Origin of the sequence: Chitinilyticum aquatile DSM 21506, from assembly GCF_000430805.1 — a bacterium.
GTDB lineage: Bacteria > Pseudomonadota > Gammaproteobacteria > Burkholderiales > Chitinibacteraceae > Chitinilyticum > Chitinilyticum aquatile.
Map to the genome: position 1 here is coordinate 1 of NZ_AUMS01000014.1, position 55,348 is coordinate 55,348.

The following is a 55,348-nucleotide window of genomic DNA, read 5'->3' on the forward strand; positions in this document are numbered from 1 at the left end:
CCTGACACTGAACCTGCGCTTCCCCGGCCAGTATTTCGACAAGGAGACTGGATTGCACTACAACTACTACCGCGACTACGACCCGCTGACGGCGCGGTATATGCAGTCCGACCCGGCATTCTGCGCCGAATTGGCAGGCCAGCTGGCGGAAAGTGCCGCAGCAATGAACGACAACCAATGCTTGCAGGAAAAAGCCGCTCAATTCGCGGATAATATGCGACTTGTAGTGGTCAACAAATTTCGGACAGTAAATTGAGTTGCTTTTCCTTGATCGCCGGCGGTGTGCCGCTGTTACTTGAATGCGGGCGCTGCCAGTTGTAATACGCCATCAAATACATCCCCACATCCCGATTGGCTTCCTCAAATGAGCCGTAGCCGAGCTTGGGTATCCATTCCGTTTTTAGGCTGCGGAACAGCTGTTCCATCGGCGCATTATCCCAGCAGCAGCCGCGCCGGCTCATGCTCTGCGTGATCTGATAACGCCACAGACGTTGCCTGAACAAGCGGCTGCCATACTGACAGCCTTGGTCACTGTGAAACAGCACACCCTTGTGCTTCGTCTGGGTGTGTGTCTTGGTGTGGCTGATTTTTGATGGAATCCATCTCCTTAATGTACTGTATGGTTCTGTTTAATAAGGAATAGTAATTTTTTAAAAACCCCTTGGGCCGGGGTTTCTTTTTTTGTGTGCGATGAATGGCGCTAACGTAATGCTGAACAAGCTTCATGATGAATGAAGTCGCGCGGTGTTACGATTGAGGCTGAATTTCATTCATGCCAATGCCGCCATGACCACTTCCCGTCCGCCGATCAGTTTCGAGTTTTTTCCTGCCAAGACACCCGAAGGTGCTGCGCGTCTGCGCACCACCTGCCAGCAGCTGGCGCAGTTTCGGCCCGAGTTTTTTTCGGTGACCTTCGGTGCAGGCGGTTCGACGCAGGATGGCACGCTGGCTGCCGTACTCGACATTCGCGCTGCCGGCCATGCTGCAGCACCGCATCTGTCCTGCATCGGTGCGACACGGGATGGCATCCGCGCGCTGGTGCAGAACTACAAGGATCACGGCATTCGCCACATCGTGGCGCTGCGCGGAGACATTCCGTCCGGCATGGTCGAGATGGGCGATTTCCGCTATGCCAATGAACTGGTGAGTTTTCTGCGCGCGGAGTTCGGCGATTGGTTCCACATCGAGGTGGCCGCCTATCCCGAGTTTCACCCGCAGGCACCGAGCGCCGAGGCCGACATCCGCAATTTCGTGAACAAGGTGAACGCGGGCGCGAACGCGGCAATCACGCAGTATTTCTTCAATGCCGATGCCTATTTCCGCTTTGTCGACGCGGTGACCGCTCGCGGCGTGAGTATCCCCGTCGTTCCCGGCATCATGCCGATCCAGAATTTCAGCCAGCTCGCGCGTTTTTCCGAAATGTGCGGGGCCGAAATTCCGCGCTGGCTGCGCCTGCGCCTGCAGGCCATGGGTGATGACGTGGCGTCGATCCGCGCCTTCGGACTGGATGTGGTGACCGAATTGTCTGACCGCCTGCTGGCCGGCGGCGCACCGGGATTGCATTTCTACACGCTGAACTCGGCCGGTGCAGTCAGCACCATTTGCCAGCGCCTGGGCTATTGATGGGTATACAGCTGCAGCCTTTTCCATAAAAGGGCTGTGGAAATATACGGTGAGTGGTTCAGTTGAGTGGTTCAGCTTTCCACGATCTGCCTGATCGTGCGCTGCAGAACCGCCAGCACCGCATCGCGTTCCAGGCGGTGGCTGGTCAAACCGCGCAAACCCAGCCCCTGGAACAGGGCACAGATAGCCTCGACCCGGGCGCGCACTTCAGCGGGAGACAGGGGCGGCAAACCGCTGCGTGCCTTGCGGATCACTTCGTCGCCCAGCGCATCCAGCGCGCGGTCGGATTCGCTCAGCAGGGTCGCGACACGCGGGTTGCGACGTGCTTCGGCGAGCATTTCGAGGTGCAGCGCCATATTGTCGCCATCCAGGCTGTCATCCAGCCCGCTGCCGGCATGTTCGACCATCGCGTCGATGGTGTTTTCTGCGGCAATCAGCATTTCCAGCAGGCTGCGGATTTTTTCCTGCTCGGCAGCGACAAAGGCCGCGATGATCGCTTCCTTGTTTTCGAAGTAGTGGTAGATGTGGCCGACACTCATGCCGGCTGCGCGTGCAATGTTGGCCATGCTGGCGCCGTGAAACCCAGACTGGCGGAAGCACTGCGCGGCGGCGCACAGTACCTGGTTGCGGCGGGTTTCGGCCCGGCAGGGCTCACTACAGGATTTTTCGCTGGTCATTTTGCTTTGCACACAGATTTGATTGTCATGCAATCGTGATATTTCCTTCATTGTACCCGCTTGTTTCGCATCGACAAAATACATAGAATGAACGTTCATTCTAATTCTTGCCGGTAGCCGTGTGGCTGCCGGAGCAATGACCGAGAGAAAACAGACCATGACATTCAAACAAGGGATCATCCCGCTGGCGCTAATGCTGGCATTGGGCGTGACGCTGGCGGGGTGCGGCGGTGGCCAGGGCGGCATGCCGCCGCAGGGGCCGGCCGACGTCGGCGTGGTGACGCTGAGCACGGTCAGCGTGCCGATCGAGCGCGAGCTGCCGGGGCGCGCCACTCCCTACCGCGTGGCCGAAATCCGCCCGCAAGTCGGCGGCATCGTACAGAAGCGCCTGTTTGCCGAGGGTGGCGAGGTCAAGGCGGGCGAGCTGCTCTACCAGATCAACCCCGAGGTGTATCAGGCTGCATTCGACAGTGCCAAGGCCACGCTGGCCAAAGCGGAAGCCAATCTGATGACGCTGAAGCTGAAGGCCGAGCGCTACAAGGAGCTGGTTGCAATCAACGGCGTGAGCAAACAGGAGCACGACGATGCGCAGGCCGCCTGGCTGCAGGCGCAGGCCGATGTGGCGGCCGCTAAGGCTGCGCTGGAAAGTGCGCGCATCAATCTGGCGTATAGCCGCATCACGTCGCCGATTGCCGGTGTGATTGGAAAGTCGTCAGTTACCGAGGGTGCGCTGCTGGCAGTGGGCCAGGTTGCGCCGCTGGCTACCGTGCAGCAGCTTGATCCAATCTATGTCGACATCAGCCAGTCCAGCGCCGAGCTGCTGCGCCTGAAGCGCGAATTTGGCCAGCAGGCCGGCAAGGCCGGCATTCCGGTCCAGATCGTACTGGAAGACGGCAGCGTGCACGCTCAGCCGGGCAAGCTGGAATTCACCGACGTGACGGTCGATGCCGGCACGGGCGCGGTCAGCCTGCGCGTGCTGGTGCCCAATCCCAAACATGACCTGCTGCCGGGCATGTTCGTGCGCGCACGGCTGCAGCAGGCCGAGGTGAAGGATGCGCTGCTCGTGCCGCAACAGGCAGTAAGCCGCACGCCCAAGGGCGAGGCTACCGTGATGGTGGTCGGCAGCGGCGACAAGGCCGAAGCCCGCGTGGTGGAGGCCAGCCGCACGGTGGGCAACCAGTGGCTGGTCAGCAAGGGGCTGGCTGCCGGCGACCGCGTGATTGTCGAGGGCTTGCAAAAAGTGCAGCCGGGTATGCCTGTGAAGCCCTCTGCTGCAAATACCTTGCCGGCAGTACCTACTGGTGTATCTGGGGCGTCTTCCCCGGCTTCGGCCCCGTCCGCGGCGTCTGCTGCGTCGGCATCGGCCGTCAAATAAGGAGCAGGATCAATGGCACGTTTTTTCATTGACCGGCCCATTTTCGCCTGGGTGATCGCGCTGATCATCATGCTGGGCGGTCTGCTGGCCATCCGTGGCCTGCCGGTCGAGCAGTATCCGGCCGTCGCGCCGCCGGCGGTCACCATCCAGGCCTTCTATCCGGGTGCTTCCGCGCAGACGGTGGAAGATTCGGTGACGCAGATCATCGAACAGAAAATGAAGGGTATCGACGGGCTGCGCTACATCAGCTCGAGCAGCGACCAGAACGGCAGCGTCAGCATCACGCTGAGCTTTGAGGCGGGCACCGATCCGGACATCGCGCAGGTGCAGGTGCAGAACAAGCTGCAGCTCGCCATGCCGCAGTTGCCGCAGGAAGTGCAGGCACAGGGCATCAGCGTGTCGAAATCGTCGGCCAGCTTCCTGATGGTGCTGGGTTTCGTGTCGGAAGACGGCAGCATGGACAAGACCGATCTGGCCGATTATGTCGCTGCCAATGTGCAGGACCAGATCAGCCGCGTGCAGGGCGTCGGCGACGTGCAGCTCTTTGGGGCGCAGTACGCCATGCGCATCTGGCTGGACCCGGAAAAGCTCAGCCACTACCAGCTCACCACGCTGGACGTGATCCACGCTGTGCAGGCGCAGAACGCGCAGGTGTCCGGCGGTCAGGTCGGCGGTGCACCCTCCGTACCCGGTCAGCGCATGAACGCGGCGATCATTGCACAGACGCGTCTGCAGTCGGTCGAGCAGTTCGAGCGCATTCTGCTCAAAACCAACGCTGCCGGCGGCCAGGTGCGCCTGTCCGACGTGGCACGGGTTGAGCTGGGTGCGGAAAGCTATGACGTCGACAGCCGCTTCAACGGCAAGCCGGCCACCGGTCTGGCCGTAAAGCTCGCCACCGGCGCCAATGCGCTGGCAACGGCCGAGGCCGTGCGTACCAAGATGGCCGAAATGCAGCCTTACTTCCCCAAGGCCATGCAGGTGGTCTACCCGTATGACACCACGCCCTTCGTGAAGATCTCGATCGAGGAAGTGGTGAAAACACTGGTGGAAGCCATGGTGCTGGTGTTCCTGGTGATGTACCTCTTCCTGCAGAATTTCCGTGCCACGCTGATCCCGACGATTGCCGTACCAGTGGTGCTGCTGGGAACGTTTGGCGTGATGGCGGCGCTGGGTTTCTCGATCAACACGCTGACGATGTTCGGCATGGTGCTCGCCATCGGTCTGCTGGTGGATGATGCGATCGTCGTCGTCGAAAACGTCGAGCGCGTGATGAGCGAGGAAGGGCTCTCGCCCAGGGAGGCCACGCGCAAGTCCATGGACCAGATTACCGGCGCGCTGATCGGGATTGCGCTGGTGCTGGCCGCCGTTTTCGTGCCGATGGCCTTCTTTGGCGGCTCGACCGGCGTGATCTATCGCCAGTTCTCGGTCACCGTGGTGTCGGCGATGCTCTTGTCGGTCGTCGTGGCGCTGACATTGTCGCCCGCGCTGTGCGCGACGCTGCTCAAGCCCATTGAAAAGGGCCACAGCTATGGCGAGAAGGGCTTCTTCGGCTGGTTCAACAAGATGTTCGACCGTGGCAACCAGCGCTACCAGAATGTGGTCAGCCGCTGGCTGGCGAAAAGCGGCCGCTACATGGTCGTGTATCTGGTGATCGTGATCGCGATGGGCGCGCTGTTTGTGCGCATGCCGACGTCCTTCCTGCCGGAAGAAGACCAGGGCATCCTGTTCTCGATGGTGACGCTGCCGCCGGGCAGCACGCAGGAACAGACCGTGGCCGTGCTGAAGAAGGTGGAAGACCACTTTCTGAAGGATGAAGCCAAGTCCGTGAACTCGATCTTTACCGTGGCCGGCTTCAGTTTCGGTGGCAGCGGGCAGAATGCAGGTATCGGCTTCGTTCAGCTCAAGCACTGGGACGAGCGCAAGTCGCCCGACCAGCATGTCGGCGCGATTACCGGCCGTGCCTGGGGCGCCTTCAGCCAGATCAAGGAGGCGATGGTGTTTGCCTTTGCCCCGCCGGCGATTGTCGAGCTGGGCAATGCTTCCGGCTTCGAACTGCAGCTGCAGGATCGCGGCGGTGTCGGGCATGCGAAGCTGATGGAAGCGCGCAATATGTTGCTGGGGATGGCCGCGCAGGATCCGAACCTGATGGGTGTGCGCCCGAACGGCCAAGATGATTCGCCGCAGCTGCGCCTGCACATCGACCAGGAAAAGGCCACGGCGCTGGGCGTGTCGCTGTCCGACATCAACCAGACGCTGTCCACGGCCTGGGGCTCGGCCTATGTGAACGATTTTGTCGATCGCGGCCGCGTGAAGAAGGTGTATCTGCAGGGCGAGGCCGCCAGTCGCATGGCGCCGGAAGACCTGAACGACTGGCAGGTGCGCAATGCCAGCGGCCAGATGGTGCCCTTCTCCGCCTTTGCCAGCACCAGCTGGGAATACGGCTCGCCGCTCTTGAACCGCTACAACAGCGTACCCTCGGTCAACATCCAGGGTTCGGCCGCGCCGGGCAAGAGCTCGGGCGATGCGATGGCGGCGATGGAGGCGCTGATCGCCAAGCTGCCGCCGGGCATCGGCTTTGAATGGACTGGGCTGTCGCTGGAAGAACGTGAATCGGGTGCGCAGGCACCGGCACTTTACGCACTGTCGCTGCTGATCGTCTTCCTGTGTCTGGCCGCGCTGTATGAAAGCTGGTCGATTCCGTTTGCGGTGATGCTGGTCGTGCCGCTGGGCGTGATCGGTGCCCTGCTGGCGGCGACCGGGCGAGGTCTGTCGAACGACGTGTACTTCCAGGTCGGCTTGCTGACCACCATCGGTCTGGCGACGAAAAACGCCATTCTGATCGTCGAATTCGCCAAGGATCTGCACGAAAAAGGACAGGACCTGATGAGTGCGACGCTGGACGCGATCCGCATGCGCCTGCGCCCCATCCTGATGACCTCGCTGGCTTTCGCCTTCGGCGTCTTGCCGCTGGCACTGAGCACTGGTGCTGGTTCGGGTAGCCAGAACGCCATCGGTACCGGCGTACTGGGCGGCATGATCAGTGCCACCGTGCTGGGTATTTTCTTTGTCCCGGTGTTCTTTGTCCGCGTGCGCCGCCGCTTCAGCGGCAAGCGCCATGAGCAGGACACGAACAGCCATGGGCAGGAGTAACAAGATGCATTATTTCATGATTCGCAGCAGCGCCGCCGCCGTGGTGCTGGCGCTGCTCGGCGGTTGCGCAAACCTGGCTCCGGATTACCGGCAGCCGGATGCGCCGGTGCCGGCTACGCTGGGCAATGCCGATGGGTATGCCGGTAAAGCCATTGATAGTAAATGGTCGCAGGACAATACCCTGGAGGATCAGCGCTGGCGCCAAGTATTCACCGACCCGGCCCTGCAGGCAGTGATTGCGCAGGCGCTGGCCAACAACCGCGACTGGCGCATGGCGATGCTGAATGTCGAGAAGGCGCGCGCGCAGTACCAGGTTGTGGATTCCGCGCGCATGCCATCGATCAACGCCACCGGTAGCGGTACGCACCAGCGCACGCCGGGAACGCTCACGGACAATGGCGCGGCGCGCATCGGCCATCAGTATGCTGCCGGCGTGGGAATCAGCAGTTTCGAGCTGGATTTCTTTGGCCGCGTGCAGAACCTGTCCGAGGCCGCATTCCGCGACTACATGGCTACGACCGAGGCCAGACAGAGTGCTCGCCTTAGCCTGATCGCCAATGTGGCCAACGGCTGGTATGCACTCGCCGCTGCGCAGCAGAAGCTTGCGGTGGCACGCGCCACGCTGGCCAGCCGCCAGGAAACCCAGCAGCTGATCGAGCGGCGGCTGGCCGCCGGCGTTGCCGGCGAGCTGGAGCTGCGTGAGGCACAGACGCAGACCGAAACGGCTGCCGTGGATGTGGCGCGTTACCTCAGCCAGGTTCAGCAGTCCCGCAATGCCCTGCAACTGCTGGCCGGCTCGCCGGTGGATGTTGCCAGCCTGCCCGATGGCTGGCAGGGCGCAGCAGTGCCGGGCGTACCGGCGATTCCGGCTGATCTGCCTTCATCGGCATTGTTGCAGCGCCCCGATGTGAAGCAGGCCGAACAGCAACTGCGTGCGGCCGATGCCAATATCGGTGCCGCCCGCGCTGCCTTCTTCCCCTCCATTACGCTGACTGCGAATGCGGGAGCGGCCAGTACGCAGCTCAACCAGCTCTTCAAGGGCGGCAGCGGCACCTGGCTGTTCGCGCCGCAGATCAATCTGCCGATCTTTGATGGCGGACGCAATCAGGCCAATCTTGATGCGGCGAAGGTTGATCGCGAGCTGGCGGTCGCAGGCTACGAGAAAGCCATCCAGAGCGGTTTCCGCGAAGTGGCCGATGGCCTGGCGCAATTGCAGGGCGATGCCGACCAGCTCGCCGCGCAATCGCGTGTACTGGCCGCCAGCCAGCAGGCGCTGAAGCTGGCCGATGCGCGCTACCAGAAGGGCGTGGCCGGCTATCTGGACGTGCTGCTCGCACAGCGCAGTTATTACGGAGCGCAGCTGGTGCAGATCGACCTGCAGCAGGAGCAGGCAGCCAACCAGATCAGTCTCTACAAGGCGCTGGCGCTGTACTGATCGCACTGGCACTGTCAATGCAAAACGGGTGGCTGCGGCCACCCGTTTTGCATTCATCCCTCTGCCGGTATCACCGCCGGCGGTACCAGCCGGTGAGCGACAGGCGCTCGCGCTGCGCCGGGATGACCTCGTGCTCAAAGCGGTTCGACAGAAACGTGACCAGCGTGCCGCCGGCGGGCTGCACGTCCACCTGGCGGCCGTCATCCAGATAAATGCGCAGCTGGCCGCCGTCGCTTTCCTGCCAGTCGGGCGGGTTCAGATACAGCACGACGGTGACGACGCGGGTGTCCTGCTGGCGATGCTGGTCGAGGTGGCGCTGGTAGAAGCCGCCGGGCGGGTAGGCGGCGAAGTGCAGCTCCAGCTCGTTGAGACCCAGGTAAAGCTCACGGTTGAGCTGCTGCTGGTAGCCGGCAAAGCGCTGCATCACGAAGGCCAGCTCGGGATCAAGATTGTCCACCCACAGCACATCGTCGCGGCGGATGTCGTCACTGACCGTCTGGCCGGTGGCGCGGCCGATGCCGGCACGGTGGAAATCGTTGCGGCGGCGGGCGCTGATCGCCGCCAGTTGCGCGACTTCATCGGCAGAGAGGAAGCCGCGCACTTCGGCCCAGCCATCACTGGCCAAGGCGTCAATCATGGCGGGGAAATCGGGGCCGTTGACGATCATGCCTTGCCCTCGTCTGCGGCCGCGGTATCCGCTGCCGGTTTGGGCTGGCGCGGGGCAAACAGGAAATCCTGCGGGCGGCGGAAGAAGCGCCGCACCAGCATGCCGAACAGCGGGCGCAGCTCGGACAGCAGACGCTGGCGCGAGCGCATGGCCGTCCACAGCGCCAGCGTGAAGCTGACGGCCAGGTTGGTCAGGCCGATCAGCGCGACGCCCCACAGTGCCAGCAGCAGGATCTGCCAGTCGAGGTTGAAATTGACCCCGGCGGCGATGAAGGACACATTCGCCGACGAGAAGGTAATGTGGCGGATGTCGAGCGGCAGGCCGATCAGGAAGCCGATAAAGCCGGTCAGCCCCAGCATCATGCCGAAGTAGAAATTACCGGCCAGTGCGCCGAGGTTGTGTTCGATGTACTTGCCCAGTTTCCAGGAGCGGTGCTCGCCAAGCACGCGGTTGAGCAGTGGGTGGGCCGCGATGCGTTCCGGCAGGCGGTGATAGAGCGCCTTGTTGTCGTAGTAACCGGAGATCAGCCCGGCGAGGAAGAGCCAGACGCCGGCAATCGCCGCGTGCGGCACACCCAGCCCGGTCAGCGGCCGCAATTCGTGCAGCAATTTGCCGGTCTTGTCGAGATTGATCAGCGGCTCGCCAAAGTGATAGGCCCACAGCCAGGCCAGCCCCAGCGCCACCGGCATGGCCAGCAGTACGTTGCCGAGAATGGCGATGAACTGGGTGCGCGCGACTTTCACGATCAGCTCCACCAGCTCGCGATAACCTTCGGCACTCTTGCTGCCGGGCGGGGGCAGGGTGGCGGCAATGGTGGCGGCGGTCATCGCCGGCTGCTTGGTGGCGATCGTGCAGTGCAGCATGTGGACCAGCATGAAACCCAGCGCGTAATTGAGGCCGAAGCTCACCGCTTCGATCAGTGGCGGCAGATGAGCCTTGGCAATCTGGATCTTGAACAGCGCCATGAAGCCGACGATGATGCCGGCGCCAGCGGCCGAGCGGAACATGTTCAGCCATTCGCGGCGGTTTTCGGCGATGTAGTGTTCGCCGGTATGGCTGGCGTGCTCGGTGACCTGCAAGGCCAGCAATTCGGTGTTCTGGCGCAGCACGTCGCGCAGGCTGTGCTTGCGGTTTTCCGCGCGCACCAGCTGCAGGAACAGGCGCAGGAATGCGGGCCCCCAGTTGGGTGACGGGACCGGATCAACGAGTTCGAGCAGAATCTGCATGCGCTCGATGTGCTGCTCCAGCCGCAGCAGGTGATAGGTCAGGCTGACCGATACACCGTGGCGCAGGGCGTGCTTTCGGATGCGAGCGATCTGCGCGGTGCACTGGTCCAGCAGGACCATGATCTGCTTCTGGTCGTCGTCGAGTTCTTTTTCCTCGACCAGCGCCTTGCGGTAGTTTTCGACGAAGCTGAGCGTTTCGACATTCTGCCGCACGAAGGGCGACTCGAAGCGCTCCATGTCGGGCGCATTCTGCACCAGTTCCGGTTCCAGTCCGATGGTGGCAATCCGGCAGGACAGCACCTGGATGGCCTCCAGTCTTTGCAGCTGGCTGTAGCGATCAGGGGCATATGCGATGTCAAGTATCAGACTACGCGACAAATCAGCCCATACACCATAAGGTATGCCGCCCAGCCAGACGTAGTCATCCTTGCGGTGGAACAGCAGGCCGAACACGTCCTTCAGCAACTCCGGACGCGGTTTCACCGGCAACAGGCGCTCGCCGATGCGGCGGCGCAGACCTGCTACCAGCGGTTCATTCGAGAGAATGCCGGTATCCGTATACAGCTGCACCTGGCGGGTATTGCCCATCAGCTGATCAAGCTGCGCGCGCAGGGCCGTGCGGTATTGCGGATTCTGTTCCAGCAGGAAGGAAAGTGCGCGCACATTGTTGACGGCTGTGGTGCTGTCATCGGCGGATTTCGGCCGCACGGCGGCCACCAGATCGCGCAGATTGTTCAGTGCGGCGTCGGCATTGGCGCCGACCATGTTCTGCAGGATGGACTCCATGGATTCCTTGCGGTGAATGGCGTGGTTCAGCCGCGTGCTTCTGCGAGCAGCTGGCCGATCATCTGTCTGGCCTGGCTCTCATAGCCGCCGCCGAACAGATTGAAGTGATTCAGGATGTGGTAGAGATTGTAAAGCGTGCGGCGCACCTTGTAACCGGAATCAATTGGCCAGGCCGAGTGATAGGCCGCCATGAAACGAGTGCCGAAACCGCCGAAGAGTTCCGTCATTGCCAGATCGCATTCGCGGTCGCCGAAGTAGCAGGCCGGATCGAAAATGACTGGCGTTCCGTCAGCCAGCCCTGCTGCATTGCCGCCCCACAGGTCGCCATGCAGCAGGCTGGGCTGCGGCGTATAACCGTTGAAGAAAGCGGGCAGAGCATCCAGCAGTCGCGCTTCCTGTTCGCCAAAGCGCGCGCCATTGCGTCGTGCCAGCGCAAATTGCGGCGCCAGCCGTTCCTCGCGCCAGAAGCCCTCCCAGGAGTCGTGCCAGGTGTTGGATTGCGGTGTGCTGCCGATGGTGTTGTCGATGTGCCAGCCGAAGTGTGGCGCCGTGATGCGGTGCACAGAAGCCAGTGCCGCGCCCATCGCCGCCGGCTCCGGGCTGCCGCCCATGTCCAGCCATTCCAGCACCAGCCAGGCCGTGTCACCGCTGACGCCGTCGGCAATTACTTCCGGTACGCGCATGCCGGCTGCCAGCGCGCGCAGGCCTTCGGCTTCGGCAACAAACATGGGATGCAGTCGCGCACGGTTGGTTTTCACGAAAAAGCGCCGCTCGCCATCGCTAAGCACAAAGGCCTCGTTGATGCAGCCACCACCGACGCTGCGTTGTTGCCGGCTATGGAAGGGCTGGCCGGTGAGATGTGAAACGGCGTTTTCGAGATCGCGGATCAGGGTGCTCATGGCTATGGCTCGTTCGACAATGGGCTGATGTCGCAGTGTAGGGTTTCGCCGCGACGCCCGGTTTGCGCTGCTGCAAGCCTGCTTACTGCGCGGGTTTCCCCGTGCACGGGGTGCCGTAGTCGATGCTCAGCTTCTCGCGCTTTAGGTCATAGGTCGCCTGAACCTGCACATAAGGCACGCCAGCGACGATGCTGGGATGCGCGCAGGTTTCGGCACTGGACGGATCGATCAGGGTCGAGGCATAGACCGACCAGCCGTCCGCGCTTGATTCCACCAGCGTTCCGGGCGGCCAGATGCTGTCGGCAATGGTCTGCCCGGCCAGCGTGCAGTAGTCGAGCGTGATGACGCCATTGTTGTTGCTGACGTCGACGTGTTGCTGCTCGCTGCAGTTCCAGCCGTCAATCGTTTGTGGCGCAGGCAGGCTGAGTCGCAGATGGCGTTCATCCGGCGGGTCGGTCAGGCGGATGCCGGTGACTTGCAGCGTGCCAAATGCCAGCGGCTTGCGGGCTGTTGCGCCAACCAGTACGCGCCCAAACTGGCCATCCTGCTCGTATTCCAGCTTGCTGCCTGCGGGGAAAACCACGCCAGCCAGGGTGGCCGACGTGGGGGCGTCAGCCTTGGTTTCCGTGCGGCCCGGATAGCCTTTCAGCCAGTCCCAGCCGATGCTCCCGGCCAGCAGTATTGGCGGCAGCAGGAAAAACAGCAGCGTGATGCCGATACGCTTGCCGCGTCCCTGCGTGTGTAGCGAGCGGTAGACCAGCCAGCAGATGAAGCTCCAGATGACGATGCCAGCACTGAGTGCCGCGCCGATCAGGTAGAGAATCCCCTCGCCCCAGCCGCCCGGGCCACCATAACCACGGCTGCCGGGTGCGAACACCATGGCAAACAGGAAAACGGTCAGTGCTGTGCCGGCCAGAAACAGCTTCTTGAGTAATGGCGGCATGCCGGGCAGGGGCAGTGCTGGCGTTGTCGCAGCGGTGGAATCGGGAGGAATGAGTTTCACTGGCTGCTGGTCTCGCTGGCGGGAATGCTTGTTGGCGCGGTTGCTGAAGTGGTGGCGGAGGCGGCGTGCTGTGGGGCTTGGCAAGGTTCGCTGTCGGGCGACACCTCCAGCAGGCGGCGCTGCGTGTCATAGCGTACTTCCAGCCGGCAATACGCCACGCCATCCATGTTCGCCGGGCCGGATTCGCTGGTGGTGTAGACACGAATCACGCGGCGGTCTGCCACGCTGTCGCCCATGGCCATGCTGCCGGCAGGCCAGCGAATTCCGCCATTGTCAGCGATCAGGGTGCAGTGGCTGAGCCGGGGGCCGGCTGGCGTGAGGTCGAGCAGGGTTTCATCACGGCTGTTGCAGGTCCAGCCATCAATTTCCTGCGGCCTGGCCAGCAATACCCGGATGCGGTCCGGTTTGTCCGGATAACCCTCAAGGCTGATGGTCTCGGTAATGGCGATGATTGCCAGCGAGCCCAGTGTCAGCGGCCGTGGCGAACGCGCGGCGATCAGCCGCTTGCTGAACAGCCCGGTGTTCTCATAAGTCAGTTGGCTGCCCGGCGGGAAGGTTACCCCGGCGAGGCTGGCACCCTTGTTGCCGGAGGTGTCGACGGGTTTGTTTTCGATGCTTGTCCGGTATAAAGCCGGCAGGCTGATGAGGAAGACCGGCAGCAGCAGGAAAACGACGGTGCGCTGCCGTGCCTGCGGGTGGTCTTTCAAGGCCAGGCTGCGATAGACCCGCCAGCCAAGCCAGCTCCAGCCCAGCGTTGGCAGCAGGATGATGAGGCTGAGCAAATAGGGGGTGGGTGACAGCAGCAGTTCGATGCCGCTGGCGTCAGCGAAAAGGCGCTGCAGGCTGCCCCAATCGCCCAGCATCAAATACAGCAGGCCGAGTGCAGTCATGAGCAGACTGACCAGGAACCCGTCGATACCTTGAATGAAACTGAGCGCGAACAGCAGGAGCAGCAGCACTGCGCCGCCCAGAAAGCTGGTGCGCAGCCAGGCGGGCATTGGTAAGGGCATGCTTGAGCGGGTGGGCATGACAGCGGGAATCCTTGGCTTGCTGACGCAATTTACCAATGATACCAGTCTGATGTTGTAAGCAGGCGTGGGCAAGGCCACACGGTCTTGCACTGCGTTCGGATTGCCGCAGCGCAGGGGCAGGCGATATACATAATGATGTATATCATCAAGACCATTTCAAATAAATGGCTGGGTGAAAATACCCTTGTCGTTGCTGGTTTTTCGGTGGCCGGCATGGCAGGAGTGCTCACCGCACATGCTGTGGCGATGCCGGTTTAGTGCGTGTCCTGCCCGGCAGGCGTGCCACATTTGCGGAAAGGCTCTTCCGGCCGGCCTTTTTCCACGCACACTGTTTCGTACTCCGGGGCTGCCGGTTCGGGCTGGCCCCAGATGGCGCTGCTGCCGCTGCCATAGAGGGTATAGCGTGCGCCCGCCTGGAAGGTGAAGGGGCCGGCCGTCACGGCATCGCACAGGGTGCCGCTGTAGGTGCCCGTGCTGTCATCACCCGGGTCGGCCTGGTATTCCAGTTCGCTGAAGCGGTAGCCCAGGGTGCTTATCGAATGGCGGCATGGCGCCGACGAGTCATCTGCCTCGCCCTCGCTCCAGTAAAGCCGCATCCCTTTGGCATTCCTGCTGAACTGCGTGCCGGCAAGCCAGTCCAGGGCGCCGACGCGATGGTTTCTGGCCAGTACACATTCGACCAGCTGCCACTTGCCATCCATGACCAGTGTGACTGGTGACGCGGAATCGCAATGCCAGCCGGATATGGTTTGCGGAGCGGCCAGTGTGACCGCAATCTGCCCTTCGCCGGGCGGATAGCTCAATTCCAGCTCAGTCAGTCGCAAATGGTCCAGATGCCCTGGCGCGCTGGCGCGAATCGCGATGGCCTGCGTGCTGAAGAGGCCGCTACGCATGTACTGCACTGTTCCGCCCTCGGGGAAGGTTGCCCCGGCCAGCCGGAAGGCTTCACCGTGCTGTTCTTCCGGCAGGCGTTCGCCAATGCGTGACTTCTGCGTGTGATAGCCGCCTGCCAGCAGGAGGAGAAGCGGGCCGACGATGCCGAGAGTGATCAGGGTGGTCCTGCGCTGTCGGGCGGGCAGGCCGCGAATGATCATGGTGCCGAGATGCAGCACCAGCAACAGACCGCCCAGTGCGCCGGCGGCGATGGCGCCGATCAGGTAGGCCAGCCCATCCCAGCCACGAGCGCCCTCTGCGGCAAGCAGCATGAAGGCAGCCAGGAGAATGCAGATCCCGATCAGCCAGCGCAGGACGATATCGAGGCGCGGTGTGCGGGGCTTTGCCACAGGAGGGCGCTGGGCTGATTCGTCAACAGGCATGGCAGGGCAGGGGCAGCGAAGTGGGCTGGCTAGCGATTGTACGCAGCCTTTTCCGCCGGCGCTTCCTGATGCCTGCGCGGGGTGAACTAGATCACCAGCCGGCTACGCAAGCCCTGCGGCAGGTGTTGCAGCAGCGGCTCGAAATCGGTCGCGTCCATCAGGTTTTTCAGCTGCAGGCCCAGTTCGGTGTCTCCGGAAATGGTCAGCCGGCGCTGGAAGAACAGCGTGTCCGGATCCTCCTGGCGGCGGGCGATGATCCAGTAATCCGCCAGTGCGGCAGCAAACACCACGTCGGCGGGCTGCTCTGCCGTGACGAAACGCTGGCCATCGAAGCCGAAGGTGACGCCACGCCCCAGATCGGCGATTTCCAGGCGCACGCTGCGGCCGGTGAGCCAGGCGAAATCGTCTTCCGGCCAGAGCTGCTTGCGCAGCAGATTGAGCGCGGTGACCAGTGCCAGCGTGGGCGGCAGCTCGGGCAGCTGCTGCAGAATGGTTTTGATCGGTGCCGGGATATTCATGGGTATATTTCTCAAGCCATTTTATTCATTGGGTTGCAGGGCAATACCTGCCTTGCCATGCCAGTAGCCGTTGACCAGCCCCTGCGGATGCAGTGCGGCCAGATCGCTGCCAGCGCTGGCGTCAGTCAGCCGGGCGGCAAAGGCGTCGACTACCGCGCGGCAGTGCGTCGCCTGCGGACTGATGCGCAGGTAGCCAATGCCCGCAGCAGCCAACTGTGGCAGGTCGTCATACAGGCTGTGGCAGGCGGCGCTTTGGGTCTGGATGCCGTTGATGCGCAGGAAGTGCTGGCCTTCGCGCGTGTCGACCAGCATGCCGTCCGGGTGCTCGAGGCACTTGAACTGGCAGTCGTCTTTCTTCAGCGTGTAATGACGGGCGGTGAAGCAGCGCGCCGAGAAGGCCAGTGGCAGGTGGCCGTGTCCGAACACTTCCGTTTCGATGGCACAGGTTTTCTCGGCCAGAATCGCTGTGACCGTCTCGCGGCTGGCTTCCAGCGGCGGCACCCAGCGGGTGGCGCCCTGTGCGGCGAACCAGTCGAGCGTCGGGCCGTTGTAGATGTTGAGCGTCGCGCCGGCGACAAAGGGTATGCCGGCCTTGCGGGCGATTTCGACCGCGCCGAGGTCGTTCACTTCGATCAGCCCGCCGGCTTCGACCAGCCGTTTCAGCCCCATCAGGTCGCTGGCCGATTCCAGCAGCGCCTGTGTGCTGTAAATGACCCGTTTGCCGGCCTGTGCCAGCTCCGTTCCCAGCGCCAGCCAGTCAGCGGTTTTGACTTCATGGCGGCGTGAACAGACGACTTCGCCCAGATAAACATCAGCCACCGGCCAGCTGGCAACGTCGGCGTAAAAATCGAGCACCTGCTGGCGCGGCCAGAAATACAGGTTGGGTCCAAGGGTGAGTTGCATGGCTGCTTTCCTTCTTAGCGCCAGGGGCGCGAGTAGGCGCCGAGAGTCTGCTGGTGACCTTCGGATACCTTGGTCAGCGCGTCCTGCCAGGCCGGCTTGACCGAATAGTGGGCATCGCCGGCGGCGTCGATGGCGGCGCGCAGGGTGGCGGTGACTTCGGCGGTGTAGGCGGGGCTGCGCTGGCGGCCTTCGACCTTGATGGCACTGACGCCGATTTTCATCAGCTCCGGCAGGATGGAGAGGGTATTGAGGCTGGTCGGTTCTTCCAGGGCATAGTAGGTATCGCCTTCTACCTCAAAGCGACCCTTGCATAGCGTCGGATACCCTGCGGGTTCACCGGCTTCGAACTGGTCGATCAGGATGTCGTTCAACCGGGTTCGCATGCGCTGGCCCTCGGGCTCCCAGCGCACGAAGCCGGCTGGCGAGCACACGCCGTGGGTGTTCGGCGACTGGCCGGTGGCGTAGCTCGACAGGATGCAGCGCCCCTCGGCCATCACGCACAGGCTGCCAAAGCCGAACACTTCGATTTCCACCGGGGTATTCTTGATGACGTACTCGACCTGCGGCAGCGTCAGCACGCGCGGCAGCACGGCACGGGAAACCCCGAAACACTCGTGGGCCATGTTGATCGCAGCGAAGTTGGTGGCCGAGCCCTGTACCGACAGATGGCGGCGCAATTGCGGATGGGTTTGATACGCGTAGCTCAGCAAGCCAAAATCGGCGAGAATAACGGCATCTGCACCGATTTCCGCGGCACGATCGACCGATTTGCGCCATTCGGCCACGCGGCCGGCCTGTGCGTAGGTATTGATGGCGATGAGGATTTCGCGACCATGCCGGTGTGCGTAGGCGATGCCCTCCGCAAGCTGCTGGTCGGTGAAGTTCAGTCCGGCGAAGTTGCGGGCATTGGTGGCGTTCTTGAAGCCGACATACACGGCGTCGGCGCCGCGATCGACGGCGGCTTTCAGGGCCGGCAGGCTGCCGGCAGGGCAGATCAACTGGGGTTTGCGGGGCATGACGGGGCAGCTTTCATCAGGGCTGGAATGGCCTGAGCTTAGAGGCCGGCAGGCGCGCAGACTTTAACGCAGGTCAAATCTGCACCAGTCGCAAGCCGCGCCATTAGTCGTAAACGGGATAGCCATGCGGGCTATTGACAGGGCACAATGGCGGATTGCTTATTTGATTCCGGCTGCAGCAAAGGAAACGGCGCGCACCCGGTCAATATGCCGGATGCACGCCCGAATAACGGCGAAGCCCCTTGCCTCTGCCGTGTTGTCTGGGCTGGCTTCAGGCCGCCCGTTCTTTGAAAGAGGGGTGCTACTTGCCTGTCAGAGTAAGGCCGTAGCGGTAACGCTGCTTTAATCCAGGTCAAGCTGACGGCACTTGGCCCGGGGAAACAGGATTGTTCATGGCGGAAAGACTGCATGGTCATTTCCCCGCCAGGCCGGCATGCTGCCAGTGCCACCGGAATTTTGGCTATTTTTGATTGACGGGCACAGCCCGCAAGCACGGAGAAAACACACGATGAATATTGCAATGATCGGCCTGGGCAAGATGGGCGGCAACATGGCACGCCGTTTGGCACGCGGTGGTGCAACCGTGTTCGGCTTTGATGTCAGTGCGGCAACCCGCGAACAGCTCAGTGGCGAATTTGCCAATATCCGTACGTTTGCGTCGGTTGCCGACACCATTGCCGCCATGCCCGCCCCGCGCGTGATCTGGCTGATGCTGCCGCACGGTGAAATCAGCGAAAACACCCTGACCGAACTGAAGGGGCTGCTGAGCGCCGGTGACGTGGTTGTTGACGGTGCCAATGCGCTGTACAAGGACAGCCAGCGCCATGGCGCGGAGCTGGCCGAGGCCGGTCTGGAATTTGTCGATGCCGGTGTTTCCGGTGGCGTATGGGGTCTGGCCAACGGCTACACCATCATGCTCGGCGGCAGCAAAGACGCTGTTGCCAAGGTGCAGCCCTTTGTCGAACTGCTGGCCCCGGCCGCCGATCGCGGCTGGCTGCATTGCGGCCCGGTGGGTGCCGGTCACTACACCAAGATGGTTCACAACGGTATCGAATACGGCATGATGCAGGCCTTCGCCGAAGGCTTTGCGCTGCTGAAAGCCAAGGAAGAGCTGGAGCTGGACGTCGCCGAAATCGCCGAAGTCTGGCGTCACGGTTCGGTGGTGCGCTCCTGGCTGCTGGATCTGACGGCTGATTCGCTGGCCAAGGACAAGGAACTGGGCGAGCTGCAGCCGTTCGTGCCGGATTCCGGCGAAGGCCGCTGGACTGTTCTGGAATCGGTCGAGCTGGGCGTTCCGACCCCGGTGATCGCCGGCGCGCTGTATGCGCGTTTCGCCAGCCGTGGCAATGACGATTACGGCATGAAGCTGCTGCAGATGATGCGCAATGCTTTCGGTGGCCACGCTATTGCCAAGAAGTGATTGCGGCTCTGTCATAGCCGGGCAATAGCTGCCCGGCTGGCAACAAAAAGCCCTGCATCTGCAGGGTTTTTTGTTGGGTATGTCATTGCAGCCCTTTTTATTAAAGATTTTTGGTGATATACCTGGTTGTGTATTCTAGGTGGGGCTGAGTGCCGGGTTGGCGCTTTCGGCCGGATTGAGGCGGTCACCCAGGCTGGCGAGGGAGCTCATGACTTCCTGCAATGCTTCTTCAAACTGGCTGACCTCGTGTTCGAGATCAGCCTTGCCGCTGGCCGCAGCGTGTTCGAGCGTTTCGGCATGGCTCGCCAGCCGTGGTGCACCCAGATAGCGGCCGACCGATTTCAGCGAGTGTGCCAGCCGTTCCACTTCGGACAACTGACCGCTTTGCAGAGCCTGACGGATGTCATGTGCGGTATCGGCGTGATTGTTCATGAAATTGCGCAGCAATACGATGAAGCGCTCGGGTTTCAGCCCGACCTGATGATAGCCGTAGTCCAGATCCAGTCCCGGCAGCGTCGGCCAGCTCGTGTCTTGCCCTGCAACGGCCTGCTGCAGCTTGACGGAGCGGCTCGGGTCGAGCCAGCGGCTCAGCACGGCGTAGAGCTGTTCCGGACGGAAGGGCTTGGGGATGTGGTCGTTCATGCCGGCAGACAGGCAGCGCTCGCGGTCGCCCAGCATTGTGTGCGCCGTCATGGCGATGATGGGCAGATCGCGCAAGCGCTTGTGCGAGCGGATGTGGCGCGTGGCAATGAAGCCGTCCATTTCCGGCATCTGCAGATCCATCAGTACCGCGTGATAGCGTGATTGCTGCACGCGCTCGATGGCCACCAGGCCGTTCTCGGCGTAATCGACGTAGATGCCGCAGGCCTGCAGCAATTCTTCGGCAATCTGGCGGTTGATCGGGTTGTCTTCCACCAGCAGCACGCGCTTGCCGGCCAGCGGGTTGTCATCCTGCACCGGCTGGGCGAGAACGGGTGGCGGGCTGTGTCCGTGCAGTGCGGTGAGCGGCGCATCCTGGTCGGCGAGGTCGAAATCCAGCGTGAACAGGAAAGTGCTGCCTTCGCCCGGTGTGCTTTCGACGCTGATTTCGCCACCCAGCATGTGTACCAGTTCGCGGCAGATGGCCAGGCCCAGACCAGTGCCGCCATAGCGGCGGGCAATCGATTCGTCCGCCTGCGTGAAGGCCTGGAAGAGATCGGCCTTGTGTTCGTCGGCGATGCCGATACCGGTGTCGGTGACGGCAAAGCGCAGCGATACCTGTTCCCCGTCGCGCTCAAGGCAGCGCACCTGCATGGTGATGCTGCCGCTGGCGGTGAACTTGATGGCATTGTTGCCCAGATTGAGCAGAATCTGCCGCAGGCGCAGCGGGTCGCCCATCAGATGGCGCGGTACATCGTCGGCGATATCGATTTGCAGGCGCAGATTCTTGCCGGCGGCCTTCAGCGAGAGGATGTTGACGAGCCCCTTGAGCAGGTCGTCCAGATCGAAGTGCAGGTATTCGATGCCAAGCTTGCCGGCCTCGATTTTCGAATAATCCAGTACATCGTCGATGACGCCCAGCAGCGCATCGGTGGCGTGCTGGATCTTGATGACATAATCCTGCTGCTTGTCGTTGAGCGCGGTCTGGTTCAGCAGGTTGGCGAGGCCGATGATGGCGTTCATCGGCGTGCGGATTTCATGGCTCATGCGGGCGAGAAAGTCCGATTTCACCCGGTTGGCTTCTTCGGCCTGCCGCGCGACCTCCTTCAGGCTGTTCATCCATTTGACGACCATGTGGTAGCCGAGGAAGGACATGGCAACCAGCAGCGTACCCATCACCCAGTACACGGCCAGCGACGAGCTTTCCGCCATGGTGGCGACCGTCTGCCAGTCCACATTGCTGCCGGGCTGGCTGGCGGCTGCCGCTGCGTGGTGGCTCAGGTAGAACGACAGGCTCAGAAACAGAAATACGCCGCCCATCATCAGTGCCGTAACCAGCAGGAGCGCATTCTTGTTCAGCGACAGGGTGTGGTTTTGCCGGTTTTTCAGCAGTGCCTGGTCGCGCCAGCGTGCCACCCGGGTGCTGCACAGCGCCATCGGCGGTGCGACGGTGAGCATCAGCTGCAGGAAGCCGCCCACCCACCAGCCTTGCCAGATGGCAAATGCGTCCTTGATGCCCAGGCCGTTGGTGTACACCCAGATCAGCGCACCCAGCGAACTGAAGATCGCACAGAAAAATGCCAGCAGCGTGAAGAGCAGGATATTGCTCAGCCCGCGGGCGTTGTAAACCTGGATGACATGGTAGGTGACGGCAAATGCGGCAAAACCCAGCGGATCGGCAAAGGAGAAGACCAGTCCCCAGCCCAGTGGCATGCCGGAATACAGTGCGCTCGCCAGGGTGGCAATGAAGGCGGGGATGGCGCCCCACCAGAAACCGAACCAGATGCTCCACAGCAGGCAAAGCGTCAGCGGCGGGTAGAAGGTCGCGAAAATCTGGTAGCCGCCAATATCGAGCGGCACACCGAACCATTTCAGCTCCGTACAGACGATGGAGAGGCTAATCCCGAGCAGGAGCGAGAACAGCCACAGGCTGCCCAGCCCCCAGCGCTGTGCGGGCGAAGCGTAGTGATAGGCATCGGTAAAGGGGACGGGCTGGAAAAGGCCGGCGGGTGTGGTGATTGCGGAGGTAACCGGAGTCGTCATGTCATGCCCTTTCTGTAGGCACTTTTACATTTGCAATCGTATTTCATTCAGTCTGAGTAAGTGCTGGGCAATAATATGTCATCAGGCGGGTGTTTTGTCGATTTTCATCCTTGTTCTTGCAACAAAAAAGCCCGGCGGAGCCGGGCTTTGGGGCTGGCATGGCTGCCTTACAGCGCATCCTGCGGGTTGTTGGCGTGCAGGCGACTTTCCAGTTCGGCGATGCGCCTCTCCAGCTCGGAGAGCTTTTCGCGGCTGCGAACCAGGATTTCCTGCTGCGTTTCGAATTCTTCGCGGGTGACGAGATCCATTTTGGTGAAGGCGCTGGACATCATGGCGCGCACATTCTTTTCCACATCCTTGGCCGGACTGGCTGCAATGACGTCGGAGATCTTTCCGGCGATTTCATCAAACAGTTTTTCCTTCAGCATGGGGTGCTCCTGACAGGTGTTCGGGGTTGACCGACTTGCAGTGTAGCAGAGCATCCCGTTTTTTCGTCGCCGCACCATGCTGGTGCGCAGGGTGTTCCGCGCAGTCTGCTGCTGCGCCATTGCAGTGCTGTCCAGGTGATTTGTTTGTGCAAGTGCATGATTATTATTGAAATAATAGTCTGGCACGCTTCCTGCTAAACAGTCCGTGTCCGAATCCAGTACAGGGAGCACCAGCATGAAATTCGTTTCCGCCATCATCAAACCCTTCAAGCTCGATGAAGTGCGCGAAGGTCTGTCGGCCATCGGTGTGAATGGCCTGACCGTCACCGAAGTGAAAGGCTTCGGCCGCCAGAAAGGGCACACCGAGCTGTATCGCGGTGCCGAGTATGTCGTCGATTTTCTGCCCAAGGTGAAAGTGGAAGTCGCCGTCGCCGACGAGCTGCTCGAGCAGACAATCGAAGCCATCGAGAAGGCTGCCAATACCGGCAAGATCGGCGACGGCAAGATTTTCGTATTCGATCTGCAGCATGTCGTGCGCATCCGTACCGGTGAAACCGGCGACGCCGCACTCTGACCAGAACAAGCCAATCAGGAGAATGAGCATGATGAAGAAACTACTCGCCGCCTGCGCTCTGGCAGCGGCAATGCTGGGCGTAGCTCCGGCCTGGGCGGATGACAGCGCCAGCGCGGCATCTACAGTTGAAACCCTTGCTGCTTCAGTGGTGGCCGATGCTTCGGCTCCGGCTGTCGCTCCGGCCGCCGCCAGCGAAGCCGTTGCTGCTGCTGCGCCGGCCGCCCCCACCGTGACAATCAACAAGGGCGACAACAGCTGGCTGATGGTCTGCGCCGCACTGGTGGTCCTGATGTCCATCCCCGGCCTGGCGCTGTTCTACGGTGGCCTGGTACGCAGCAAGAACATGCTTTCCGTGCTGATGCAGGTATTCACCGTGTTCTCGCTGATCAGCGTGCTGTGGGTGATCTATGGCTATTCGCTGGCGTTTACCGAGGGCAATGCCTTCTTCGGCAGCTTCTCCAAGCTGTTGCTGAAAGGCGTGACGCCGGATTCGATTGCCGCGACCTTCAACAAGGGCATCGGGGTATCCGAGTTGATCTACGTGGCCTTCCAGGGCGCGTTTGCCGCCATTACCTGCGGTCTGATCGTCGGCTCCTTTGCCGAGCGCATCAAGTTCTCGGCCGTGCTGGTGTTCTGCGTGATCTGGTTCACCTTCTCCTATATCCCGGTTGCCCACATGGTGTGGTACTGGGCTGGCCCGGATGCGTACACCAGCGCAGATGCGGCTGCAGCCGCGACCAAGACCGCAGGCTTCCTGTTCCAGGACGGTGCGCTCGACTTCGCTGGCGGGACCGTCGTGCACATCAATGCCGCGATTGCCGGCCTGGTGGGTGCGTACTTTGTCGGCAAGCGCGTTGGTTACGGCCGTGATGCCATGACCCCGCACAGTCTGACCATGACCATGATCGGTGCCTCCCTGCTGTGGTTCGGCTGGTTCGGTTTCAACGCCGGCTCCGCGCTGGAAGCCAACGGCACGGCCGCTCTGGCCTTCATCAACACCTGGGCGGCTCCGGCTGCGGCGGCGCTGTCCTGGACCATTGCCGAATGGTGCCTGAAGGGCAAGCCCTCGCTGCTGGGCGCGGCATCCGGCGCGGTGGCAGGTCTGGTCGTGATTACCCCGGCTGCCGGTTTTGTCGGTGTCGGTGGTGGCCTGATCATGGGCCTGATCGCCGGTGTGGCGGGTCTGTGGGGCGTGCATGGCCTGAAGCGCCTGCTGGGCGCCGATGACAGCCTGGACGTGTTCGGCGTGCATGGCGTGTGCGGGATTCTGGGGGCGCTGCTGACCGCGGTGTTTGCCAGCCCCGATCTCGGTGGCACCGGTGTGTGGGACTATGTTGCCAACGGCGTGGCTTCGGGTTATTCGATCTGGGGTCAGCTGAAGATCCAGGCCATCGGCGTCGTGCTGACCATTGTCTGGTCCGGCGTGGTGGCAGCGATTGCCTACAAGCTGGTTGATCTGGCTATCGGCCTGCGCGTGAAGGAAGACGAAGAACGCGAAGGTCTGGATGTCACCAGCCACGGCGAAAAGGCCTACAACATGTAAGCAGCAAGCGCGCTGCAACGAACAAAACCCGCCTCTCGGCGGGGTTTGTTTTATGCATTGCCATGTATATGCATGCAGCCATTTATTGTGAAAGGCTGCAGGTAAATACCCTTGCTAGTTTGGCCGTGTTGCGGTTTCGAGTTCGGTGAGCCAGGCCAGCGCCTCCTGACGATTGCTGCCGCACATCTCTGCGGATGGCTGCAGGCCGCTGCAACAGGCCGGGCGCCCCGGCTGGCCGAAAATCCGGCAGCGCAGCTCGTCGTCGAGCTGCGCACAGGCGACTCCCGCCGGTTTGCCGTGCGGATGGCCGGGAATGGGGCTGGAAATCGAGGGTGCGGTGCAGCACGCGCCACAGTGGGGTCGGCAATCCATGATGGTTCCACAGACAGAAAGTCCGGCATGGTAGCGTGTTCGTCGACCGGGTGCAGGGCCATTCGGCCAGCGGCCAGGCCTAGCCGTTGCTGCTGCGCTGCGCCGGATGGGGCGTGGCCGTTTTCGGGAAGGGTACCGCTCCGTGCCAGTCCGCCTCGCGTTCGCAGGCAGAGCTGGCTTCGTCCAGCAATTGCGCCAGCCTGGCATGCTCAGCAGGTACCAGATCCAGTGCCGTTTTGCCCGCGTGGTTTGCCTGCAGCGGACTGGCGCCGAATTCCAGCAGGCGCAGTACGGTACCGACATGGCCATTGGCCGCCGCCTTGTGCAGGGCACTCCAGCCATCAGCGCTGACGGCGTTGACGCCGGCACCCTCGCGCAGCAGCAGCGCACAGGCGCGCTCTTCACCGCGACTGGCGGCCAGCATCAGTGGCGTGATGCCCTTGTCACTGCGAACGTTGGGATTGATGCCATGGCCGAGCAGCAGGGCCATCACCGGCACATGGCCCTGCAGGGCAGCCCAGTGCAGGCCCTGATAGCCGTCCGAATCACAGGCGCTGGCGCTGGCATTCTGCTGCAGCAGGCGCGCGACCTCTTCGGTGCGGCCTTGATGGCAAGCACGGATCAGTGCCGTCCAGCCTTGCTCGTCACGGCGTTCCTGGCTGGCCTGCCGGCTTGCACCAAAATGCAGCACAGTGCTGCTGTGCTTGCCTGCGGGGGCGGAATCCGTTGCCGAAAACCGTGTGGGGGCAGACGGGATGGTGTGCATGTCCGGTTCTCCCGCCCACGGGTCGCTCTCATCCGCTGTGGCCCCCGACAATGCAGCCCAGGCAATCGACAGGCGCATCAGTTCCTGTCCGACTTCGGGCGGAAAACCCTGGCGGCCCGGCTGCTCCATGATGATCAATTCATCGAGATAGCCCGTCAGCGCGTCGCTTCCCCAGCGCTCGGCAATGCGCTCGGCAATGTGCGGGTAGCGTTGCTGCAATTCATGCGGCACCAGTTCCGGATGGCCGATGGCAGTGAGAAGCGCGCTGAGCTGGGGCAAGGGAGTACTCCGGAGGTTTGGCGGGATATGCCAAAAGAGTACCGGCCCGGCCTCCACGCTTCTGTGGAGGAATGCCTGCCGCCGTCGTTAAAAATACCTTTGCAGCCGCAATGGCGGGCGTCGATGCAGGCATAATCGCAGCTTCCCGTCAGCATTTAGCGAGGTTTCCATGCAAGCCCGTCTCAGCCTCATTACCCTCGGTGTTGCCGATCTGCCGGCGGCTAGGGCGTTCTACCAGCGGCTCGGTTTCAGCGAACTGCCGGAAAGCCAGGAGAGCGTGGCCTTTCTGCGCCTGCAGAATGGCCTGCTGCTGTCCCTGTACGGGCGGGCCGCGCTGGCTGAGGATGCCGGTGTGCCGGACGATGGCCAGGGCTTCCCGCGTTTCAGCCTGGCGCACAATGTGGGCTCGCCGGCGGAAGTGGATGCCGTGCTGGCCGAGGCTGTCGCGGCGGGCGCCAGGCTGGTCAAGGCTGGCCAGTCCGTTTTCTGGGGGGGGTATAGCGGCTATTTCGCCGATCCGGACGGCTTTCTGTGGGAGGTGGCGTTCAATCCCTTCATGGATCTCACCGGAGCTGCGGCATGAGCAATCTTCGCCGCATGCAGGAAAGCGACCTGCCGCTGATCGCCCGCCTGTTCCGGCAGACCTTCAATGCGCCGCCGTGGAATGACGAGTGGCGCGATGATGCCCATGCGCAGCGCTATCTCGCCGGTCTGTTTGCCAACCCGCAGGCGCGCTGCTGGGTGCTGCTCGATGGCGGCAAGCCCTGCGGTGCGCTGTTCGGGCACCGGCGTGACTGGTGGAGCGGCGACGAATGTTTCATCGATGAATGCTTTGTCATTCCTGGCCTGCAGGGCAACGGCCTTGGCCGCGTGCTGGTCGATGGCGTGCAGGACGAACTGCGCGCGGAAGGCGTGGAACTGCTGTCGTTGCTGACCATACGGCAGTTGCCGGCGGCCGGGTTTTACCGGCATCTCGGCTTCCAGGCACAACCGGACTGCCATCTGTTCTGGCGGCGCTGATCCGGCGGCGAATGCAAAAAGACCGTGCCTGCTGGCACGGTCTTTGTCATTGCGGCAGTGCTTGGCCGGAAGTGGATCAGGCCGGGGAGAGTTTGCAGCCGCACTCGCCGCAGAATGCGGCGTGAGCCTCGTTGCCGGTCTTGCATTCCGGGCAGGCAACGCTGGCTGTCTGGCTGACAGCCGGAGCCGGAGCCGGAGCCGGAGCCGGAGCGGCTGGCTTGGCTACCGGTTTGCTCTCTGCCGGGGTTGTAGCAGGTGCCGGAGCGGCTGCTGTAGCCGCCGCAGCCGCTACCGGTACGGCCGGAGTCACGGTCGCAGCCGGAGTGGCGGCCTTTGCCGTTTCGGTCTTGGCGGCCGGTTTGGTGGCCACCGGGGTTACGGCCGGAGTACCTTCCAGTGCCATGCGGCTGGCGCGGGTGTTGCGCTCGATCTGTACCAGGATCGGAATCAGCATGGCCACGATGAAGGCGATCAGCGAGCCCAGCGCCACGGTGATACCGGAAATGCGCTCGACCTGGGCGACCTGTTTGGCGGCAGCCGTCTGCGAGAGGCTGTTATTGAAGCGGGCGAAGTAGTACTCGCTCAACTGGTCGGGTGTCTGGTCTGTAAACTGGCCGCTCTTGCGGTAGTACTTGAGGCCGTCTTCCAGAAAGTCTTCCCAGCCATCCAGCAACTGGCCGCGGCGATCCTCCGGGATATTCACCAGTGCGCGGATCACGTTTTCGGTCGTGATCTCCTTCACGCCATAGGTCTTGATGATTTCCAGAATCTGCTCGCCGTACTTGGTGTTCAGCTTGACAATTTCTTCCTGCGCCGCCACGTCACTCTGGGCGCGGCTGAAGCTGCGCAGTTCGCCTTCTTCCTGCACCTTGGCGAAGTCCGGCACCTTGAACGAATCACCCGTGCGAGACACCACATAGCCCATCGCGCCAAGAAAACCCAGCAGCGCCAGGATGGCAAAACCGATGGCGGTAATCTGGCCGGCGCGCATCAGGAAAAGGGTGAAGCCGGAGGCCTGTGGAACTGCTTGGTTACTCATGGTGTTGTCCTGGGTAAGTGTGCTGATGATATGGAATGGAAAGACCGGTCCGGTTTAGCGGTGCTTGCCCGGTTCGGGGCGCTGCTCGCTCTGCTGCCTGCATTCCGGTTCATCCGGGCGCTTGAAGCAGAGATCCAGCCGGCAGGCTTCGACCTTGAACATATTGCCCTTGCGGCCGCATTCGGCGTAACGCGCGGAGAAGGTGTTCTGTGCCTGTGTCGGCTGCGGTGTCGGTGCAGGCGTTGGCAGCGGCGTGGGTTCCGGAGTCGGCGCCTTGGTCGGCGTCGGGCGCGGAGCCTTGGTCGGTTTCGGGCTGGGCTTGGGGGTCGGCGTGGTGGCAGCTGTGCTGGCTGGGGTAGCTGCACTCGCACTTTCTGCCGCACTGGCCTGGCTGGCCGCCTGGGCCGCTGCGGCGGCGCTGGCGATCGAGGCGTCTGAGCCCTTGGGGTGCAGTACTTCGACGACACTGCTGGCGGCCGAGGCGGTGGCCGGCGCCGAGGCAGCCGGTTTGCTCAGCGCACGATAGGCAAAGTAGCCGCCAATACCCAGGACAATCATGGCCAGCAACAGGGCGCCCAGCAGCAGCATCACGCCGGTATTGCTCTTGGTGGGGGCTGGTGTGGCTGCTGCTTTGGCTGTGGCAGCCTTGGGTTTGACCGAGGCCAGTGGTGCCGGGCTTTCCGGCGGTGGCTTGATGGTTTCCGTAGCAGCAGGCGCGCTATCCGGCGTATCTGCCTTGAAGCCAAGTTTGGCCCAGGGGTCGCTGTTGTCGGTTGTGGTACTGGTGCTCGTGGCCGGTTCGGATTCGGTTGCGGTAATGGCCGGAGCGGGCTCTGCCGGTGCTTCCGCTGCCGGTGTGGCCGGTGCAGCGGCGGGGGTTGCTGGTGCTGCAGGCTGAACAGTTGGTGGTGCGACTTCGGCGGGCTGCATGCGGGTGCCGCAGGCCTTGCAGAATTTGCTGCCCAGCGCATTGGCTGTCGAACAGGAAGGGCACTTGCAGGTCAGTGCCGTGCCGCATTTGGCGCAGAACTTGGCGTTATCGGGATTCTCGTGTTGGCATTGCGGGCACTGCATGATGTTCTCGACGGGTATTGACGAATAGCCGCCATTACAATTGCTTTCAATATCCTTATCAATGAATTGAGTCACATCGCGGTTTTTCTGTATTGAAATTGCGACTGAATCTGTCTTTTGGGCCGGTTTCACTCCGGCCGCCCCCCCGGCGCTACAATCCGCCCATTGCATTTCGCGAGGTGAACCATGGATTTCCAGCACTGCCCCCATGCCTTCCTTGCCGGCCAGTGGCATTCCGGCACGCAGACTTTTCCCGTGTTCAACCCTGCCGATGGCACGCAGCTTGCCTGCGTGACGGCGACATCGCTTGAAGATACCCTCAGCTGTATTGATCTGGCGAATTCGGCTTTCAAGGGCTGGCGGCAGATACCTGGCAAGCAGCGAGGCAAGATACTGGCCCGCTGGGCGGATCTGCTGCTGCAGAACCAGGATGAGCTCGCCCGCGTGCTGACGAGCGAGCAGGGCAAGCCGCTGGCGGAGGCACGCGGTGAAATCGCTTATGCCGCCAGTTTTCTCGACTGGTTTGCCGAGGAAGCACGGCGCATCCGTGGCGACATTCTGCCGTCGCCATTGGCGGGGCAGCGCATTCATGTCCAGCATGAGCCGGTCGGCGTATGCGCCGCGATCACACCGTGGAATTTCCCCGCCGCGATGATTACCCGCAAGGCTGGCGCGGCGCTGGCCGCCGGCTGCACGATGGTGGTAAAACCGGCCAGCCAGACGCCGCTGACCGCACTGGCGCTGGCCGCGCTGGCGCACGAAGCCGGCGTACCGGCTGGCGTGTTCAGCGTGCTGCCCGGTCGCGCCGATGTGGTCGGCGCCGAACTCGCACGCAACCCATTGATCGCCAAACTGTCCTTTACCGGCTCGACGGCGACCGGCCGGGCACTGATGGCCGCATGTGCGCCGACCCTCAAGCGCCTGTCACTCGAACTGGGCGGCAATGCGCCGCTGATCGTGTTTGATGATGCCGATCTGGATGCCGCCGTTGACGGTGCGCTGATTGCCAAATTCCGCAATGCCGGCCAGACCTGCGTCTGCGCGAACCGGATTTATGTGCAGGATGGTATTTACGAGGCGTTTGCCAGGCGCTTTAGCGAGCGCGTTGCCGCGCTGAAGGTCGCGCCGGGGCTGGAAGAAGGCAGCCAGATTGGGCCGTTGATTGATACCGCAGCGCTGGCGAAAGTGCAGGAGCACATTGCCGATGCGCTCGCCAACGGCGCTGAACTACTGACCGGAGGCGCGCCCCATGCCTTGGGCGGCACCTTTTTTCAGCCGACCGTACTCGGTAATGTCAGCGATGCGGCGCTGATCGCGCGCGAGGAAACCTTTGGCCCGGTGGCGCCACTGTTCCGTTTTGCTTCCGAGGGCGAGGTGGTTGCCCGCGCCAATGCCAGCGAATTCGGCCTGGCGTCCTATCTGTTCAGCCGCGATCTGGGTCGGGTGATGCGCGTGGCCGATGCGCTGGAAAGCGGCATGGTCGGCATCAATACCGGGCTGATCTCCAACGAGGTCGGTCCCTTTGGCGGCGTCAAACAATCCGGTTTCGGCCGCGAAGGATCGGTATACGGCATCCACGATTATCTGCAGACCAAATACCTCTGCATCAGCTCCTGAAACGAACAGCCCCGCAAAAGCGGGGCTGGATGGGATGATGCCTGAAGGTTACCGGATCAGCGTTGCGACATCCGGCTGGTTTTTGTCCACAGTTCGGCCATGGTTTGCAGTTTGCGGATCAGCTTGCTCATCATGAATCTCCTTGGTGTTGGTGATCTCATCCTAGGCTTGCTACCGCACGGCGAATAGCGGAAAAGTACCGGCCGAATGTGTGAAAAATATCGCAATAACAATGAGTTGTGGCTGTGTGGTGTGGCGGTGCTGGCGCAGGTGGCTACGCCGCGCCGCCACACTCGGGCACAATGGCGGCCTGATCCCTGCCTGCCGGAACCATCATGAGCCCAAGCCTGCTCCTCGCCCTGCAAACCGAAACTGCTGCCACCGGGCTGCCGACCGAAGCGCAACTGCGCACCTGGGCCGGGGCCGCGCTGCAGGCGGGTGTTGCTGACGCAGAAATCACCATCCGCATCGTCGATGCCGATGAAGGCCGGCAGCTCAACCGCGATTACCGCGGCAAGGATTACGCCACCAATGTACTGACCTTCACCTTCGACGACGACATGCCGGCGATTCCCGGCCTGCCCCTGCTGGGCGACATCGTCTTCTGTGCACCGGTGGTCGAGCGCGAAGCGGCTGAACAGGCCATCAGCCTCGAAGCGCACTACGCGCACCTGACGGTCCATGGCGTGCTGCATCTGCAGGGCTTTGATCATCTGGACGACGACGAGGCCGAGGAAATGGAGGCGCTGGAAACCAGAATTCTGGCTGTACTTGGATACGGTGATCCCTATGCCTCTGAGAAGCTTTAGATAAAAGGGCTGGGTTTGTATACCTGCGGTTTTTTGTTTGTGAATTCCTGGCTTTCCGAATGCTGGTGATCCCGGCCTTAATCTGCTCTGGCATTGCGCGGATTGAAGGCTGTAAACCGCGGTGAATCGAAAGCATTAGCAGGCATTAATAAGGGTGTTGAAGTAGTGCAGCCGGGCGGCGTAGACTGGTTTGTATACGATACGGCGGAGAAGAGTGATGGCTTCACTGGAAGACATCCTGCAGCTAATCGGCAATGCGGATTTTCATCCACAGGAATTGCTGACACGCTTTCCGCGTATCGCCAGCCAGATCGCCCAGCGCTGGGGGCAGCCGGATCTGGATGCCTATTTCGACGAACTGCTGATCATGGATAAGCCTGACCGCATGGGTTTCCCGCCTGAGGTTGCGGCCGAACTCATGAAGCTTTCCCTTATCCACCAGCAGCATCTGGGCCGAGCCACTCAGACCGGGGTCTGGGATGATGAGCGGGAGATCGATACCGGTGATGCGATCTCATTCACGCCACGCGGAGGGGGCAGCAATCTGGCGCTGGAAGCCGTACGCACCGGCAATGTCGCCGGCCTGATTCAGGCGCTCGACAAGCACCGACAATTGCTCGAAGTGGCGGATGAACAAGGCTATACCCCCTTGCTGCAGGCCGCATGCAGTGGCCGGCTCGAAGTGGTCGGCTTGCTGCTGGAGCGCGGAGCCAGCGTAGTTGCCGGTGATCGTGACGGCTACCAGCCCCTGCACTGGGCTGCGTTGTGCGGGCATACTTCGGCCATGCATCTGCTGCTGGACTATGGCGCGCAGGCCGATGCCCGCAGTCACAAGGGAATAACGCCGCTGATGCTGGCAGCCAGTCGTGGCATGGAAAAAGCCGTGCTGCTGTTGCTGCATGCTGGAGCCACTGTCGGTGCAATCAGTAGCGAAGGCTGGTGTGCTCTGCACAAATCGGCCGCGAATGGACACATTGGCGCCAGCTTGCGCCTGCTGATGGCGGGAGCCAACCCACTTTACCCGACTCCCGAAGGCAAGTTGCCGATTGATCTGGTCCCACCAGATAATCACCGCCTGCGCGAGTTGTTCCTGGACGCTGAACGGCGCATTGCCAGCACGCTGCGCCAGAGCTGATTACCGTTCAGCTGCCCGCTGCAAACCGACCGGGCTTAATCCATCAGCTGTCGGTACAGATACACCAGTACCCGGGCAAGCTCTTCAGCCGTCTGTTCCTGTGCGGTGTTGCCGCTGTGGCCGCCGCCGGCGGTCTCAAAAAGCAGCGCCGGCTGACCGAGCGCGTGCAGCTTTGCCACCATCTTGCGCGCGTGCGCGGGGTGGACGCGGTCGTCCTGCCGGCTGGTGGTGAACAGTGCCTTCGGGTAGCGGACTTCGCTTGCCGGGGCGATGTGGTGGTAGGGTGAATAGGCGGCAAGCGCTGCGCCCTCGATCTCGTCGTCCGGGTCGCCGTATTCGTCGAGCCAGCTGGCACCGGCGTGCAGCTCGGGATAGCGCAGCATGTCCAAGAGCGGCACCTCGCAGACCACGGCGTTGAACAGATCCGGGCGTTGCACGAGGCAGGCGCCGACGAGCAGGCCGCCGTTGCTGCCGCCCTCGATACCGAGCCGGCGCGGGCAGGTGATGCCGCGCGCGATCAGGTCCTCGGCCACCGCGATGAAATCGTCGAAGCTGGTCTGGCGTTTTTCGCGCAGCGCCGCTTCGTGCCAGGCCGGACCGAATTCGCCGCCGCCGCGAATATTGGCGAGCACGAAGGCGCCGCCCTTTTCCAGCCACTGGCTGCCGAAGTTGTCGAGGTAGTAGGGCATCATCGGCAGCGCAAAACCGCCGTAGCCATACAGAATGGTCGGGGTATTGCCGTCCAGCTCTCTGCTTTTTTTGCCTACGATGAAATACGGGATGGAGGTACCGTCGCGGCTGCGCGCGTGGTACTGCTCGGCCGCGTAGTCGTCGCTGGCAAAGGCGGCAGGTTGCTGGCGCAGGCATTGCGGGGCGGCGTCGCTGTTGATTTCATAGCGGTACAGCCCGGCCGGGGTGAGGAAATCGCTGTAGTTGTAGACCAGTACGTCCGATTGCCACGGCTGGTCGACAAATTCGATCACGCCGCCGGTCGGCAAGGGGTTGGGCGTGGGCTGCCAGTTGCCGCAATCAGGGCGGAAGGTCAGCAGGCGGCTTTTCACGCTGTCGATCAGGATGACAGCCAGGCCGTTCCGCGTGGCTTCGAGCATTTCCACAGCCTGCTCGGCAGTGGGCGCGATCAGGCACTGTGCACGACCGAATTCGGCGGTCTGCGCATCGCAGGCCAGCGCGATCAGGCTGCCGGCGCGGAACAGTTCGCCGCTGTAGCGCCAGTCGACGTCGAGCTTGATCAGCAGGTCGCCGTGGCTGTAGGCCTCGATGTCGCAGCGTGCCGGCAGGCGCAGTTGCGTGAGTTCGCAGTCCGCATTGATGTGGAAATAGGCCTTCTGATAGAAGCTCTGTGAAGCTTCGATGATGTCGAATGGCGTGGCGTCGCCATCCAGAAAGCGCCAGGCGGACACCATCATCGCGTCCGTGGGCAGCACGATCAGCGATTGCGCGTCTTCCCAGTGCTGCCCGCGCTGCAGGAGCACCGCTTCGCGCGAGTAGCCGGCTTCCGTTACCTGGTCTTCATCCCACGCCGGGCAGACAAACACGCTGTCCGGGTCGCGCCAGCTGATTTCGCTCTTGGCGAGCGGAAAGGCAAAGCCGCCGGCGACAAAAGCCTGCGCGTCGAGATCGTATTCGCGGCACACCGTGGCGTCGCTGCCGCCGGGTGACAGCGAAACCAGGCAGCGTGCGGGCGCCAGCGTGCAGTGGTCAACGCCATCGAGAAACCAGTCGACGCCTTCGGCGGCCGCCAGCGCGTCGATGTCGAGCACGGTCTGCCAGACCGGCTCGGTCGCCTGATAGCCGGCAAGCGTGGTGCGGCGGTAAATGCCGCGCGGGTTGTCGGCACTCTGGTGAAAGTTGTAGAGCCAGCCGCCGTGCTCGGAAAAATACGGAATCTGCCGTGTGTCGCGGAAGTTGGCCAGGATGTCGGTGCACAGCCCGGCAAAACGCGGATCGCCATCCAGCTCGGCGCGGGTGGCGCTGTTCTGCTGTTCGACCCAGGCCAGCACGGCGGGGGAGTCGAGGTCTTCGAGGTACTGGTAGGCGTCGGTCACGGCGGGCTCGGGCGGGCGGAGAATGGCAGATGCGCGATTATGCGCAATAAAGTGCGGCAGGTTAATCAGGCTTCATCGCAGGTATTGGCCTCAATCCCTTTTTTCTGAATCGCTACCGGTGAATACGGGGCACTGTATTGATTCATCGGGTGCGGTGCTCGCCCCGCTGAAATCCGGTTCGGATTTGCGCCACAGCCAGATGGCAACACCGGACATCAGTAGCCCGACGGGGATTAGCAAGAGGGGGTCCCAGTGCATGATCCAGCCGATGCTCAGCCAGCCGGCCAGCATGCCGCCGGCGGCGAAGCACTTGCCGCGCCGGCTGATTTCGCCGCGCAGGAGCCAGGCTTCGACATGGCGGCCGGCGCCGGGAATGGCGAACAGCCTGGCCTGCAGCGCGGGCGAGGCGTGGCCGAAGGCCCAGGCCGCGACAATCCAGAAAATGACGGTCGGCAGCACCGGCAGGAAAGCGCCGATCAGCCCGGTGATGAAGGCCGCGTGCCCGAGTGCCAGGAGGGCATAGCGGGCCGGACGGGAAAGCTGGCGGGCAGGGGGCAGGGGCATGGCGGCGGGCCCGAAAGTCTGCGGATAGCAGCAGTATCGGCCAGTGCGCCAGTCCGTGCCAGTGCCGGCCCGGCGAGCTGCCGCGCAGACGGGCTGTGCGTTACCGGCATGTTGCCGGCCATTGCGTGCAAGAAGGTGTTTTTTGCCACGCCGGGCAGACAGTGGCGCAATACAATTTCCATTTTCTTCGGGTATGATTGAAAGCCTCTTCATTACCGGACTGCACCCCGCCTCATGGACGATTCCTCTCCGATGCAGCAGAAAGCCAGCTGGCTCGAACGCCTGACCCACTTTCTGCTGCGCGAACCGGAAAACCGTGGCGAACTGATCGAAGTTCTCCACTCTGCCTTTGAACGCCATCTGCTCGACAGCGATGCCCTTGCCATGATCGAGGGCGTGCTCAATGTCGGCGACATGCAGGTGCGCGACGTGATGGTGCCGCGCGCCCAGATGGACGTGATCGACATCGACACGCCGCCCAGCGAATTCATCCCCCACGTCATTGAAACCGCGCATTCGCGTTTCCCGGTCGTTGACGGCGACAAGGACAACGTGATCGGCATCCTGCTGGCGAAAGACCTGCTGCGCTATTACGCGCTCGATGCCGATTTCAACATGCGCGACATGCTGCGCCCGGTGGTGTTCATCCCCGAGGCCAAGCGGCTCAATGTGCTGCTGAAGGATTTCCGCAACAACCGCAACCACATGGCGATTGTCGTGGATGAATACGGTGGCGTGTCCGGTCTGGTGACCATCGAAGACGTGATGGAGCAGATCGTCGGCGACATCGAGGATGAATACGATGACGATGATGACGAAGACAACATCATCGCCGACCGCCGCGGCCGCTGGCGCGTGAAGGGTGACACCGAAATCGGTGATCTCAACGAGGCGCTGGAAGCAAAGTTCGACGAGGATGAATTCGACACCGTCGCCGGGTTGGTGATCGGCCAGTTCGGCCGCGTCCCCAAGCGCGGTGAAACAATTGCCTTCGATGGCTACCAGTTCCAGGTGCTGCGCGCCGACAGCCGCCGCGTGCATTCGCTGCTGCTCGAACGCCTGCCGGAACGCCAGACCCGTCAGCCCGACGAGGTCGAGGATTGAGCGCAGTGCAGTCGGGCCTGCCGGAGCGGGCCGGCCTGCTGACGCGTTTGCAGGCGTTGCCGCTGTGGCAGGTAGCCTTCCTGCTGGCGGCGTGCGGCGCGCTGGGCGTGTTTGCACTGGCCCCGCTGGGGCTCTTCCCTTTGGCCTGGCTGGTGCTGGGCTTACTGTTCGCGGTCTGGCGCGGCGAGGTTCGCCCGGGGCGAGCCGCTGCGCTCGGTTTTGCCTGGGGGCTGGGGTATTTCCTCGCGACCATTCACTGGGTTTATATCAGCCTGCATACCTTTGGTGGTATGGCGGCCTGGCTGGCGCTGGTCTGCACCACACTGTTTGCGGCGTATCTGGCACTGTTTCCGGCCGTGGCGGGAGCCTTGGCCGGCTGGCTGCAGCGCAAGCGACCGGGGGCGCTCAGTTTCTGCCTGGGCGTGCCGGCGTTGTTTGTGCTGGCTGAAGGCCTGCGTGGCTGGCTGTTTACCGGTTTTCCGTGGGCCGGCATCGGCTACAGCCAGTTGCCCGTTCTGGGGGGCTGGCTGCCATTGACGGGCAGCTTCGGCGTGACGCTGCTGCTCGCCATCACGGTTTCTGTCGTGCTCTGGCGCTGGCGCGCGGGGCTGCTGCTGGCCGGTGTGCTGCTGCTCGGCAGCTGGGGGCTGGCGCACGTACGCTGGACGCAGCCGCAGGGTGGGCCGGTGGCGGTGAGCCTTTTGCAGGGGAATATTCCCCAGAATATCAAATGGGTGCGCGAGAACTACTTGCTCAGCCTGCAGGTCTACCGTGACCAACTCGCTGCCGCGCGCGGGCAACTGGTGGTGCTGCCGGAAACGGCCATTCCTTCGTTTCTGGCGCAGACACCGCCCGAGTATCTGGCTGAACTGCGCACGATTGCCGCCAAACAGGGCAAGGACGTGCTGCTGGGTATTGCGCTGGAAGGCGAGACGCCCGGTGCGTATTACAACGGCGTGGTGCGGCTCGACCAGCCGCAGCTGACGCAGTACCGCAAAAGCCATCTGGTGCCCTTTGGCGAATATGTGCCGGTGCCCGCTCTGTTCGGCTGGCTGTACCGGTTCATGAGCATTCCGCTCGACGGCTTCTCGGCCGGGATCGACCCGCAGGCGCCTTTTGCGCTGGGTGGCGGCAAGGTGGCGGCGAATGTCTGCTACGAGGATATTTTCGGCAACGAATTCCGCGTCAATGCCGCCAATGCGACGCTGCTGGCCAATTTTTCCAATCTCGCCTGGTTTGATGGTTCATGGGCGGCCGAGCAGCAATTGCAGATGGCTCAAGTCCGCGTGCTGGAAAATGGCCGGGAGCTGGTGCGTGCCACCAATACCGGTGTGACGGCGGTGGTCGGTATCGACGGCAGCGTGCGTGATCGCCTGCCCGCCCGGACGCGCGGTATTCTGGAAAGCCGTGTTTGGCATTACACTGGCGCCACGCCGTACCAGCGGCTGGGCGACTTACCCGTCTGGCTGTTGCTGCTTATTGGGGTATGTGTTTGCATCCTTCGTAAATCAAAGCATGTGGATTGATACATTGAAGAGTATATGGATCAGCCTGTGCCTGCTGCTGATGATTGCCGCAGGCGCGCAGGCCAGCGAAGTCGCGCAGCAGGCGCAATCGCGCAAGCTCAGTACGGAGCAGAAAGCCAGGACGCCGGCCAGCAAGGACGCGGCCCAGGCAGCTGCACCCTCGGTACAGGTGCTGGCGGTGGGTGATTCGCTGATGGGGGGCGTCGCCCAGATGCTGGCCTGGCGCATCAAGCGCGATGGCCGCAGCGACATGCAGCTGATCGACCGCCACAAGCTCAGCACCGGCCTGGCGAATACGCGCTTCTACGACTGGCCTGCCCAGCTGGCCACGCTGGTCAGCGAGAAAAAACCGGAAGTGGTGTTGATCATGCTGGGTGCCAATGATGCATCGATGGGGCTGCGCGAAAACGGCAAGACCTATGCCTATGGATCAGAAGGCTGGCGCGCGGCCTATCGCCAGCGTACCATGCAGATGATCACACTGGCGCGCGCTGATGGCGCGAGCGTGATCTGGATTGGCCTGCCGCAAATGGCCAAGCCCGAGTACAGCGCGCAGATCCAGATGCAGAATGCGATTTACGCGCAGGTTGCGCATGAGGCTGGCATTCCCTTTATCGATAGCGCCAGCCTGCTGGCCGACGATAAGGGGGCGTATGCGGCCAGCATCACCGAGCAGGGCAAGACCGTATCGCTGCGCGCCAAGGACGGTGTTCATCTGGCACCCAGGGGCGGCGACATCCTGGCCCGTGCGACGCTTGCCAAACTGGGCAGTACCGAGCGCGTCGCGTTGCGTTAGCGCAGCAGCAGCCCGCACAGGAAGCCGCATGCATTGCGGCTTTTTTTGCGGCTGGTGTAAACTGGCGACTCAAGAAAGATTTGTGATGGCGGAAAGTAAAACGGCAGGGTTGCCGCATGTTTGCAATGAACGGCGCGCATACTGTCCGCTTCCCGCCAGGCCACACCGTGACGAGGACATACTGACGATGCATCGCAGCAACAGCCCCAGCACCTTTCTCTCGGTCGAGCAGGACAAGACCGCCTCCGCCAACGACAAGGCCGTTCTGGTCGCCAACAAGGACCGCCTCAACGCCCTGCGCGAACGCCGCCGCGATTTCGCCGAAAAACAGGAAGTCGACCGCCAGAGCCGGGAAGTCTGGCAGTGTTGACATGTATATGAACAGAGCCATTGATATTCAATGGCTCTGTTCATATGGGGTGTATCGTATTGGTTAGGCCTTCGGCTTTGCCGCTTTCTGCGTGATGCAGGTCCCCGCAATGGAATCCTGCAGCAGTTGCCGGTCAGTCCTTAGCCATGCCCATAGCCAGGGCAGCACGACCAGCCCGCTGGCAATCCAGGCAAGCGGCAGCCACTGTGGGGCGTGGCGGGCGAGCAGCCAGCATGGCAATGCCGGGACATAGCACAGGCTGGCAACCACAAAACGTATGATGCTTTGCCGCAAGGCCGGTCTGCCGCCGTGCCGGTTATCCAGTTGCAGACGCCAGGTTTTCATCGCCAGCGTCTGGCCGCTGCGATTCCAGCAAAAGATGAAATAAGCACCCGTCAGCACAAACAGCCAGACAAAATGCAGTGCTTGCGCCAGGACGTTGCCAGAGAGTGCGGTTACGCCCTGCCCGGTCAGCAGCTGGAACAGGCCCTGATACACGCCGGACAAGACGAGAATCACGGCGCCGGTCAGCAGCATTTCGTAGATGAAGCTCAGGAGGCGGCGCCACCAGCCAGCGCCTGGCGGGCTGGATAAATTGTTGCGTGTGTCGGTCATGGTTCTTGGGATTGGTGGTTGCGATGGCGATGTCTGGCGCCATCAGGTTCGGAGGCATGGCGTTGCTGACGAACTTCGCGCAGGATGCGTTCGCGTTCCTGTGGCGGCAGAGCCATCAGGCGTTCATAGTTTTCCCGCGCGCGCTGGCGCTGTTCCGGTGTGAGTTCGGCCCACTGGCGGATGCGCTCGCGAAAGCGCTGCTGTTTTTCCGGTGGCATCTGCGGATAGCGGCTGGCGGCATTGGCGAACCGGTCCTGGCGCTCTTCCGGCAGGGCTTGCCATTGCGATGCCAGCGGAGCAAGCAGTTCGCGCTGCTCGGCGCTGAGACTTTGCCAGCTGGTGGCTGCGTGAGCAGACAGGGCAAGCACGAACTGGCTGGCCAGGATGACGAGGAGGCGGTGCAGGCTGGGCATTACCGTGTTTTCCGCAGGCGCTGTTCCAGCGCATCTGACAGCAGCAGGTCGGGGCCTGCCTCGCTGGTCAGCAATTCGATTTCGATATTCTGCTCGATGCGGTTGCGCTGCTGTTGCCATTGCCAGTTGCCGATCAGCGCCGCCAGCAGTGCCAGAGCCGCGGCCCAACGCCACGGATGCTCGTGCCACTGCTGCACGAGCACATGGCCGGGGCGGGTGGCATCGGGCGTACCGGTCTGCGCCAGAGCCTGCCGCCGTGCGGCTTCCAGCCCGCTGCGGATGTGCGCAGGCAGAGGCTGCTGGTCCAGTTGCCGGCAGGCACGGCGGGCCTGTTCTTCTGCTGCGGGTGAGGACGAGGTGTGCGGTTTCATAGGCTTACTCCATGGCGCGTCAGCCAGGCCGACAGGCTGGCACAGGCTCGTGAGCAGTGGGTTTTGACGCTGCCTTCCGAGCAGCCCATGACCTGGGCCGTTTCTGCCGTGTCGAGCTCTTCCCAGTAACGCAGGATGAAGGCTTCGCGTTGACGCGGCGGCAATTGTGCCAGACCGGCTTCGATCAGCGCCATGGTTCGTGCCTGTGTGCTTTCATCTTCGGGTGTGGCGGGCGAATCGGCGGTGTGGGGCAACCAGTCCAGCGGATCGGTGTCATTGTCGTCATCCGGATTCTTGCTGCGGAAGGAGGAAAACAGCGAAACCCAGAGATTGCGGACTTTCTGGCGGCGGTAATGGTCGCGGATGATGTTCTGCAGAATGCGCTGGAACAGCAATGGCCATTCCTCAGGAGGGCGCTCGGCATAGGATTCGGTCAGTCGCAGCATGGCGTCCTGCACCAGATCGAGCGCCTGGGTTTCATCCTGGGTGGCAAAGCGCGCTTGCCGATAGGCGCGCTGCTCGACCCCGGCCAGAAAATCCGACAGCGCAGCACGTGAACCCACCGGCGCTCTCCTTTATTCCTGCCGTTTCAATCGGCAGCATACTAGCAAACACCTATTGCGGGGGCGAGTAAAAACTTGCCAATCGCGCGCGCATCCGTTAACGTCCCAAGTTCAACATCCATTCCAGATGAGCGTTGCGTACCCTAATCGGGTTCGTTTCGCACCGAAAGGCACCGCCCGCGCATTACACCGCAGTCGTCCTTATTCAGGCCACAAGCCTGAGCCAAGGCGGCCCGCCCGGTAAAAAAGTTCGGATTTGCGGCACTGCCGATTGCCTGATACCCAAAGGCAGCATGCGTTACCGCGCACGCTGTCGACATGGCCCAACGCCCGTGGCCCTGTCACCCGGTTGACTGGCTCAAGCAGGTCGTCAAGTTCAAAGCTCTGGATGGCAGGAGCTCGGTTTTCTTATGTCTCAGGGAAACTGCAGAACCACTGCCACAAAAGACCCTGCTGCGCTCGCAGCGGCGTCAGTGCATCGGTTCGGCGGTAACCCACAACCCGTGGTGAGGTGACCTCGATGGAAATATCAGGTGCAGAAATTGTCACACGCTGTCTGAAGGAAGAAGGCGTCGAATTCGTCTTCGGCTACCCCGGCGGCGCAGTGCTCGAAATCTACGATGCAATTCACAAGCAGGACTTCTTCAAGCATGTGCTGGTGCGCCATGAACAGGCTGCCGTGCATGCGGCTGACGCCTATTCGCGTTCCAGTAACAAGGTCGGCGTCGCACTCTTGACCTCCGGCCCCGGTGCCACCAATGGCATCACCGGCATTGCCACTGCCTATATGGACTCGATCCCGCTGATCGTGATCTCCGGCCAGGTGGGCACGCCGATGATCGGTTCGGACGCCTTCCAGGAAGTCGACATGGTCGGCTGTTCGCGCCCCATCGTGAAGCACAACTTCCTGGTGAAGGATGTGCGCGATCTGGCAGCGACCTTCAAGAAAGCATTCCATATCGCCACGACCGGCCGCCCCGGTCCCGTGGTGATCGACATCCCCAAGGACGTCACCATCCACAAGACCTCCTTCGATTACCCGAAGAGTGTGTCGATCCGCAGCTACAACCCGCCGGTCAAGGGCCATCCCGGCCAGATCAAGAAAGCCGCACAGCTGCTGGCCGATGCCAAGCGCCCGTTCGTGTATGTCGGCGGCGGCGCGGTTATCGGCAATGCCGGTGCGGAAGTCACCGAGCTGGTCAAGTTGCTGAATATCCCGTGCACCAATACCTTGATGGGTCTCGGCGCGCTGGATGGTACCGATCCGAATTTCGTCGGCATGCTGGGCATGCACGGCACCTACGAAGCCAACCTCGCGATGCAGTATTGCGATGTGCTCATTGCTGTTGGCGCGCGTTTTGACGACCGCGTGATTTCGGTGCCGAACCAGTTCCTCTCGCAGGCCAAGAAGATCGTTCACATCGACATCGACCCCTCCTCCATTGCCAAGCGCGTGAAGGTGGATGTGCCCATCGTCGGTGACGTGAAGAGCGTCGTTGGCGATCTGGTGAATCTGCTGAAGGAATCCGGCCAGCGCCCGAACGAGAAGGCACTCGCCGGTTGGTGGGAGCAGATCAACGAATGGCGCAAGCCCAATTCGCTGCTCTACACGCAGGATACCGAGATCATCAAGCCGCAGTATGTCGTGCAGAAGCTCTGGGAAGTCACCGATGGCCAGGCCATCGTTACTTCGGATGTGGGCCAGCATCAGATGTTTGCCGCGCAGTATTACAAGTTCCGTCGCCCCAGACAGTGGATCAACTCGGGTGGTCTGGGTACCATGGGCTTCGGCCTGCCGGCCGCGATGGGCGCACAGATGGCCAACCCCTATGCGCAAGTTGCCTGCATTACCGGTGAAGCGTCGATCCAGATGAACATCCAGGAATTGTCGACCTGCAAGCAGTATCACATCCCGGTGAAGATCGTTAACCTGAACAACCGTTATCTGGGCATGGTGCGGCAGTGGCAGGAATTCTTCTACGGCAACCGATACTCCGAGTCCTATATGGACGCATTGCCAGATTTCGTAAAGCTTGCAGAAGCATACGGCCATATCGGCATGAAAATCGAAAAGCCGTCCGACGTCGAGCCGGCACTGCGTGAAGCCTTCAGCGAGAAATTGAAGGATCGCTTGGTGTTTCTTGATTTCATCACCGACCAGAAGGCCAATGTCTTCCCGATGGTGCAGAACGGCAAGGGGCTGAACCAGATGGATCTGCCGGAACACATGCGCGGCATGCAACAGGTGCCGTTCGAGAACAACCGTGATTACGGCAACCTGTGCTGAGGGGGAAACGAACATGCGACACATTCTTTCCATCCTGATTGAAAACGAAGCCGGCGCGCTTTCGCGCGTCACCGGGCTGTTTTCCGCACGCGGCTACAACATCGATTCACTGACGGTGCAAACGACCGAAGATCCGACCATGAGCCGCATGACCATCGTCACGCACGGCTCGGACGACATCATCGAGCAGATCACCAAGCAGCTGAACAAGCTGGTGGAAGTGGTGAAGGTGATCGACCTGAACGAGGCCGACCACATCGAACGCGAGCTCATGCTGATCAAGGTGCGTGCCACCGGCAAGGAGCGCGACGAAATGAAACGCATGGCGGACATCTTCCGCGGCCGCATCATCGATGTGACCGAGAAGAGTTACACCGTCGAGCTCACCGGCCCGGGAGAGAAGCTGGATGCCTTCATCAAGGCACTGGACCCCGCCACCATTCTGGAAACCGTGCGTACCGGTGCTTCGGGCATCGGTCGCGGCGAACGCATTCTGAAAATCTAAGTGAGGTGTGAGGGCCCGCCCTCGCCTCACGTCTCACACCCACAGGAGTTTTGAAAAATGGCACTGAACGTTTACTACGACAAAGATTGTGATCTCTCCATCATCAAGGGCAAGAAGGTCGCCATCATCGGCTACGGCTCGCAAGGCCATGCCCACGCCTGCAACCTGAAGGATTCCGGCGTTGACGTGACCGTAGGTCTGCGCACCGGCTCCGCGACCGTGAAAAAGGCCGAAGCTCACGGCCTGAAAGTGACCGACGTGAAGACTGCCGTTGCCGGCGCCGACGTGGTGATGATCCTGACTCCGGACGAGTTCCAGTCCCGTCTGTACAAGGAAGAAATCGAGCCGAACATCAAGCAGGGCGCCACCCTGGCCTTTGCACACGGCTTCGCCATCCATTACAACCAGGTTGTTCCGCGCAAGGATCTGGACGTGATCATGGTTGCCCCGAAGGCGCCGGGCCACACCGTTCGTTCCGAATTCGTCCGTGGCGGCGGCGTTCCTGACCTGATCGCGATTTTCCAGGATGCCTCCGGCACCGCCAAGCAAACCGCCCTGTCCTACGCTTCCGGCGTGGGTGGTGGTCGTACCGGTATCATCGAAACCACCTTCAAGGATGAGACTGAAACCGATCTGTTCGGCGAGCAGGCCGTTCTGTGCGGTGGCGCGGTTGAGTTGGTGAAGATGGGCTTCGAAACCCTGGTTGAAGCCGGCTACGCGCCGGAAATGGCCTACTTCGAATGCCTGCACGAACTGAAGCTGATCGTTGACCTGATGTTCGAAGGCGGTATCGCCAACATGAACTACTCGATCTCCAACAACGCCGAATACGGTGAATACGTGACCGGCCCGAAGGTGATTAACGAAGAATCCCGCAAGGCCATGCGCCAGGCGCTGAAGGACATCCAGGACGGCGAATACGCCAAGAAGTTCATCCTGGAAGGCGCGACCAACTACCCGTCCATGACTGCTTACCGCCGCAACAACGCTGCGCACGGCATCGAAGTCACTGGCGCCAAGCTGCGTGCCATGATGCCCTGGATCCAGGCCAACAAGATCGTTGACCAGAGCAAGAACTGATCGGACGTTCTCCCGGTAAAACGGCCAGCTGCAAAGCTGGCCGTTTTTTTGCTCTGCGCAGACTGGGTTGAGGCATGTTGTCACCGGGTGTCCGCTTCCCTGCCGAGGGGGATAGATCAGACCCGCACTCCGATGGCCGAGTGCGGTATCGAGTTCATTTTCCGCAAGTACCCAGCCTGAAACCGAAGGATTGCTGCACGCAACGCAATGGCCAGCGCAGACGACTTGCGCAAAGTGACAGCCTGTTAGCTGCTTCCTTGCTGCAATTATGGCAATCCTGTAAATTCAAGCCGCCGTCATGAGACGGCGGTTTTTTTATGGTGGAATGATTCGTGGTGTTGATGTTCAAGCCGAACTGGCGCTGGCTGATTGCAATTCCCGGGCTGTTATTCCTGGCCTTCGCAGCGCATCACGTCTACCACCATGATCCGTCCATCTATGGCGGGCCGTTTCTGCCGTGCGTGTTTCTGGAGCTGACCGGTTTATGGTGTCCCGGCTGCGGGGCAACGCGGGCCGTGTATGCGCTGATGCACCTGGATCTGGCCGGCGCCTTGCGCATGAATGCGTTTCTGGTGCTGGTGGGGTTTCCTGCGCTGGCGCTGGCGCTGGTAAACCATTTTGGCCCTCGGCGCGTGCTGACGCTGAAAATGGAGGCGCGGGTTTACGCGGTGTTTTTCCTGCTGGCCATGCTGTTCATGGTGCTGCGCAATCTGCCGTTTGCACCGTTCAATATCTTGGCTCCGCACTGATTTACAAGGGTATCTGTCTGAAGCCCTTTGAATATAATGCTTACATGTAAATAGGGAGTAGAGTATGTCGTATTGTCCGAAATGTGGTACCGCCAACCCCGATGGCGCGCAATTCTGCAGCGGCTGTGGCGAGAATCTGGGCGCCACTCCGGTAGCGAGCCAGCCGGCCGCCGTGTCAGCGGCTGCCCCGGCACAGAACCCGTACGTGGCTTCCGCCGCAGCGTCGCAGGCGCCCAAGCAGGAAGTGCCGACCTACCTGCTGCAGTCGATTCTGGTAACGCTGTGCTGCTGCCTGCCGTTCGGTATTGCGTCCATCGTGTTTGCGAGCCAGGTCAATGGCAAGGTCGCCGCAGGTGACATCGAAGGCGCGCTGGAATCTTCGCGCAAGGCCAAGATGTGGGCGTGGATTGGCTTTGGTGCTGGTCTGGTAGTTAATATCGTGGCCGTGCTCATCAATGTTGGTGCTGCTGCTGCCGCTGGCGGTATGTAACAAGCTACTGTGTGACAGCCAGCCTGTCATCAGCCTTTGCCGTGACGGTACGAATACCCCGCTTTGGCGGGGTATTTGCATATAGAGCTTTTGGGTAAAGGGTTTCCCGCTTATAGAGGGTTAGGTATGTCATTTTGTCCAGAATGTGGCGCAAGCAACCCGTCCGAGGCCCGTTTTTGCAGCGCTTGCGGGGGGCCGCTGGGCAGTGTTGCAGCTGCACCGGCACAGCCGCCAGTAGTGGCGAATCCTTATGCGATTTCCAGTTCCGGACGCGAGCTTGGCAGGGGGCGGTGGCAGCAGCCGCGCAATTCCACGCTGGCAATCGTCAGCCTGGTGGCCGGGATTCTGCAGTTGTTCTGCTGTTGTTTTGGCGGGCTGGTTGCGGTGATCTGCGGGCATCTGGCGCGCAGTGAAATCCGCAAGAGCGAAGGTCAGATCCTGGGTGATGGCATGGCGCTGGCCGGGCTGATTCTGGGCTATCTCGGGCTGGCTGGAACGGCAGTCTATTTCCTGCTGGTCTTTATCGGCGTGGCACTCGCGCCACTGGCTAACTGATCCGGTACGAGTGGCCGCACGACGGCCGGAATCATCGGTTACACTTCCGGCATGAATGAGTCTTCGCGCTACCGTCTCTCCCGCCTGTACCGTGTGCTGTCGCACATTGATGGCCGCCTCGGCGAGCCGCTATCGCTGGATGAACTCGCTGGCGTGGCCTGCTATTCGCCTTACCACTTCGACCGCATTTTCCTGCGCTACCGTGGCGTTTCGCCAGCCGAGCACGTGCGTCGCCGCCGCCTGATGCGTGCTGCGCATCGCCTGCGGCACGAGCCCGATTGCCCGATCGGCGACATTGCCAGTGATTGTGGCTACAGCAACCAGGCCAATTTTTCCCGTGCGTTTCAGCAGCACTTCGGCATGAGCCCGCGTGCCTGGCGCAAGGGCGGGTGGCGCGAATACATGCTGCGTCAGGTCGCCGCATACTCTGATGCCGACCGCGCGCTGCACGAGGAATTCGAAGCGCTCACCCAGCGTGATCCGCAGTTGCGACAGCAACTGGCTGCCCGCATGGCGGTGCGCAAGCTGCCGCCGATGCGTACCGTATCGCGCCAGTTTGTCGGCCTGCTCGGGCATGATCTCGTTGCGGCGTGCCGCCAGTATGCGCAGGAATGCCTTGCCGCCGATCCGGACACGCACGACGCCGTGTTCGTTGGCAGCTTCCTGGATGATCCCGGATTCACCGGGCGCGAGCATTTCATTTATGAATTCGGCCTGATCGGCAGTGCAAGCACTGTGGGAATGACGCACGACTACCTGCTGCCCGGTGGCAGCTATGTCTGCCTGGACTGGGAGGGTGTCTGCCCGTGGATGCGCTGGATGTACGAGGACTGGCTGGACCATCATCCGGACTGGACGATGGATAGCCGGCGTCCGCACCTTGAGTTCTACCGTGCCAGTCAGGGCGAGTTTACCGGTGGTACGCTGGCCATTCCGGTAATGCGCAAGGGGGTATAGTGATGCAGCCATTTAAATAAAATGGCTGCATCACTATACCTGTCGTCATGTTGTTTGACGGGGAGTGGGTGTGGCATTTAACAGCGGCCCGGGCAATAAAATGGCAGAATACTGACATAACCCTGAATTTTCACGCAGGGTATCAATGTCAGAACTGAACAGGAAGCCGACACCCATGTTTTGCCCGCACTGTGGTCAGCAAAATGATGACCAGTCCCGTTTTTGCAATCGCTGCGGCGGCAAGCTGCCGAGCGCATCGCTGAGCAACCCCGTCGCCGCGCCCGCGGATGCAGTCAGCTCCGACACCGCCTCGCCCGCTGTCCCCGCTGCCGATGCCAGCGGTAACCCCTACGCCATTTCGGCTGGCGTCGCACAGACCCGGGCCGGCAACCTGCCCGGCGAGGCTGAACCGCATGGTGGCTACGCCGGTTTCTGGGAACGTTTTGCCGCGCACTTCCTCGATAATTTCCTGATTTCCATCGTCGTGTACGGGCTGATTTTCGTCATCCTGCTGGTGATCGGAGTTGGTGTCAGTGCGGACGCCGGCAATTTCAGCGAGGACTCGCTGGGCATCGCCGGCCTGCTGGCTATCGTCGCTGTCGCCATCGTGATTCCCTGGCTGTATTTTGCCCTGATGGAATCCGGCGAAGGCCGCGCAACGCTGGGCAAGCGCGCGCTCGGCCTGGCCGTGCAGCGGCAGGATGGCGAGCGCATCGGCTTTGGCCGCGCCACTGGCCGGCATTTCAGCAAGATGCTGTCATCAATCATGATGATCGGATACCTGATGCAGCCCTTTACCGCGCGCAAGCAGGCGCTGCATGACCTGATTACCGATGTGGTCGTGGTGCGCCAGCGTAAGGATGGCGGCAACAAGGCGCTGGTCTGGGTGATGATCGGCATCGGCGTGTTCTTTGTCCTGATTGCGGTCATCGGCATTCTGGCCGCCATTGCGATCCCCGCGTTTGTCGAATACCAGCAGAAGGCCGCACTGAAAGGCGCGATGAGCGAACTGCGCAACGCCTCGGTCGCCGTGACCTCGTATTACGAAAGCCATGAAGAAGTGCCGGCCTCGCTGGCTGATGCAGGCTATTCGCCACTCAAGGCCGAAGGCTATACGCTGGAGCTGGATCCGGATACCGGCATCCTGACCGCCTCCTTCACCAAGTCCTCCCTCATCGGCAGCAAACTGGAATATGTGCCGAGCCTGGATGATGACGGCAATGTGCAGTGGCAATGTGAAGGAAGTGAAATCCCGGAGGCCAAGCTGCCGGCGGGTTGTGTCGACGTCAAGGTTGCCGATGCACGTCGTGCCGCAGACGAAGAGGCCCGTTCGCAAACCGAATCCGATGCCGCCGCAGAGGAAGAGCCTTACATGGAGCAAGCCCCGGAGGCTTCCGAGGCTGCCGCCGCGCAATAAAGTATGCAGTCTTTATTGGCTGTCAAAAAACCGGAGCCTCATGCTCCGGTTTTTTGTGTTCTCCGAAAAGCAGACGCAAAAAAGCCAAGGTTTTCACCTTGGCTTTTTCAGTATCCTGGTCGGAGTGAGAGGATTCGAACCTCCGGCCTCTACGTCCCGAACGTAGCGCTCTACCAGGCTAAGCTACACTCCGATTTCTCGTCTTGCGACTTGAGGGCTGCATTATGGTAATCCAGCCTCAGGCTGTCAAGAAAATTTTACAGATTCACCTGACTGCCAGTAAAACTCAGTGCTGGCGGTTGACCGCGATGCGGGCGAGTGCGTGCAGTGCCTGCGTGAAAGCGTTATCCGGCAGGCCGGCGAGGCAGGCAATGGCGCGTTCCGATTCGGCCTGTGCCACGGTGCGGGCATAGTCGAGTGCGCCGCTTGTTTGTACGGCATGGAGCACGGCATCGAAGTGGTCGCGGCTGGCCTGCGAAAGCGCGGTCCGAACAACCGAGGCGGCATGCGCGCTGCCGTGGCGCATGACGTGGATCAGCGGCAGCGTCGGCTTGCCCTCAGAGAGATCGTCGCCGAGGTTCTTGCCGATTTCGTCGGCATTGCCGGTGTAGTCGAGCACGTCATCAATGATCTGGAAGGCGGTGCCCAGGTGCATGCCATAGGCTGCAAGCGCAGCTTCGGTCATTCCATCCGCGCCATTGATGATGGCGCCCAGGCGGGCGGCGGCCTCGAACAGCTTGGCCGTCTTGTAGCGGATGACCTGCAGATAGCCTTCTTCGTCGATGTCGGTGTTGCCGATATTCATCAGTTGCAACACTTCGCCTTCGGCAATGATGTTGGTGGCGTCGGCCACGACCGAGAGAATGCGCATCGAATCGCAGCCGACCATCATCTGGAAGGCGCGGCTGTAGAGGAAGTCGCCGACCAGTACGCTGGCGGCATTGCCGAAGAGCGCATTGGCGGTATCGCGGCCACGGCGCAGGCTGGATTCGTCGACCACATCGTCGTGCAGCAGCGTGGCGGTATGGATGAATTCGATGACGGCGGCCAGTTCGCGGTGCTGTTCACCCTGATAGCCGAGTGCACGCGCCGTGAGCAGAACCAGTACCGGGCGCAGGCGTTTGCCGCCCGAGCTGACGATGTATTCCGCTACTTGCCGCACCAGCACCACATCGGAGTGCAGACGGGTGCGGATCAGCTGGTCGACGGCCGGCATTTCGTCGGCAAGCACGGTTTTCACGAACTCCATCGTCACGGATATTCCTCACTGGGCTGCACCGCAGGTGCAGGGGCTGATGATTTCAAAGGCGGAAATCTTACCAGAAAGCGCCCGTCGTCGCTCGGGATCGCCATGTTCGTGATGCCCCGTTGCGGCATAAGTGCTTGACGTGATTGGCAGATGGGGGTAAATTTGCCGGCTTCCCGTATTTGGGAGAACGCTTGCTGTCGCAAACAGCAGGCGATTTTGGGTGACTCTTAACGGAGCTTGTTATGTATGCAGTCGTAAAAACCGGTGGCAAGCAGTACAAAGTTGCAATCGGCGAAAAACTTAAAGTAGAACAGATTGCTGCAGACATCGACAGCCAGATCGTACTGAATGAAGTATTGATGGTGGCAGACGGTGACGCAGTTGTAATTGGTACCCCGGTTGTTGCCGGCGCCGCCATCAAGGCAACCGTGGTTTCCCACGGTCGCGGTGAAAAGGTTCGCATCTTCAAGATGCGCCGCCGCAAGCACTACATGAAGCGCCAGGGCCATCGCCAGAACTACACCGAGATCCGCATCGACGCGATCGAAAAGTAATCTTTAGGAGCTAAGCAACATGGCACACAAGAAAGCTGGCGGTAGTTCCCGTAACGGCCGCGACTCTGAATCGAAACGCCTTGGTATCAAGGTATACGGCGGCGAGCTGATCCCCGCTGGTTCCATCATCGTGCGTCAGCGCGGTACCGAATTCCACGCTGGCGACAACGTCGGCATGGGCAAGGACCACACCCTGTTCGCCAAGGTTGATGGCTATGTACAGTACGCAGTCAAGGGCGCGCTGAAGCGTCGCACCGTGACCGTTGTTCCGTACACTGGCGAAGCCGACGCCGCCTAACAGGCGCACGGCTGCGCTAGCGCGCATGAAGCCCTATTCTGCGGAATAGGGCTTTTTTCTTGGGTCTGGCGCGCCTGTCCGATGGACGGGGCCACACCCGATACGACGCCGCCGCCCGATTGCGGCCGGCCAGGCACCGCAGGTGCGTTTGCAGGATACACAGACCCATGAAATTCATCGACGAAGCACGAATTGAAGTCATTGCCGGCAAGGGCGGCAATGGCTCGGCCAGCATGCGCCGCGAAAAATACATCCCGCGAGGCGGCCCCGATGGCGGCGACGGCGGCAAGGGCGGCTCGGTCTGGGCCGTGGCCGACGAAGGCATCAATACCCTGGTCGAATACCGCTTCGTGAAGAAGTACAAGGCCGCCGATGGCGAAAGCGGCCGTGGCGCTGACCGCTATGGCGCCGGTGGCGAAGACATCGAACTGCGCATGCCGGTAGGCACCGTCATCACGGATAACGAAACCGGCGAGCTGGTGGCCGACCTGACGAAAAATGGCGAGCGCATCTGCATCGCCAAGGGTGGCAACGGCGGCTTCGGCAACCTGCACTTCAAGTCGTCGACCAACCGTGCGCCGCGCCAGACCACGCCTGGGCTGGAAGGCGAACGCCGCGAGCTGAAGCTGGAACTGAAGGTGCTGGCCGATATCGGCCTGCTGGGCATGCCCAACGCCGGCAAGTCCACCTTCATCCGCGCGGTTTCCGCAGCCAAGCCCAAGGTCGCCGATTATCCCTTCACCACGCTGCATCCCAATCTGGGCGTGGTGCGGATCAATGACTCGCGCAGCTTCGTGATCGCCGATATTCCGGGCCTGATCGAAGGAGCTTCTGAAGGCGCGGGCCTCGGCCACCGCTTCCTGAAGCACCTGCAGCGCACCGGCATTCTGCTGCATCTGGTTGATCTGGCGCCGTTTGACGAAGGCGTTGATCCGGTCGCGGAAGCCAAGGCCATTGTCGAAGAGCTGCGCAAGTATGACGAAGAGCTCTATCACAAGCCGCGCTGGCTGGTGCTCAACAAGCTCGACATGATTCCGGAAGACGAGCGCGAGGCGCGCATCGCCGCTTTCCTTGAGGGCTACGGCTGGCAGGCGGGTGATGACAGCGAATACGCAGCCTTTGATCCGGCCCGTCCACGCCTATTCACCATTTCCGGCATGACCGGCGAAGGCTGCCGCGAGCTGACCTACGCGATTGCCGATTACCTCGATGCCGCCAAGGCACTGGCGCGTGCCGAAGACGAGCGCCGCAAGGCCGCAGAAGAAGCCGAGCTGGCCGAGCGCCGCAAGCTGGTGTTCGAGGACGAAGTCGAGGATGACGAAGCCGGCGAAGTCGACGCCGACTGATCCGCGCGTTCACCCCAACAAAAAAGGCTTGCTGTGGCAAGCCTTTTTTGTTGGGTATATTGCCTAAGACTTTTGATATCAAAGGTTTTGGATGCATACCCTTGGGGCTGGCCGATAAGCTCAGGCCTTCTCCAGTACGATACATTGCGATGGCAGCAGGGTAAAAATGCCCGCTAGCAGGATTTTCCAGCCTCGCAGATTGCTTCTTACCGAGAACGCCACATCGTGCTGTTCGACTGTGAATGCAATTCGCTTTGTTTTCGCATTGCGTAAGGCAACTTGCAGTGTGTGCTCGCCCGGTTCAAGAACAAGGCTGAGCGACTGACCATCGGCAATGGTATTCACCACCTTGTCATTGATAAGTACCTGATAGTTTTCCCTGCGATCTGTCAGACCGCTGTCGCGGGTCAGGGTGAGTTGTGGCATATGAGCTTTCCTGTGGTGGTTGCCAAATCGGACTACACCAATTTGCCAAAAAGCAATCTCAGAGTCAATTTCTGGTAAGTATTTGATGGGTTGATTTTGACAGTGAGCAAGGAGTAGGGGGTTGCCTGCCCGGGTTCTGGCGGCTTGGGCAACCAGGGCTTCTGCCATCGCGGTAACGAGAGATTTTAGTAGTGATATTAATGGGGTATTAAGCCAGAGCCCATTTTAAAGAAGGGCTTGCTGGCAATAGATTCATGTGTATTTAGCGGTTTACCGAGCGCGCCATGCGCGCGTAGGTGTGCCGCACGCCGCGGATCGCGATGCTGTAGGCCATGATGTTCTCCGGCAGTGCCATGCCCAGATAACCGGTGTCGCCGATGTGGTGCAGGTCGGCGCCGGCCATTTTGCTCATCAGTGCAATCTGGCGGATGGTCGCGGTGTCCGCGCCTTCCTGTGACGTACCGATTGCCGTCATCGCCAGCGTGCCATGCTGGTGCGCGCAGGCGATCAGCTGGCTGACCACGTCCTGCGACATGCCCGGAATCGTCCCCGGTGCCGGCAGCAGGATGATGTCGGCACCCTGTTCGGCAAACAGGCGCACGTCGTCCGGGCCGATGAGCTGACCGCCGCTTTCGCGCACCATGCCGGCGCCGTGCATCTTGCCGGTGATCAGGATCAGGCGTTCGCCGACTGCCGCGCGGATGGCCTGCAGGGCGCCGGCAATGGCGCGGTTGCTCACGCCGTTGTTCGGGTTGCCGGTCAGCACGATGAACCGTGCGCCCATGTCAGCCAGCCGCAACGCGTTCTTGGGGGTGGCGGCGCGCCCGGCCGTCATCTGCCAGATTTCATCGTGCTGCTGCGCGTGTTCCGGGTCGACGGCTTCCAGATTCACGCCGACGGGACGGCCGGTCAGGCGCTGCAGTTCGCGCAGCATGTTTTCCGGCGCAATGCCGGGCGGCAGGCCCTGAATGGCTGGCTGCAGGGTATCAAACAAATTCAGTAGCAGCAGGTCGGCGCCGTTGGCAGCACTCAACTCGGCATTGCTGATCGTGCCCAGCAGCGGCGGCACAGCGACGATGCTTTCACTGAGCAGCACGCGGCCTTCGCTGGCGCGGATGGCGTAGAGCAGCGCCGCCTTGTCCATGCTGGCAAAGTCGGAGGCGTTGCAGTCGAGCAGGCGTTTGGACATGGTGCTTTTCCTTGTGCAGGGTGAATCAGCGGATACTCGGGTCGGCCATGGTTTCGATGATGGCTTCGCGCACGGCCTGCAGCAGCGCATCGACATCGTCGGCCTGCGTGGCCCAGGAGCACACGAAACGGGCGCCCCCTTCGTTGATGAAGCCGTAGAACGCCCAGCCCATGGCGCTCAGGCGGCGCTGCACGCGGCTGTCGATTCGGGCGAAAACCGCGTTGGCTTCCACCGGAAACAGCAGTTCGATGCCGGGAATCTGGCGAAAGCCCTCGGCGAGCCGTGTCGCCATCGCATTGGCGTGCGCGGCATGGCGTAGCCAGATGCCGTCCTTCAGGACGCCAACCCACGGCGCCGACAGGTAGCGCATTTTCGACGCCAGCTGGCCGGCCTGCTTGCAGCGGTAGGCAAAGTCTTCCGACAGGCTGCGGTCGAAAAACACGATGGCCTCGCCCACGGGCATGCCGAGTTTTGTGCCCCCCAGCGACAGCACTTCCACGCCGGCCTGCCAGCTCAGTGCGGCCGGGCTGCAGCCGAGGCTGGCGCAGGCATTGGCAAAACGCGCGCCGTCCATGTGGACGTGCAGGCCGTGGCGTCGCGCGTGGGCGCTCAGTTCGGCTACTTCAGAGGGTGCGTAGACTGTGCCGCTTTCCGTCGACTGCGTGATCGTCACCACCTTGGGCTTCGGGTAATGGATGTCGCTGCGGCGTGCCACCAGCCGGTCGATTTCATCCGGCCAGAGCTTGCCGTTCGGCCCGCGCCCCAGCAGCAGCTTGGTGCCATTGGAGAAAAACTCCGGCCCGCCACACTCGTCGGTTTCCACGTGCGCCTGCTCGTGGCAGATCACGCTGTGGTAGCTCTGGCACAGCGACGCCAGCGCCAGCGAATTGGCCGCCGTGCCGTTGAATACGAAAAAGACGTCGGCATCGGGGTGCTCGAATGTCTGGCGGATGGCATCCGCAGCCTGCACCGTCCAGTCATCCTGCCCGTAGGAGGCATGGCAGCCCGCGTTGGCCTGCAAAAAGGCATCAAGGGCTTCGGGGCAGATGCCTGCGGTGTTGTCGCTGGCGAAGTCGTAGCGCATGGGGATCTCCTGCTGCATGGTGCTGGGGCTGCATGGCGGGATCGCCGCCAGAAAGTTTGCAGAAATTATAAACCGGCTTGCTACTGGGCAGGATCGGGAGAAACCGCAGCAGTGGTAGCCGTGGATTCCTACTCTCACAGAAGCGTCGCTGAGCGCCGATGAAGTGTTCCAATTCCTCGGCGACGGCTTGCGGATTGCATTGCAGCAAGGCATGCGGGCCGGCCAGAGTCCTTGTCTGCAGTCGTTCGCCCGCAAGAAGGCTGATAGGTTTGTCTGCCGAGGCTGGGACCAGTCTGTCTGCGTTACCGCGGAGTGACAGAATCGGGCAGCGGATTTGTTCAAGTGCAGCACTTGCGTCGATTTCACTTACTTCATGAAGTCGTTTCCGGAT

General features: G+C 61.7%; 56 protein-coding genes, 1 tRNA gene and 2 pseudogenes (1 of these 59 cut by a window edge). 30 read left to right on the plus strand and 29 right to left on the minus strand.

Annotated features, from left to right (window positions below):
- Window positions 1–256: RHS repeat-associated core domain-containing protein (locus H559_RS19800; protein ID WP_034640731.1), on the plus strand; the 256-nt coding region annotated here is incomplete at its 5' end.
- Here H559_RS19800 and H559_RS22200 read toward each other — a convergent pair.
- Window positions 231–548: pseudogene (locus tag H559_RS22200) on the minus strand (integrase core domain-containing protein); the annotation flags it as partial. The gene H559_RS19800 and the pseudogene H559_RS22200 sit on opposite strands and share 26 nt — an antisense overlap.
- Window positions 549–786: 238 nt before the next feature.
- On the opposite strand from H559_RS22200, the gene metF reads away from it, so the two are divergent.
- Window positions 787–1,623 (plus strand): methylenetetrahydrofolate reductase [NAD(P)H], encoded by an 837-nt coding sequence (metF, locus tag H559_RS0110125; RefSeq protein ID WP_028452618.1) that lies wholly within the window; start codon window positions 787–789, stop codon window positions 1,621–1,623.
- A gap of 71 nt (window positions 1,624–1,694) precedes the next feature.
- Here metF and H559_RS0110130 read toward each other — a convergent pair whose 3' ends face one another.
- On the minus strand, window positions 1,695–2,300 hold the full coding sequence (locus H559_RS0110130) for a TetR/AcrR family transcriptional regulator (protein ID WP_028452619.1): 606 nt from the start codon (window positions 2,298–2,300) through the stop codon (window positions 1,695–1,697).
- Window positions 2,301–2,457: 157 nt separating this feature from the next.
- Between H559_RS0110130 and H559_RS0110135 the strand changes: the two genes are divergently transcribed.
- From H559_RS0110135 to H559_RS0110145, 3 genes are read left to right on the plus strand one after another with little or no spacing between them, the layout of a single operon-like run.
- A complete protein-coding gene (locus H559_RS0110135; RefSeq protein WP_028452620.1) occupies window positions 2,458–3,675 on the plus strand; it encodes an efflux RND transporter periplasmic adaptor subunit in 1,218 nt (405 codons plus the stop codon).
- 12 nt (window positions 3,676–3,687) lie between these two features.
- Window positions 3,688–6,825, plus strand: coding sequence for an efflux RND transporter permease subunit (locus H559_RS0110140; protein ID WP_028452621.1), 3,138 nt, complete (start codon window positions 3,688–3,690; stop codon window positions 6,823–6,825).
- A 4-nt stretch (window positions 6,826–6,829) separates the two neighbouring features.
- On the plus strand, window positions 6,830–8,260 hold the full coding sequence (locus H559_RS0110145) for an efflux transporter outer membrane subunit (RefSeq protein ID WP_081412989.1): 1,431 nt from the start codon (window positions 6,830–6,832) through the stop codon (window positions 8,258–8,260).
- A gap of 70 nt (window positions 8,261–8,330) precedes the next feature.
- Here the strand turns inward: H559_RS0110145 and H559_RS0110150 are convergent, their stop codons facing one another.
- The 5 genes from H559_RS0110150 to H559_RS0110170 form a co-directional block, all read right to left on the minus strand.
- Window positions 8,331–8,927 (minus strand): 2OG-Fe(II) oxygenase, encoded by a 597-nt coding sequence (locus tag H559_RS0110150; protein WP_028452623.1) that lies wholly within the window; start codon window positions 8,925–8,927, stop codon window positions 8,331–8,333.
- On the minus strand, window positions 8,924–10,939 hold the full coding sequence (locus tag H559_RS0110155) for a site-specific recombinase (RefSeq protein ID WP_034640738.1): 2,016 nt from the start codon (window positions 10,937–10,939) through the stop codon (window positions 8,924–8,926). The genes H559_RS0110150 and H559_RS0110155 overlap by 4 nt, the downstream gene beginning before the upstream one ends.
- A gap of 26 nt (window positions 10,940–10,965) precedes the next feature.
- Entirely contained in the window at window positions 10,966–11,838 is an 873-nt protein-coding gene (locus tag H559_RS0110160; protein WP_034640741.1) for a fructosamine kinase family protein, read from the minus strand.
- Window positions 11,839–11,920: 82 nt separating this feature from the next.
- Window positions 11,921–12,841 carry a hypothetical protein gene (locus H559_RS0110165; protein ID WP_028452626.1) on the minus strand — a complete coding sequence of 307 codons (921 nt, stop codon included), beginning with the start codon at window positions 12,839–12,841 and terminating at the stop codon, window positions 11,921–11,923.
- Entirely contained in the window at window positions 12,838–13,869 is a 1,032-nt protein-coding gene (locus tag H559_RS0110170) for a hypothetical protein (protein WP_155845369.1), read from the minus strand. The genes H559_RS0110165 and H559_RS0110170 overlap by 4 nt, the downstream gene beginning before the upstream one ends.
- 135 nt (window positions 13,870–14,004) lie before the next feature.
- Here H559_RS0110170 and H559_RS23310 point away from each other — a divergent pair, with 135 nt between their 5' ends.
- Window positions 14,005–14,130, plus strand: a complete 126-nt coding sequence (locus H559_RS23310; RefSeq protein ID WP_281171364.1) for a hypothetical protein — start codon at window positions 14,005–14,007, stop codon at window positions 14,128–14,130.
- On the opposite strand, the gene H559_RS0110180 is transcribed toward H559_RS23310, so the two are convergent.
- The 4 genes from H559_RS0110180 to ubiU all read right to left on the minus strand — a co-directional run bounded on the left by H559_RS0110180 (window position 14,127) and on the right by ubiU (window position 17,625).
- Complete coding sequence (locus H559_RS0110180) at window positions 14,127–15,155, minus strand: hypothetical protein (RefSeq protein WP_034640744.1); 1,029 nt, start codon at window positions 15,153–15,155, stop codon at window positions 14,127–14,129. The two genes, H559_RS23310 and H559_RS0110180, sit on opposite strands and share 4 nt — an antisense overlap.
- A gap of 119 nt (window positions 15,156–15,274) precedes the next feature.
- Window positions 15,275–15,706, minus strand: a complete 432-nt coding sequence (ubiT, locus tag H559_RS19805) for a ubiquinone anaerobic biosynthesis accessory factor UbiT (RefSeq protein ID WP_051279254.1) — start codon at window positions 15,704–15,706, stop codon at window positions 15,275–15,277.
- Between the two features lie 21 nt (window positions 15,707–15,727).
- Window positions 15,728–16,609, minus strand: coding sequence for a U32 family peptidase (locus tag H559_RS0110190; RefSeq protein WP_028452629.1), 882 nt, complete (start codon window positions 16,607–16,609; stop codon window positions 15,728–15,730).
- A gap of 14 nt (window positions 16,610–16,623) precedes the next feature.
- Window positions 16,624–17,625, minus strand: coding sequence for a ubiquinone anaerobic biosynthesis protein UbiU (gene ubiU / locus H559_RS0110195; protein WP_028452630.1), 1,002 nt, complete (start codon window positions 17,623–17,625; stop codon window positions 16,624–16,626).
- A 508-nt stretch (window positions 17,626–18,133) separates the two neighbouring features.
- On the opposite strand from ubiU, the gene gnd reads away from it, so the two are divergent.
- Window positions 18,134–19,045: a phosphogluconate dehydrogenase (NAD(+)-dependent, decarboxylating) gene (gnd, locus tag H559_RS0110200; protein WP_028452631.1), complete on the plus strand. Its 912-nt coding sequence runs from the start codon at window positions 18,134–18,136 to the stop codon at window positions 19,043–19,045.
- Window positions 19,046–19,180: 135 nt separating this feature from the next.
- On the opposite strand, the gene H559_RS21690 is transcribed toward gnd, so the two are convergent.
- Together H559_RS21690 and H559_RS0110210 are read right to left on the minus strand one after the other, a co-directional pair.
- On the minus strand, window positions 19,181–21,727 hold the full coding sequence (locus tag H559_RS21690) for an ATP-binding protein (protein WP_051279256.1): 2,547 nt from the start codon (window positions 21,725–21,727) through the stop codon (window positions 19,181–19,183).
- Window positions 21,728–21,894: 167 nt separating this feature from the next.
- Complete coding sequence (locus tag H559_RS0110210; RefSeq protein WP_028452632.1) at window positions 21,895–22,155, minus strand: accessory factor UbiK family protein; 261 nt, start codon at window positions 22,153–22,155, stop codon at window positions 21,895–21,897.
- A 235-nt stretch (window positions 22,156–22,390) separates the two neighbouring features.
- Between H559_RS0110210 and glnK the strand changes: the two genes are divergently transcribed.
- Window positions 22,391–22,729: a P-II family nitrogen regulator gene (glnK, locus tag H559_RS0110215; protein WP_028452633.1), complete on the plus strand. Its 339-nt coding sequence runs from the start codon at window positions 22,391–22,393 to the stop codon at window positions 22,727–22,729.
- 28 nt (window positions 22,730–22,757) lie between these two features.
- Window positions 22,758–24,272 carry an ammonium transporter gene (gene amt, locus H559_RS0110220; RefSeq protein ID WP_028452634.1) on the plus strand — a complete coding sequence of 505 codons (1,515 nt, stop codon included), beginning with the start codon at window positions 22,758–22,760 and terminating at the stop codon, window positions 24,270–24,272.
- A 114-nt stretch (window positions 24,273–24,386) separates the two neighbouring features.
- Here the strand turns inward: amt and H559_RS19815 are convergent, their stop codons facing one another.
- Window positions 24,387–24,644: a YkgJ family cysteine cluster protein gene (locus H559_RS19815; RefSeq protein WP_034640748.1), complete on the minus strand. Its 258-nt coding sequence runs from the start codon at window positions 24,642–24,644 to the stop codon at window positions 24,387–24,389.
- 79 nt (window positions 24,645–24,723) lie between these two features.
- Entirely contained in the window at window positions 24,724–25,689 is a 966-nt protein-coding gene (locus tag H559_RS21695; RefSeq protein ID WP_051279258.1) for an ankyrin repeat domain-containing protein, read from the minus strand.
- 169 nt (window positions 25,690–25,858) lie between these two features.
- Between H559_RS21695 and H559_RS0110235 the strand changes: the two genes are divergently transcribed.
- Both H559_RS0110235 and H559_RS19825 read left to right on the plus strand, forming a co-directional pair.
- Window positions 25,859–26,272 (plus strand): VOC family protein, encoded by a 414-nt coding sequence (locus H559_RS0110235; RefSeq protein ID WP_028452635.1) that lies wholly within the window; start codon window positions 25,859–25,861, stop codon window positions 26,270–26,272.
- Window positions 26,269–26,709 (plus strand): GNAT family N-acetyltransferase, encoded by a 441-nt coding sequence (locus H559_RS19825; protein ID WP_051279260.1) that lies wholly within the window; start codon window positions 26,269–26,271, stop codon window positions 26,707–26,709. The genes H559_RS0110235 and H559_RS19825 overlap by 4 nt, the downstream gene beginning before the upstream one ends.
- Window positions 26,710–26,785: 76 nt before the next feature.
- On the opposite strand, the gene H559_RS23015 is transcribed toward H559_RS19825, so the two are convergent.
- A complete protein-coding gene (locus tag H559_RS23015) occupies window positions 26,786–27,748 on the minus strand; it encodes a zinc ribbon domain-containing protein (protein WP_051279262.1) in 963 nt (320 codons plus the stop codon).
- 54 nt (window positions 27,749–27,802) lie between these two features.
- Entirely contained in the window at window positions 27,803–28,897 is a 1,095-nt protein-coding gene (locus H559_RS0110250) for a zinc-ribbon domain-containing protein (protein WP_211230923.1), read from the minus strand.
- 111 nt (window positions 28,898–29,008) lie between these two features.
- Between H559_RS0110250 and H559_RS0110255 the strand changes: the two genes are divergently transcribed.
- From H559_RS0110255 to H559_RS21705, 3 genes are all read left to right on the plus strand, one after another.
- A complete protein-coding gene (locus H559_RS0110255; RefSeq protein ID WP_028452638.1) occupies window positions 29,009–30,439 on the plus strand; it encodes an NAD-dependent succinate-semialdehyde dehydrogenase in 1,431 nt (476 codons plus the stop codon).
- A 335-nt stretch (window positions 30,440–30,774) separates the two neighbouring features.
- Window positions 30,775–31,248: an rRNA maturation RNase YbeY gene (ybeY, locus tag H559_RS0110260; RefSeq protein WP_028452639.1), complete on the plus strand. Its 474-nt coding sequence runs from the start codon at window positions 30,775–30,777 to the stop codon at window positions 31,246–31,248.
- 217 nt (window positions 31,249–31,465) lie between these two features.
- The gene (locus H559_RS21705) at window positions 31,466–32,383 is read left to right on the plus strand and encodes an ankyrin repeat domain-containing protein (protein ID WP_051279264.1); all 918 of its coding nucleotides are present in this window, start codon (window positions 31,466–31,468) and stop codon (window positions 32,381–32,383) included.
- A 35-nt stretch (window positions 32,384–32,418) separates the two neighbouring features.
- On the opposite strand, the gene H559_RS0110270 is transcribed toward H559_RS21705, so the two are convergent.
- Both H559_RS0110270 and H559_RS19840 read right to left on the minus strand, forming a co-directional pair.
- Window positions 32,419–34,518, minus strand: coding sequence for a prolyl oligopeptidase family serine peptidase (locus H559_RS0110270; protein ID WP_308417171.1), 2,100 nt, complete (start codon window positions 34,516–34,518; stop codon window positions 32,419–32,421).
- A 21-nt stretch (window positions 34,519–34,539) separates the two neighbouring features.
- Complete coding sequence (locus H559_RS19840; protein ID WP_081412993.1) at window positions 34,540–35,013, minus strand: YbaN family protein; 474 nt, start codon at window positions 35,011–35,013, stop codon at window positions 34,540–34,542.
- A 234-nt stretch (window positions 35,014–35,247) separates the two neighbouring features.
- On the opposite strand from H559_RS19840, the gene H559_RS19845 reads away from it, so the two are divergent.
- The 4 genes from H559_RS19845 (at window position 35,248) to H559_RS0110305 (ending at window position 38,809) form a co-directional block, all read left to right on the plus strand.
- Window positions 35,248–36,117, plus strand: coding sequence for a CorC family transporter (locus H559_RS19845; protein WP_034640755.1), 870 nt, complete (start codon window positions 35,248–35,250; stop codon window positions 36,115–36,117).
- A 5-nt stretch (window positions 36,118–36,122) separates the two neighbouring features.
- A complete protein-coding gene (gene lnt / locus H559_RS19850; protein ID WP_245579364.1) occupies window positions 36,123–37,643 on the plus strand; it encodes an apolipoprotein N-acyltransferase in 1,521 nt (506 codons plus the stop codon).
- 4 nt (window positions 37,644–37,647) lie between these two features.
- Entirely contained in the window at window positions 37,648–38,439 is a 792-nt protein-coding gene (locus H559_RS0110295) for an SGNH/GDSL hydrolase family protein (RefSeq protein WP_162143319.1), read from the plus strand.
- Between the two features lie 187 nt (window positions 38,440–38,626).
- Window positions 38,627–38,809, plus strand: coding sequence for a hypothetical protein (locus H559_RS0110305; protein ID WP_028452642.1), 183 nt, complete (start codon window positions 38,627–38,629; stop codon window positions 38,807–38,809).
- A gap of 63 nt (window positions 38,810–38,872) precedes the next feature.
- Here H559_RS0110305 and H559_RS21710 read toward each other — a convergent pair whose 3' ends face one another.
- Genes H559_RS21710 through H559_RS0110325 form a run of 4 tightly spaced genes read right to left on the minus strand, consistent with a single transcriptional unit; the run spans window position 38,873 to window position 40,771 of the window.
- A complete protein-coding gene (locus H559_RS21710) occupies window positions 38,873–39,424 on the minus strand; it encodes an RDD family protein (RefSeq protein WP_051279268.1) in 552 nt (183 codons plus the stop codon).
- Window positions 39,421–39,837 (minus strand): DUF3106 domain-containing protein, encoded by a 417-nt coding sequence (locus H559_RS21715; RefSeq protein ID WP_051279270.1) that lies wholly within the window; start codon window positions 39,835–39,837, stop codon window positions 39,421–39,423. Before H559_RS21715 ends, H559_RS21710 begins: the two co-directional genes overlap by 4 nt.
- The gene (locus tag H559_RS22665; RefSeq protein WP_028452643.1) at window positions 39,837–40,208 is read right to left on the minus strand and encodes a DUF3619 family protein; all 372 of its coding nucleotides are present in this window, start codon (window positions 40,206–40,208) and stop codon (window positions 39,837–39,839) included. The genes H559_RS21715 and H559_RS22665 overlap by 1 nt, the downstream gene beginning before the upstream one ends.
- Entirely contained in the window at window positions 40,205–40,771 is a 567-nt protein-coding gene (locus tag H559_RS0110325) for an RNA polymerase sigma factor (protein ID WP_028452644.1), read from the minus strand. Before H559_RS0110325 ends, H559_RS22665 begins: the two co-directional genes overlap by 4 nt.
- Before the next feature lie 520 nt (window positions 40,772–41,291).
- On the opposite strand from H559_RS0110325, the gene ilvB reads away from it, so the two are divergent.
- The 9 genes and pseudogenes from ilvB to H559_RS21720 all read left to right on the plus strand — a co-directional run bounded on the left by ilvB (window position 41,292) and on the right by H559_RS21720 (window position 48,811).
- Window positions 41,292–43,058 carry a biosynthetic-type acetolactate synthase large subunit gene (gene ilvB, locus H559_RS0110330; RefSeq protein WP_028452645.1) on the plus strand — a complete coding sequence of 589 codons (1,767 nt, stop codon included), beginning with the start codon at window positions 41,292–41,294 and terminating at the stop codon, window positions 43,056–43,058.
- Window positions 43,059–43,071: 13 nt separating this feature from the next.
- Complete coding sequence (ilvN, locus tag H559_RS0110335) at window positions 43,072–43,563, plus strand: acetolactate synthase small subunit (RefSeq protein ID WP_028452646.1); 492 nt, start codon at window positions 43,072–43,074, stop codon at window positions 43,561–43,563.
- 63 nt (window positions 43,564–43,626) lie between these two features.
- Entirely contained in the window at window positions 43,627–44,643 is a 1,017-nt protein-coding gene (gene ilvC / locus H559_RS0110340) for a ketol-acid reductoisomerase (RefSeq protein WP_028452647.1), read from the plus strand.
- A 341-nt stretch (window positions 44,644–44,984) separates the two neighbouring features.
- On the plus strand, window positions 44,985–45,392 hold the full coding sequence (locus H559_RS19865; RefSeq protein WP_051279272.1) for a DUF2752 domain-containing protein: 408 nt from the start codon (window positions 44,985–44,987) through the stop codon (window positions 45,390–45,392).
- 64 nt (window positions 45,393–45,456) lie between these two features.
- Window positions 45,457–45,882: a CD225/dispanin family protein gene (locus H559_RS0110350; RefSeq protein WP_081413002.1), complete on the plus strand. Its 426-nt coding sequence runs from the start codon at window positions 45,457–45,459 to the stop codon at window positions 45,880–45,882.
- A 126-nt stretch (window positions 45,883–46,008) separates the two neighbouring features.
- Window positions 46,009–46,077, plus strand: a pseudogene (locus H559_RS23390) (zinc-ribbon domain-containing protein); the annotation flags it as partial.
- A gap of 42 nt (window positions 46,078–46,119) precedes the next feature.
- Window positions 46,120–46,437 (plus strand): DUF4190 domain-containing protein, encoded by a 318-nt coding sequence (locus tag H559_RS0110355; RefSeq protein WP_245579362.1) that lies wholly within the window; start codon window positions 46,120–46,122, stop codon window positions 46,435–46,437.
- Between the two features lie 51 nt (window positions 46,438–46,488).
- Entirely contained in the window at window positions 46,489–47,394 is a 906-nt protein-coding gene (locus H559_RS0110360; RefSeq protein ID WP_028452650.1) for a helix-turn-helix domain-containing protein, read from the plus strand.
- 145 nt (window positions 47,395–47,539) lie between these two features.
- Window positions 47,540–48,811, plus strand: coding sequence for an RDD family protein (locus tag H559_RS21720; protein WP_081412995.1), 1,272 nt, complete (start codon window positions 47,540–47,542; stop codon window positions 48,809–48,811).
- Window positions 48,812–48,927: 116 nt separating this feature from the next.
- Here the strand turns inward: H559_RS21720 and H559_RS0110370 are convergent.
- Window positions 48,928–49,004 (minus strand) — tRNA-Pro (locus H559_RS0110370).
- Between the two features lie 93 nt (window positions 49,005–49,097).
- Complete coding sequence (gene ispB / locus H559_RS0110375; protein WP_028452651.1) at window positions 49,098–50,060, minus strand: octaprenyl diphosphate synthase; 963 nt, start codon at window positions 50,058–50,060, stop codon at window positions 49,098–49,100.
- Between the two features lie 242 nt (window positions 50,061–50,302).
- On the opposite strand from ispB, the gene rplU reads away from it, so the two are divergent.
- The 3 genes from rplU (at window position 50,303) to obgE (ending at window position 52,258) form a co-directional block, all read left to right on the plus strand.
- The gene (gene rplU, locus H559_RS0110380; RefSeq protein WP_028452652.1) at window positions 50,303–50,614 is read left to right on the plus strand and encodes a 50S ribosomal protein L21; all 312 of its coding nucleotides are present in this window, start codon (window positions 50,303–50,305) and stop codon (window positions 50,612–50,614) included.
- A gap of 19 nt (window positions 50,615–50,633) precedes the next feature.
- Window positions 50,634–50,912, plus strand: coding sequence for a 50S ribosomal protein L27 (gene rpmA, locus H559_RS0110385; protein WP_028452653.1), 279 nt, complete (start codon window positions 50,634–50,636; stop codon window positions 50,910–50,912).
- 167 nt (window positions 50,913–51,079) lie between these two features.
- Window positions 51,080–52,258: a GTPase ObgE gene (gene obgE / locus H559_RS19875; RefSeq protein ID WP_051279275.1), complete on the plus strand. Its 1,179-nt coding sequence runs from the start codon at window positions 51,080–51,082 to the stop codon at window positions 52,256–52,258.
- 120 nt (window positions 52,259–52,378) lie between these two features.
- Here the strand turns inward: obgE and H559_RS22670 are convergent, their stop codons facing one another.
- The 4 genes from H559_RS22670 to H559_RS19880 all read right to left on the minus strand — a co-directional run.
- The gene (locus tag H559_RS22670; protein WP_155845373.1) at window positions 52,379–52,852 is read right to left on the minus strand and encodes a hypothetical protein; all 474 of its coding nucleotides are present in this window, start codon (window positions 52,850–52,852) and stop codon (window positions 52,379–52,381) included.
- Window positions 52,853–52,946: 94 nt separating this feature from the next.
- Window positions 52,947–53,873 carry a DUF7916 family protein gene (locus tag H559_RS0110400; RefSeq protein ID WP_028452655.1) on the minus strand — a complete coding sequence of 309 codons (927 nt, stop codon included), beginning with the start codon at window positions 53,871–53,873 and terminating at the stop codon, window positions 52,947–52,949.
- 25 nt (window positions 53,874–53,898) lie between these two features.
- Window positions 53,899–54,957 carry a threonine aldolase family protein gene (locus H559_RS0110405; protein ID WP_211230924.1) on the minus strand — a complete coding sequence of 353 codons (1,059 nt, stop codon included), beginning with the start codon at window positions 54,955–54,957 and terminating at the stop codon, window positions 53,899–53,901.
- On the minus strand, window positions 54,902–55,348 hold the final stretch of the coding sequence (locus H559_RS19880) for an alpha/beta fold hydrolase (protein WP_051279277.1). 480 nt of this gene lie beyond the right edge of the window; 447 of the gene's 927 nt are visible here — the last part of the coding sequence; the start codon falls outside the window, past its right edge; its stop codon occupies window positions 54,902–54,904. The genes H559_RS0110405 and H559_RS19880 overlap by 56 nt, the downstream gene beginning before the upstream one ends.

Bases quoted from the DNA above. Each gene is read 5' to 3' on its own strand.
- metF (WP_028452618.1), top strand. From the start codon at position 787: ATGACCACTTCCCGTCCGCCGATCAGTTTCGAGTTTTTTCCTGCCAAG.
- H559_RS0110130 (WP_028452619.1), bottom strand. From the start codon at position 2,300: ATGACCAGCGAAAAATCCTGTAGTGAGCCCTGCCGGGCCGAAACCCGC.
- H559_RS0110135 (WP_028452620.1), top strand. From the start codon at position 2,458: ATGACATTCAAACAAGGGATCATCCCGCTGGCGCTAATGCTGGCATTG.
- H559_RS0110140 (WP_028452621.1), top strand. From the start codon at position 3,688: ATGGCACGTTTTTTCATTGACCGGCCCATTTTCGCCTGGGTGATCGCG.
- H559_RS0110145 (WP_081412989.1), top strand. From the start codon at position 6,830: ATGCATTATTTCATGATTCGCAGCAGCGCCGCCGCCGTGGTGCTGGCG.
- H559_RS0110150 (WP_028452623.1), bottom strand. From the start codon at position 8,927: ATGATCGTCAACGGCCCCGATTTCCCCGCCATGATTGACGCCTTGGCC.
- H559_RS0110155 (WP_034640738.1), bottom strand. From the start codon at position 10,939: ATGGAGTCCATCCTGCAGAACATGGTCGGCGCCAATGCCGACGCCGCA.
- H559_RS0110160 (WP_034640741.1), bottom strand. From the start codon at position 11,838: ATGAGCACCCTGATCCGCGATCTCGAAAACGCCGTTTCACATCTCACC.
- H559_RS0110170 (WP_155845369.1), bottom strand. From the start codon at position 13,869: ATGCCCACCCGCTCAAGCATGCCCTTACCAATGCCCGCCTGGCTGCGC.
- H559_RS23310 (WP_281171364.1), top strand. From the start codon at position 14,005: ATGATGTATATCATCAAGACCATTTCAAATAAATGGCTGGGTGAAAAT.
- ubiT (WP_051279254.1), bottom strand. From the start codon at position 15,706: ATGAATATCCCGGCACCGATCAAAACCATTCTGCAGCAGCTGCCCGAG.
- H559_RS0110190 (WP_028452629.1), bottom strand. From the start codon at position 16,609: ATGCAACTCACCCTTGGACCCAACCTGTATTTCTGGCCGCGCCAGCAG.
- ubiU (WP_028452630.1), bottom strand. From the start codon at position 17,625: ATGCCCCGCAAACCCCAGTTGATCTGCCCTGCCGGCAGCCTGCCGGCC.
- gnd (WP_028452631.1), top strand. From the start codon at position 18,134: ATGAATATTGCAATGATCGGCCTGGGCAAGATGGGCGGCAACATGGCA.
- H559_RS21690 (WP_051279256.1), bottom strand. From the start codon at position 21,727: ATGACGACTCCGGTTACCTCCGCAATCACCACACCCGCCGGCCTTTTC.
- H559_RS0110210 (WP_028452632.1), bottom strand. From the start codon at position 22,155: ATGCTGAAGGAAAAACTGTTTGATGAAATCGCCGGAAAGATCTCCGAC.
- glnK (WP_028452633.1), top strand. From the start codon at position 22,391: ATGAAATTCGTTTCCGCCATCATCAAACCCTTCAAGCTCGATGAAGTG.
- amt (WP_028452634.1), top strand. From the start codon at position 22,758: ATGATGAAGAAACTACTCGCCGCCTGCGCTCTGGCAGCGGCAATGCTG.
- H559_RS19815 (WP_034640748.1), bottom strand. From the start codon at position 24,644: ATGGATTGCCGACCCCACTGTGGCGCGTGCTGCACCGCACCCTCGATT.
- H559_RS0110235 (WP_028452635.1), top strand. From the start codon at position 25,859: ATGCAAGCCCGTCTCAGCCTCATTACCCTCGGTGTTGCCGATCTGCCG.
- H559_RS19825 (WP_051279260.1), top strand. From the start codon at position 26,269: ATGAGCAATCTTCGCCGCATGCAGGAAAGCGACCTGCCGCTGATCGCC.
- H559_RS23015 (WP_051279262.1), bottom strand. From the start codon at position 27,748: ATGAGTAACCAAGCAGTTCCACAGGCCTCCGGCTTCACCCTTTTCCTG.
- H559_RS0110255 (WP_028452638.1), top strand. From the start codon at position 29,009: ATGGATTTCCAGCACTGCCCCCATGCCTTCCTTGCCGGCCAGTGGCAT.
- ybeY (WP_028452639.1), top strand. From the start codon at position 30,775: ATGAGCCCAAGCCTGCTCCTCGCCCTGCAAACCGAAACTGCTGCCACC.
- H559_RS21705 (WP_051279264.1), top strand. From the start codon at position 31,466: ATGGCTTCACTGGAAGACATCCTGCAGCTAATCGGCAATGCGGATTTT.
- H559_RS19840 (WP_081412993.1), bottom strand. From the start codon at position 35,013: ATGCCCCTGCCCCCTGCCCGCCAGCTTTCCCGTCCGGCCCGCTATGCC.
- H559_RS19845 (WP_034640755.1), top strand. From the start codon at position 35,248: ATGGACGATTCCTCTCCGATGCAGCAGAAAGCCAGCTGGCTCGAACGC.
- H559_RS0110305 (WP_028452642.1), top strand. From the start codon at position 38,627: ATGCATCGCAGCAACAGCCCCAGCACCTTTCTCTCGGTCGAGCAGGAC.
- H559_RS21710 (WP_051279268.1), bottom strand. From the start codon at position 39,424: ATGACCGACACACGCAACAATTTATCCAGCCCGCCAGGCGCTGGCTGG.
- H559_RS21715 (WP_051279270.1), bottom strand. From the start codon at position 39,837: ATGCCCAGCCTGCACCGCCTCCTCGTCATCCTGGCCAGCCAGTTCGTG.
- H559_RS22665 (WP_028452643.1), bottom strand. From the start codon at position 40,208: ATGAAACCGCACACCTCGTCCTCACCCGCAGCAGAAGAACAGGCCCGC.
- ilvB (WP_028452645.1), top strand. From the start codon at position 41,292: ATGGAAATATCAGGTGCAGAAATTGTCACACGCTGTCTGAAGGAAGAA.
- ilvN (WP_028452646.1), top strand. From the start codon at position 43,072: ATGCGACACATTCTTTCCATCCTGATTGAAAACGAAGCCGGCGCGCTT.
- H559_RS19865 (WP_051279272.1), top strand. From the start codon at position 44,985: ATGTTCAAGCCGAACTGGCGCTGGCTGATTGCAATTCCCGGGCTGTTA.
- H559_RS0110350 (WP_081413002.1), top strand. From the start codon at position 45,457: ATGTCGTATTGTCCGAAATGTGGTACCGCCAACCCCGATGGCGCGCAA.
- H559_RS0110360 (WP_028452650.1), top strand. From the start codon at position 46,489: ATGAATGAGTCTTCGCGCTACCGTCTCTCCCGCCTGTACCGTGTGCTG.
- H559_RS21720 (WP_081412995.1), top strand. From the start codon at position 47,540: ATGTCAGAACTGAACAGGAAGCCGACACCCATGTTTTGCCCGCACTGT.
- ispB (WP_028452651.1), bottom strand. From the start codon at position 50,060: ATGGAGTTCGTGAAAACCGTGCTTGCCGACGAAATGCCGGCCGTCGAC.
- rplU (WP_028452652.1), top strand. From the start codon at position 50,303: ATGTATGCAGTCGTAAAAACCGGTGGCAAGCAGTACAAAGTTGCAATC.
- rpmA (WP_028452653.1), top strand. From the start codon at position 50,634: ATGGCACACAAGAAAGCTGGCGGTAGTTCCCGTAACGGCCGCGACTCT.
- obgE (WP_051279275.1), top strand. From the start codon at position 51,080: ATGAAATTCATCGACGAAGCACGAATTGAAGTCATTGCCGGCAAGGGC.
- H559_RS22670 (WP_155845373.1), bottom strand. From the start codon at position 52,852: ATGGCAGAAGCCCTGGTTGCCCAAGCCGCCAGAACCCGGGCAGGCAAC.
- H559_RS0110400 (WP_028452655.1), bottom strand. From the start codon at position 53,873: ATGTCCAAACGCCTGCTCGACTGCAACGCCTCCGACTTTGCCAGCATG.
- H559_RS0110405 (WP_211230924.1), bottom strand. From the start codon at position 54,957: ATGCGCTACGACTTCGCCAGCGACAACACCGCAGGCATCTGCCCCGAA.